The following is a 40,851-nucleotide window of genomic DNA, read 5'->3' as shown; positions in this document are numbered from 1 at the left end:
GGGGGCGGGGGCGGGGAGGCGGGCGGACCAGGCGGCGAGGTGCTCGCGCAGGGCGGGGGGCTCCAGCACGGTGAACGGCGCGCCGGTGCGCAGCAGGGCGAAGGCCGCCCAGTCCAGCGACGTGGTGCTCGCGCGCAGCTCGCAGCGCCCCTCGCCGTCGGCCTGCACGCGCGCCCAGGCGCCCACGGCGCGGCGCACGGAGGCCGCCGGCGCCTCGACGCGGGCGCGCACCTCGTGCCGCGGCGCGCCGGCGCTGAAGCGGCGGCGCACGAACTCCGCCGCGTCGCCGCCGGGCACCTCGCGCGGGGCGAACACCCTGCCGTCCGGGCGCACCCGCGCCACGCGGTCCAGGCGGAAGACGCGCCAGTCGTGGCGGTCCAGGTCGTGCGCCAGCAGGTACCAGTGCCGGTCCATCCGCACCAGGCGGTGCGGGTCGGCGCGGCGCGGCACCACCGCGCCGTCGGCGCCGGTGTGCTCGAAGCCCACGCCCTCGCGGCCCCGGCACGCCTGCGCCAGCGCCGTCAGCACGGCCGCGTCGACGGCGGCCACCGGTTCCGTCCAGCGCGCGGGCACGGTCGCCCGGCCCAGCGCGTCGGCGCGCCGGCGCAGCCGGGCGGGCAGCACGGCGGTCACCTTCGCCAGCGCCCGCACCGACGCCTCCGCCGTGCCGACCACGGCGCTGTCGGCGGCGGCCTGCAGGCCCACCACCAGGGCCACGGCCTCGTCGTCGTCGAGCACCAGCGGCGGCAGGCTCGCCCCCGGCAGCAGCCGGTAGCCGCCCGCGCCGCCGCGGTGCGCCTGCACCGGGTAGCCCAGCTCGCGCAGCCGGTCCACGTCGCGGCGCAGCGTGCGCAGCGAGACCTCCAGGCGGGCGGCCAGGTCCGCGCCGCTGACGAGGCGGTGCGACTGCAGCAGCGAGAGCAGCTGCAGGGTGCGGGCGCTGGTGGACACCGGGCCCTCCCGGGGGATCGGCCCCGGGGGAACCGGGGCAGCGGTCAGGAACTGGCACCTTCGCGCACGAGTGTGGAGGCATGACCACGACGACGAACACCCCCACCACCTCCCCCACCACCTCCGCGAGCCGCGAGGTCGAAGACCTGCTGGGCACCCTGGCCCTGCACCGGGGCCTCCTGAAGCACACCGTGCGCGGCCTGAGCGACGAGCAGGCGGCGCTGCGCACCACCGTCAGCGAGCTGTGCCTGGGCGGGCTGGTCAAGCACGTCACCCTCGTGGAGTCCGGCTGGACCGCCTTCCTCACCGAGGGCCCCGAGGCCGTCAGCGGCGCGGACGGCAACACCTGGGCCGACGGGTTCCGGATGCTGCCCGGCGAGCGGCTGGCCGACGTCCTGGACGCCTACGACGCCGTCGCCCGGCGCACCGAGGAGCTCGTGCGCGCGCTGCCGGACCTGGACGCCGACCGCGAGCTGCCGCCGGCGCCGTGGTTCACCCCCGGCGCGCGCTGGTCGGCGCGGCGGGTGCTGCTGCACGTGCTCGCCGAGACAGCCCAGCACGCCGGGCACGCCGACGTGCTGCGCGAGTCCCTGGACGGGCAGAGGACGATGGGCTGAGCCGGTCGCGCGGCGGGTGCGGGTGCGGCCCGGCACCCGCCGCGCCAGGCTGGGGAGCGTGAGCGGGAAGTCGGCGGAGGACTACGGCGAGGACTACACCGAACCCGAGCTGCGCGAGCGGCTCAAGGAGGAGATCAAGGCCGGCGACAAGGGCGGGCGGGCCGGGCAGTGGAGCGCGCGCAAGAGCCAGCTGCTCCAGCACGAGTACGAGGCGCGGGGCGGCGGGTACCGCCACCCCGGCGAGCGCAGCGAGTCCCAGCAGCACCTGCAGGAGTGGACCGGGCAGGACTGGCGCACCGCCGACGGCTCGACGCGGGCCCGCAGCGGCGAGGGCACGAAGCGCTACCTGCCCGAGGCGGCGTGGGAGCTGCTCAGCGAGGACGAGAAGCGCGCCACCGAGGAGCGCAAGCGCTCCGGGCGGGAGCAGCACGTCGCCAACACCGACGCGGCCCGGCACGCGCGCGAGGCCGCCGAGCTGATCGACCTCACCGCCGCCGAGGCGGTGCAGCGGGTGCGGGGCATGGACGAGGTGGACGAGCTGGACCGCGCCGAGAGGGCGGAGAAGGAGCTCGGCAAGGGCCGCAAGACGGTCCTGGAGGCCGTCGAGCACCGCCGCGCGCAGCTCTGAACCCCCACCCGGGGCACCCCGCCCCGGAGCAGCCGTCCCCGCGGTGATCATGCACTGTTGAATCCTCAGCAGTGCGTGATCACCGCTGGTGGGGACCAGGGTGGGGACCGGGGCCGGGGTCGGGGTCGGGGTCGGGGCGAGGGCTCGCGGGGGCGTCCGCGTCGCGGGGGCGCAGGCCCGCGGCGCGCAGCTGCAGGCCGGCCAGGGCGCGCACGGCGCCCTCGTCCCCGCGCCGCCACGCCGCGACCGGCTCGGGGTGCGCGGCCAGCAGCTCGCCCGGGGTGCGCAGCGCCAGCGCCCGCAGGGCCAGCAGCTCGCGCCCGCCGGGGGTGGCGGCCAGGCGGCGGGCCTCGTCGGCGCGGCGCTGCCAGCGCAGCCGCGGCACCCCCCGCGCCAGGGTCACCAGCACCACCGGCACCGCGGCGGTCGCCACCCCCAGCACGGTGGCCACGCGCAGCACGGCGTCGACCTGCTCCTGGCCGGCGGCCGCCAGCGACGCCGCACCGGCGGCGGCGCGCTGCAGGGGCCCGGCCAGCTCGTCGCCCACCAGGGGCACCCCGGCCGCGCCCTCGCCGGCGCCGGCGAGCTGGCGCGAGAGGTCCGCCGCCCCGCCGGCGACGCCGCGCGCGGGGTCCGCCAGCGCGGAGACGGCCGCGGCGACGGCACGGCCCAGCAGCAGCGAGGCCACCACCAGCACCAGCCACAGCGCGTCCGCGGCGAGCTGGCGGGCGCGCGCGGCGGGCAGGTCCGCGTACCAGCGCAACGGCCCGCGCCTCAGCGCACGCCGGCGAGCTCGCCGGCCAGGTGCGGCAGGACCTCGCCCAGCGGCGCGTCCACGCGCACGTCGGCCTTGGCGTCGCCGCGGGTGGGCCCGGAGTTCACGATCGCCACGGGGGTGCCGCGCTTGGCGGCGTGCAGCACGAAGCGGTACCCGGACATCACGGTCAAGGAGGAGCCGACGACGAGCAGGGCGCGCGCGCCCTCGACCAGGGCGAAGGAGGCCTCCACGCGCTCGCGCGGCACCGTCTCGCCGAAGAAGACGACGTCGGCCTTGAGGGCGTCCTGCCCGCAGCGCCGGCACGGCACGGCGCGGAAGCCCTCGAGCTGCTCGTCGGTGAGGTCGGCGTCGCCGTCGGGGTTCAGGGCGCGGAACTCGCGCAGGCGCGCGTCGAAACCGGGGTTGGCCGCGCACAGGCGCTCGGCGAGCTCGGCGCGGGCGGTGACCTCGCCGCAGTGCAGGCACACCACCCGGTCGAGGTTGCCGTGCAGCTCCACCACGCCCGTGCAGCCGGCGGCGGCCTCGAGCCCGTCGACGTTCTGGGTGACCACGCCGTCGAGCAGGCCGGCGCCCTGCAGGGCGGCCAGCGCGCGGTGCCCGTCGTTGGGCCGGGCGCGGCGGAAGTGCTCCCAGCCGACGTGGCTGCGGCCCCAGTAGCGCCAGCGCGCCCGCGCCGAGCCGGTGAACTCCTGGTACGTCATGGGCGTGTGCCGCTGCAGCGAGCCGTTGGGGCCGCGGTAGTCGGGGATGCCGGAGTCGGTGGACAGCCCCGCGCCCGCCAGGACGGCCACGCCCCCGCCGGCGACGAGGTCGCGCAGCCGCCGCTCCCGCTCCCGCGCCGGCTCCTCCCGCTCGGCCGCGCCCGGCCCGTCCGCCCCGTGCTCGCTCACGGGGCCATGCTGCCCGCCGCGCGCCCGGCGCGCAGGACCAGCGCGGCCGGCGCGGCGGCGCCCGCGGCCAGCACGAGCACCCCGGCGACGACCGCGCCCCAGCCGCCGGCGTCGTGGGCGACGCCGCCGAGCCAGCCGAGCACGCTGGAGCCGACGTAGTAGCCGAACGTGTACAGGGCCGAGGCCTGGGCGCGCGCGCCGGGCAGCGCCCGCGCCCCGGCCCAGCCGCTGGCCACGGCGTGCGCGGCGAAGAAGCCCGCGGTCACCAGCACCAGCCCGGCCACGACGAGCACCAGCGAGCCCGCCAGGGTCAGCACGGCCCCGGCGGCCAGCACCGCGGTGGAGCCCAGCAGCACCCGCAGCCGGCCGGCCGCGGCCAGGCGCCCGGCGAGCGCGGAGGAGGCGGTGCCGGCGAGGTAGACGACGAACAGCAGCCCCACGACGGTCTGCGACAGCGAGAACGGCGGCGCCAGCAGCCGGAAGCCGAGGTAGTTGCAGACGCTGACGAAGGCGCCCATGAGCAGCAGGCCCTGCGCGTACAGCACGAGCAGGCCCGGGTCGGCCAGGGCCCGGCGCAGCCGCGCGGCCAGCCCGGGCCCGGTGCCGCGGCGGCGCGGCGCGAACCCCCGCGCGCGCGGCACCAGCACGCAGAACGCGGCGGTGGCCACCGCGCCCAGCACGGCGACGGCGGCCACGCCCCAGCGCCACCCGGCGAGGTCGGCGACGGCGGCGGACAGCACCCGCCCGGACAGCCCGCCCAGGGAGGTGCCGGCGACGTGGGCGGCGGCGGCGCGCGCGACCCGCCCGGCGGGCAGCTCCTCGGCCAGGTACGCCACCGCCACCGCGGGCAGCCCGCCCAGGGCGGCGCCCTGCAGCGCCCGCAGCACCAGCAGCGCCCCCACCCCCGGCGCCCACGGCACCGCCAGCCCCAGCGCGGTGGCGGCCACGACGGAGGCGACCATGACGGGCACCCGCCCGGCGCGGTCGGCCAGGGCGCTCCAGCCCACGACCGACAGCGCCAGCGCGCCGGTGGCCACCGACACCGACAGCGCCGCGCGGGAGGCGCCGACGTGCAGGTCGCCGGCCAGCGCCGGCAGGACGGCCTGCACGGAGTACAGCTGCGCGAAGGTGGCCACGCCGGCGGCGAAGACGGCCACGACGACGCGCCGGTGGCCGTGCTCGCCGTGCTCGCCGGGAGCGGCGGGGCCGGCCGGACCGCCGTGCCCGCTGCGCCGCTCGGCGTCCGCGGCGGCTCCCGCCCGGCTGTCCGCACCCACCCGCCCGACGGTAGGGAGCCCCCTCCCATGCGTCCAATGCATGGACCGCGGCGAACCGATGCACCATGGCCGGGTGGAGGACGTCGACGAGGTGGTGCGGGCCCTCACCGGGCCGCTGCGGGTGCTGGTGACCGTCGCCGAGCACGGGCACGTCACCCGCGCCGCGCAGGAGCTCGGGCTGGGCCAGCCCACCGTCAGCCGCGCCCTGGCGCGCGTGCAGGACGCCGTGGGCGTGCCGCTGCTGGCCCCGCACGGGCGCGGGGTGCGGCTGACCGCCGCCGGGCGCGCCCTGGCCGAGGCCGCCCGCCGGGCCCTGGGCGAGGTCGAGCGCGGCGTGCGCGCGGTGCGCGAGGACGACTCCCCCGCCACCGGCCGCGTCGCCCTGGGGTTCCTGCACACCCTGGGCGCGGCGGCCGTGCCCGCGCTGGTGCGCGCCTTCCGGCAAGAGCACCCCGGCGCCCGCTTCCAGCTCACCCAGGGTGCCGCCGGAGCGCTGCTGGAGCGGCTGGCCGCCGGGGACGTCGACCTGGTGCTCACCTCCCCGCTGCCGGCCGCGCCCGGCCTGCGCGCCCGCGCCCTGCTGGAGCAGCCGCTGACGCTGTGCCTGCCCGCCGAGCACCCCCTGGCCGGGCGGGCGCACCTCGCCCTCGCCGACGTCGCCGGCGAGCCGTTCGTCCTCTTCGAACACGGCTACGGGCTGCGCGAGACCGCCGAGGCGCTGTTCGCCGAGGCCGGCGTGCACCCGGCGGTGGCGTTCGAGGGCCAGGACGCCGACACCGTGCGCGGGCTGGTGGCCGCCGGCCTCGGGGTGGCGCTGCTGCCCGCCCCCGGCCCGGCGCGCGCCGGCGCGGTCGAGCGGCCCCTGCGCGGGCCGCGCACCTCGCGCACCCTGGGCGTCGTGCACCGCGACGAGGAGCTGCCGGCGGTGGCGGCCGCGTTCCTGGACCTGGTGCTGGCCCGCCCGGAGCTGCTGAGCCGCTCCGGCTGAGGCGCCGCACGCCCCTCCAGCGCGCACCCGCGCCGCCAGTCGTGGACCCGCCCGCCGGACTCAGCCGGGCCGTGCGGCGATTCCCTGCGCGCGCCGCCCTGCCTCGGCGGGGACGTGGGCAAGCGGTGCTCTCGTGGCCTACCACCAACTGCCTAGGCACGTCCTGACTGAGCACCGGGCGCGTTCAGTGGCCGGAACCGCTTGCCACGACCGCGCTGGGGGTGGTGTGCGTCGCACTGCTCTTGCTGTCCATGCGCCACACTGAACCGCTGGTGGTGCTAGCTACGCTGGCTGGCACCGGCGCAGTAGTAGAGCTGAACCCGCTCAGCCGCGACGCCGGCGTCACCGGGCAGGAGTTCTCCCGTGTGCCCGTCGTCCGAACCGCCAGCCAGCTGCGCCTGAACGAGGCGGTGCTGAAGGCCGCCACGGAACGGGTCATGCGCTCGTCTCCATCGACATGGGCCGCTAGAAATTCATCGGCGACACTCACGGCCACCTCGGTGGCGACACCGCCCCAGTGCATGTCGCTGCCGTCCTGGCCACCAGCCGACTATCGCTGTGAGGACGTCGTGGCCCGCACGGACGGCGACGAGCTGGCCATCGTAATGCCCGGCTGCCGCGCCGAGGCTACAGCGCAACGCGCCCGGCTCCTCGTCGAGGAGGCGCGCGCTAGGCGCGACCAGCTTGACCGGCTGCCGGGTCCTGTCACCTGAGCGCACCATCTATCGCTTCGGTCACGCACCGCTCGGAGCGCCTGCTTCACGACATTCGCCCATAGAGAATCGGCCGACCATCCCTTAACCCGGGACGGAGAATCGCCTATTCAACTGATACAAGTAGGTGTATGCGGGTTCCGAGGTGCCGCGCGTCTTGCCCGCGACGAACTCGACGCCTAGATCGAGGAGAGGTGAGAGGAGCAAGCCACTCCACGCTGGAACTTGGGACACCATATCGACAGCTGTCCCCACCACCGCTGCTGCGCCAATCGCTCCCCAATGCCAACCAGTCTTCTTGCGGGCTGTGCCGTAATTCTCGACGGCTTCTTCGAGCTCATGGAGAAACTTTCGTTCATCCAGCGGATGCCCTAGTACCCTACTCTGCCGATGCCGGGTCACCACTGCATCTAGCTTGTCGATCAGTTGTCGGCGCTCAGCCTGGTGACGATTGCGAAACTCGAGGACGTCTTCAACGGGGACATCCTCGGAGGGGACTGGCAGCAGTGATCCAATCTCGGCGATCAGGCAGGGCTGCTCGTTCCCGGGCAAAGGTGAGTATGCCAAAGCATGCGCATCAGGAAGACTGGTGTGCGTAATGTGGCGCTCTCCGCTTCGCTGACCAGATGCCGAGGCGGCATACCTAGCAGCGACCGCCAGCAGCGGTAACAGTAATTCCTCCCGAGCCAGGTAGGCAGCTCCTCCACCGCTCAGCGCACCACGCCTCTCAAGGCTCGTCTCGATACTCTCAGGCAGCTTGCCGTAATAGAGACGATTATGCGGTCTTAGTGGCCCAGGCACGGGAAGCAGCTTGGAGGGGTCCGTATTTGCAATGACGGCGTCCATTTCGACCACCATGCGGTTCAAATGTTGCGGAGACAGAACTCTGTCCAAGCTCAGCGGTTGATAGAAGTTCCCGAGCTTTTGCAGCTCTTCGGGCAACTCGTAGCGCTGGGGGACAATGCTCTTTAACGAATCCCAGTAGAGGATCGCTTGCCACAGCACCGGCTTCGGTGGCGCGATCAACGGGTAATAGAGCATCGCGGGCAACGGCTATTCCTCCAGTTGATTCGATCGGGCAGGACGCTCCTCGGAGCCTCAGCGCCCCCCGCTCACGTCCAGCGTGGTGCCGGTGACGTACGAGGCCGCGTCCGACAGCAGCCACACGACCGCCTCGGCGACCTCGGAGGCCTCCCCGCCGCGGCCCATGGGCACGCTCCTCTGCAGGCGCTCCACGCGGCCGGGGTCGCCGGCGGTGGCGTGGATGTCGGTGCGGATCAGCCCCGGGCGGACCCCGACGACGCGGATGCCCTGCCCGGCCACCTCGCGGGCCAGGCCCACCGTGAGGGCGTCGACGGCGGCCTTGGAGGCGGCGTAGTCGACGTACTCGCCGGGGCTGCCGAGCACGGCGGCGCGGGAGGAGACGTTGACGACGGTGCCGCCGCCGCCGCGGGCCATGCGGATCACCGCCTCGCGCGCGCACAGGAACGCGCCGACGACGTTGACGTCGAGCAGGCGGCGCACGCGGGCGGCGTCGATGTCCTCCACGCGCGCGGCCGGGGCGTTGACGCCGGCGTTGTTGACCAGGCCGGTGACCGGGCCGAGGTCCTCGGCGCGCGCGAACAGGTGCCGCACGTCGGCCTCGTCGGAGACGTCGGCGCGCACGGCCCGCACGGGCGTGCCGAGGTCGGCGGCCTGCTCGGCGACGAACTCGGCGGCCTCGCGGTTGGCGGCGTAGCTGAAGCAGACGGGCACCCCCCGCGCCGCCAGCGCCTGCACGACGGCGGCACCGATGCCCCTGCTGCCACCGGTCACGACCACGGTCCCCTGGGGCTGCTGCACGTCACGCACGGTACAGAAGCACTCACGTGGTGGGCACCGGCGGAGCGGCGAACACCCGCGCCGTCCACAGGTGCAGCAGCGCGTAGCCGCGCCAGGGCCGCCAGGGCCGCGCCCGCGCCAGCGCCGCCGCCGGGGAGACCCCGCCCATCGCCTTGCGCAGCACCAGGTCGCCGGGCAGGAACGCGTCGTCGTCGCCCAGCGCGCGCAGCGCCACGTAGTCCGCCGTCCACGGCCCCACCCCCGGCAGCGCCAGCAGCCGCTCGCGCGCGAGCGCGCCCTCGCCGGCCGCGCGCGCCGCGTCCAGGTCCAGCCCCCCGGCCAGCAGGCCCGCCAGCGCGTGCAGGGTGCGCGAGCGCGCCCCGGTCACGCCCGTCACCGCCCGCAGCGCCTCCGGCCCGGCCGCGGCCAGCGCCGCCGGGGCGGGGAAGGCGCGCAGCCCGCCCGCCACGGGCTCGCCGTGGGCGGCGACGAGCCGGCCGGCGAACGTGCGCGCCGCCGCCAGCGAGACCTGCTGGCCCAGCACCGTCAGCAGCGCCGTCTCCGCGCCGCAGACCGCCCGCGGCACCCGCAGCCCCGGGCGCGCGGCCACCAGCGGCGCCAGCTCCGCGTCCGCGCCCAGGTGCGCCTCGGCGGCGGCGACCTCGCCGTCCAGGTCCAGCCAACGGCGCACCACCGCGCACACCTCGTCCAGCACCGGCGCCGAGGCGCGCACCAGCACCTGCCCGCCGCGCTCGGCGGTGCCCAGGACCACCGCCGCCACCACCGGGCCGGCACCGGTGGGCACCACCCGCTCGTGGGTGCCGGTGGCCGCGTCGTGCCGCTCGGCGCCCGGCACGACGTGCGCGAGCAGGAAGCGGCGCAGCGGCCCGCTCGCCAGCCCGCCCGGCACGGGCAGGACCCGCTCGGCGGTCGGCGCCCCGGCGGTCACCGGGGGCGTCACGACGCCACCCGCGCGTCCGCGCCGCCCGCGCCGCCCGCGCCGTCCAGGTCCGCCCGCCGCGGGTCGAACACCGGCGGGTCCGCGGGCACCAGGTCCGGGTCGTCGTCGCGGAAGGTGCGGATGCGCCCCGGCGGGGTGTGCGGGCCCTCGAAGCGCACCGTCACCCGGCCCACGCCCGAGCCCTGCACCCACCCCGGCCCGTGCTCGGCGTGCTCGACGTCCTGCCCGGGCCGCCAGCCCGGCCGCGCCGGCGGGCCGTAGGGGTGCGCGGACCCGCCGGGCACCACCGCGCCCGCCTGCGCCGCGCCGCCGGGCCCACCGGGCTCCCCCGGCTCCCCGGCCCCGTCCGCCGCCCCCGGCTCCCCGTGCTCGCCCGGCCCGTCCGCCGGTCCCAGCAGCTCCGCCAGCAGGTCCGCCTGGGCGAACTCCGACAGCCCCGAGACGCCCACCCCCAGCAGCCGCACCCCGTCGGCCACGTCCACGCCCTCCAGCAGCTCCGCGGCGTGCGCGGCGATCTCGCGCGCCGCGCTCGTCGCGTGCGGCAGGGTGCGCGAGCGGTTCAGCGTCGTGAAGTCGTACCGGCGCACCTTCAGCGTCACCGTGCGCCCCGACACCCCGCCCGCCACCAGCCGGGCCGCGACCCGCTCGGCCATCCGCCGGGTCCGCTCGGTCAGGTCGCGCCGGTCGGTCAGGTCCGTGGAGAACGTCTCCTCCGCCGAGACCGACTTCGCCTCCCGCTCGGGCACCACCGGCCGCGGGTCCACCCCGCGCGCGAAGGCCAGCAGGCCGCTGCCGTGGGCGCGGCCCAGCATCCGCACCAGCTCCCCCTCGTCGGCCGCGGCGAGGTCCCCCACCGTCTTCAGCCCGCTGCGCACCAGCCGGTCGCCGGTCACCGCCCCCACCCCGGGCAGCTTGCGCACGCTCAGCGGCGCCAGCAGCGCGTGCTGCTCCGCCGGCGGCACGACGACCAGGGCGTCGGGCTTGCGCAGGTCCGAGGCGATCTTCGCGACCAGCTTGCTGGGGCCGGCGCCCACCGACACCGTCAGGCCCGTGCGCGCGCGCACCGCCGCCCGGAACTCCGCGGCGATCCCGGCCACCGCCCGCTCGTCCAGGTCCTCGTGCTCGGCGGACAGGTCCACGTACGCCTCGTCCATCGACACCGGCTCCACCAGCGGCGACAGCTCGCGCGCCAGCGCCATCACCTGCTCGGAGACCACCCGGTAGGCGCCGAAGCGCCCCGCCAGGTACGCCGCGTTCGGGCACAGCCGGCGCGCCTGCGCCGTCGGCATCGCCGAGCCCACCCCGAACACGCGCGCCTCGTAGCTGGCGGTGGCCACCACCCCGCGCCCGCCGGTGCCGCCCACCACCACCGGCCGCCCGCGCAGCGAGGGCTTGTCGCGCTGCTCCACCGCGGCGAAGAACGCGTCGAGGTCCAGGTGCAGCACCGCTGGGCGCGCCGCGTCCGGGCGCGAGCGCACCGGGGACCCGCCGCAGGACAGCACCCGACGAGTCTGCACCCCGCCCCCGACACCCCCGCAGCACCGGCGGGCACCCGCCGGCACCCGCGCGGACCCGCCGACACCCGCCGACACCCGCCGCGGGCGAGCGCCGCCGCCGCGGCGGGGGCATAGCCTCGCGCGGTGACACCACCCCACCCCCGGGACGCGCCGTGGACCTGAGCACCACCGGCTACGTGCTGCTCGTCCTCGCCGCGCTGGTCATCGGCTTCGCCAAGACCGCCATCGGCGGCGCCGGCACCCTGGCGGTGGCGGTCTTCGCCGCCGTGCTGCCGGCCAAGGAGTCCACCGGTGCGATCCTGCCCCTGCTCATCGTCGGCGACCTGTTCGCCGTGGCCGCCTACCGCCGGCACGCCGACTGGGGGCTGCTGCTGCGGCTGCTGCCCAGCGTCCTGGTCGGGGTGCTGCTGGGCGTGTGGTTCGTCGACGTCGTCGACGACACCGTCATGCGCCGCTCCATCGGCGCGGTGCTGGTGCTGCTGGTGGCCACCCACGTGCTGCGCCGGTGGCGGCTGCGCCGCGCCGGCACGGACGCGGTGCCGGCCTCCCCGGCCCGGCGCCGCGCGCTGGCCGCGGCGTTCGGGCTGCTGGCCGGGTTCTGCACGATGGTCGCCAACGCCGGCGGCACACCCATGTCGATCTACCTGTTCACCATGGGCCTGGGCGTGATGTCGTTCCTGGGCACCGGGGCGTGGTTCTTCTTCATCCTCAACGTCATCAAGGTGCCGTTCAGCGCCGGGCTGGGCCTGGTCGACGCCGACTCCCTGCGCCTGGACCTGCTGCTGGTGCCCGCCGTCGTGGCCGGGGCGCTGCTGGGGCGCTGGCTGGTGGGCCGGCTGAACCGCCAGCTCTTCGAGAACGTCGTGCTCGGCGCCTCGGGGCTGTCCGGGCTGAACCTGCTGCGCTGAGGGAGGGGGCGGCCGTGCGGCTGGCGGCGCGGGAGGTGGGGCTGTGGCGGCTGGTCGCCCAGCGCGTCGTGCCGGCGCTGCCGGGCGCGGCCGCCGTCGTGGAGCACCTGACGTGCGTGCAGGCGCAGGACCTGCGCGCCGCCACCACCGCCGTCGCGCTGCGCACCGCCCCCGGCGGGCCGGACCTGCCCGCCGCCCTGGCCGCCGGGCAGGTGGTGCGCTCCTGGCCGCTGCGCGGCACCCTGCACCTGCTGCCCGCCGCGGACCTGCCCTGGGTGCTGGCGCTGTGCGCGCCGCGGGTGCTGCGCTCCACCACCGCCCGCCGCGCCGCCCTGGGCGTGGCGGAGGCCGACGTCGCCGCCGCCCGCCGCGCCGCGCAGGGCCTGCTGCGCGGCGGGCGCGGGGCCGCGCGCTCCGAGGTGCTCGCCGCGTTCGAGGCCGCCGGGCAGCGCACCGCCGGCGGGCGCGGCTACCACCTGCTGCTGCACCTGTCGCTGACCGGCGTGCTGTGCCTGGGCCCGGTGCGCGGGCGCGAGCAGGACTTCGTGCTGCTGGCCGAGCACGTGACCGCCCCGCGCGCCCTGGAGGGCGAGCAGGCCCTGGCCGAGCTGGCCCTGCGGTTCCTGACCTCCCACGGGCCCGCGAGCGTCGCCGACCTGGCCCGCTGGGCGGGCCTGCCGGTCACCGCCGCCCGGCGCGCGGTGGCCGCGGTGCGCGAGCGCCTGGCCGCCGTGGACGTGGAGGGGACGGAGCTGCTGCACGACCCCGCCCTGCCGGACCTGGTGGCCGGGCACCGCCGCGCCGCCGCCGGCACCCACCTGCTGCCCGGCTTCGACGAGTTCGTCCTCGGCTACGCCGACCGCTCGCACGTGCTGCCCGCCGAGCACGCCGGGCGCGTGGTGCCCGGCGGCAACGGCGTCTTCCGCGGCACCGTCGTGCACGGCGGCGCCGTCGTGGGCACCTGGACCCGCGACGGCGACGCGGTGAGCACCGAGCCGTTCACCCCCTTCGCACCGGCGGTGCTGCGCGGCGTGCAGCGCAGCGCGGCCACCCTGCCCACCGGCCGCCCGGGCTGACCCCGGGCGCGGGTCAGGGGGTGGGCAGGCGCGTCAGGCCCTCCAGCAGCAGCTCCCGGTCGCCCGCCGCGCACACCCGCACCCAGCCCTCGCCGCGCGCGCCGAACGCGCTGCCCGGCGCCACCGCCACCCCCCGCTCGCGCAGGAACCGCTCCGTCCACCCCGCCACGTCCCCGCCGGAGGCGTGCGCGACGTCCACCCATAGGTAGAACGCCCCCGCCGGCCGCTGGTGGCGCACCCCCGCCCCCTCCAGCAGCGCGCACGCCGCCTCCACGTTGCCGCGGTAGAACTCCCGCGCCTCGTCCACGACGCCCTGGTCGCCCTCCAGCGCGGCCAGCGCCGCCAGCTGCGCCGGGGCGTTCACGCAGCTGACCACCGCCTCCTGCGCCGAGCGCAGCACCTCGCCCCACCCGTGCGGCGCCACCAGCCACCCCACCCGCGCCCCCGTCAGCGCGTACGTCTTGGAGAACGAGAACACGCTGAGCACCCGCCCGTCCGCATCCAGCGCCGCCGTGCTCACGTGCGGCACCCCGAACGTGAACCGCTCGTACACCTCGTCGCTGATCACCCACAGGTCGTGCCGCGCCGCGAACGCCAGCAGCGCGCGCAGGTCCTCCTCCCCCAGCACCGTGCCCAGCGGGTTCGAGGGGGAGTTCACCACCAGCACCCGCGTGCGCGGGCCCAGCACCGCCTCCAGGTCCGCCGGGTCCGGGCGGAAGCCGCGCTCCGCGCGCAGCGGGTACGGCACCGGCACCGCCCCCACGTGCCGGGCGGTCATCGCGAAGTTCGCGTACCCCGGGTCCGGCACCAGCACCTCGTCGCCGGCGTCCAGCGTCAGCGTCATCGCCTGGTGCAGCGCCTGCATCCCGCCGGCCGTCACCCACACCCGCTCCGGGTCCACCACCAGGGCGTTCTCCCGCGCCAGCTTCGCCGCCACCGCCGCGCGCAGCGGCCCGATGCCGCCGTTGCCGGTGTAGGAGGTCACGTCCGCCTCCCACGCGCGCGCCGCCGCGGCCAGCACGTGCGGCGCCACCGGAAGCACCGGCTCCCCCACGTTCAGCAGGATCGCCCCCGGCACGCCCTGCGCCAGCTCGAACACCCGCCGGATCCCCGACGGCGGGATGGCCGCCGCCCTCGCCGCGATCGCCGGCACCGCCGCTCCCCTCCGCACCACCCGGCACCGCGCCGGTCCCCCGAGGCTACGACCGCCCCGCCCCGGTGCCCCGGGCGCCCGCGCCCGCGCCCGCGCGCGGGGGCGGCGGGTCGGGCAGGGTCGGGGGCGTGACCTCGACACCCGCCCCGGCCGCCCGCGCCCACGACGCGCTCACGGCCGCGCTCGTCCTGGCGGTCGTGCCCGACCTGGGCCGGCGGCGCCGGCGCGCCCCCGACTTCGCCGGGTTCGTCTCCCACCAGCAGCACGCCGACACGGTCATGAGCCGCCTGGCGCCGGCGCTGTCGGTGGCCTCGCTCACCAGCGGCGCGGCCGCCGCGGCCTCGCTGCGCCGCAGCGACCCGGTGGCCGCGGCCCAGCGCGCGGCGGCGGCGGCGTGCGTGGCCGCGGCGATCGCCCTCACCGCCCGCGTGCACGTGCCGTTCAACCGGCGGCTGCGCACCTGGGACCCCGGGCAGGAGGTCCCCGGCTGGCGCGAGGGCCGCGCGCGCTGGGAGCGCGCCCACCAGGTGCGCCGCGCCCTGGCGGTGCTGGCCGGCGCCGGCGCGCTCGCCGCCCACCGCCGCGGCACCCCGGCCCGCTAGCGTTCGCCCCCCACCCCCCGCGAGGAGCCCCCGTGACCGACGACCCCGCCGCCCTGCTCGCCCTCCTGCAGGAGCAGGAGAGCACCCTGCGCTTCGACGCCTTCGACGAGCTCACCGCCTGGCGGCTGGGCTCCCTGCTCGTCGAGCGCTGCCTCGCCGAGCGGCTGCCGGTGGCGATCGCGGTGCGCCGCAACGGCCAGCGCCTCTTCCACGCCGGCCTGCCCGGCTCCAGCGCCGACAACGACGTCTGGCTGGACCGCAAGATGGCCGTGGTCGACCTGTACGGGTGCTCCTCCTACCTGGTGGGCACCCGCTTCCGCGCCGCCGGTGGGGACTTCGACACCGACTCGCGCCTGGACACCGGCCGCTACGCCGCCCACGGCGGCGCGTTCCCCGTCCTGGTGCGCGGGGTCGGCTGCATCGGCTCCGTCGCCGTGTCCGGGCTGCCGCAGGCGGAGGACCACCGCGTCGTCGTGGAGGCCCTGACCGCGTTCCTCGCCGCGGGCGCCTGAGCGGCGGCGGGCGAGGTGGCGCCCCCTCAGCGCCACCTCGCCCGACCGGGCGCCCCGCGGCTCAGCGCAGCTTGTGGGAGGCGTTGTTGTTCGACAACGTGGCGTTGAGGTTGGCGACCTGACCGCTCGCGAAGGTCTGCGAGGCGCCGGCGTAGCCGCTGTTGTAGTAGACCGTCACCGCCCGGCTGGAGCGGTTCCGCACCGACATCGCGTTGTTCTTCACGCACTGGTCCTGCCCGCTGCCGACGCCGCGGAACTCGTAGCAACCGGGCTGGCTGGAGCCGTAGTTCGACACCGAGGCGGTGAAGTCGGACACGGACCCGCCCTGGCCGGAGTAGTAGTACAGGCAGAACTCGCCCGACTCGCACACGCCGTTGCGGGCGGTCGCGGCGTGCGCGGGGGCGGCGGTCCCGGCCAGCACGAGGCCGGTGGTCGCCACGGTGGCGGCCAGGCCCGCGAGGACCGTCCTGCGGGCGGAGCGGGAGGCGGTGGTGGGCAGGCGGAGAGCGAGCACGGCAGGACTCCTTCGTCGTGGGTGGACGCCGTGGCGGGGGCGGTGCGCGCCCCCCGGCCCGGTGCGCCCTTTCTAGGAGCGCACGCGGCCGACCGCCAGGACCCCTGCGCACTACTGCGCAGTCGGAGCCGAACGGCTGCGCAGCGTCACCACCCGTGCTAGACGGGGAGCATGCGCACCGTCGGCCGCTGGCGACTCGTGCACGCGCTGGGCACCGAGCTGCTGGAGGTGCCCGACCCCGAGGAGCAGGTCCTCACCGGGGTGCGCTCCCTGCTGCGCCTGGTGCCCGGCGACGTCGCGGCCGACGCGGTGATCGACACCGCCGGCACCCCGCGCATCACCGAGGTGCCCGACCTGCTGGTGCCCTTCGCCCGCGACCAGCCCCCCGAGGTGTTCCTCAGCAGCCCCGTCCTGCCGCACGTGGCCCGCCACGGCAGCCTGCCCGCCAGCCGCGTGGAGGACCTCTGCACCCCGCGGGAGTGGGACCGCAACCCGATGCGCCGCCTGCTGCTGGAACCCAACGGCGTGCCCCACGCCCTGCTCACCGCGCACGTCACCGCCGAGGGGGTCACCCACTGCTGGGGCGTCAACCGCGGCCGCCCCTTCGACGACGACGAGCGCGACGCCCTGCGCGCCTTCGAGCCCTTCCTGCGCCGCGCCGCGCACGACCGCGCGCGCACCGCGCTGGTGCTCGACCTGGACCGGGCCGTCTCCTCCGGCGCCGGCCTGGTGCTCTTCCGCCAGGACGACGTCGTGCACCTCAACGACGCCGCGGGCGCGCTGCTGGAGCGCCACCGGGTGCCGCTGGCCACCGTCCTGCGGCTGAGCCGCTCCGCCCTCAGCGCCAGCCAGCGCACCGGCGCGCTGCCCACCCGCCACGGGGTCCTGCAGCTGCGCTGGCGCCCCGCGCTGCCCGGCTCCACGGCCGTCGTGCTCACCGAGGCGGCGGGCGCCGGCGCGGCACCCGCGGTGGTCAGCCCGCGCCAGCACGCGGTCCTGTGCCACCTCTCCCACGGCCTGACCGCGGCGGCCATCGCCCACCACCTCGGCATCAGCGAGCGCACCGTGCACAAGCACCTGGAGAACCTGTACCGGGCGCTCGGCGTGGGCGACCGCCTCAACGCCGTGCTGCGCGGGCGCGACCTCGGGCTGCTGCCCGTGCTGGAGGGCTGCGCCCGCCTCACCCGGCCCGGTGCGCCCGCGCGCCCCTGACGGTGCCCGCGCGCACGCCGGCGCGGGCGGCGGCGCGGGCGGCGGCGCGACTGGCGGGGGCCGCCCGCGCCCCGGCACACTCCCCCGGTGCCCACCGCCCCCGGGAGCGCCGGCGACGACCTCGTCGCGCGCCTGCGCGCCGCCGGGTGCGTCTTCGCCGAGGAGGAGGCGGCGCTGCTGCGCGCGGCGGCCGCCGGCACCGGCGACCTGGAGCGGCTCGCGGCCCGGCGGGCGGGCGGGGAGCGCCTGGAGGACGTGCTCGGCTGGGCGGCGTTCTGCGGGCTGCGCCTGAGGGTGGAACCGGGCGTGTTCGTGCCCCGGCACCGCTCGGAGGTGCTCGTGGACCTCGCCGCACCCCTGCTCGCCCCGGGCGACGTGCTCGTGGACCTGTGCTGCGGCACCGGCGCGCTGGCCGCCGCCCTCTCGGCGCGGGTGCCCGGCCTGACCGTGCACGCCGCCGACCTGGACCCGGCCGCGGTGCGCTGCGCGCGGGCCAACCTGCCCGGCGCGCACGTGCACGGCGGCGACCTGTTCGGCGCGCTGCCCGCCCACCTGGCCGGCACCGTCGCGGTCGTCGTCGCGAACGTGCCGTACGTGCCCAGCGCGCAGGTGGCGCTCATGCCGCCCGAGGCGCGCGAGCACGAGGCGGCGCGCGCGCTGGACGGCGGCACCGACGGCCTGGACGTGGCGCGCCGCGTGCTCGCCGGGGCGCGCCGGTGGCTGCGCCCGGGCGGGGCGCTGGTCGTGGAGGTGGGCGAGGAGCAGGTGCCCGCGGTGCTGCTGGCCGCGCGCGCGGCGGGCCTGGACGCCGGCACCGCCACCGACGAGGACGGGGACACCACCGCGCTGGTGGCGCTGCGGCCCGCCCCCTGACGGGCCCGCCGGGTCGGCGGCCCGCCGCTCAGACGGCGCGGTCCTCCGCGGTCAGCCCGGTCACCGTGGTGTAGAGGAACACCGAGTCCTCCAGCGCCTGGAGCGCCTGGCGCTCGTGCGTGATCACGACGAGCTCGCCGCCGCCCACCTCGACGTCCCCGGCGCCCGCGGTCCCCGTCAGGCGCACGCGCCCGCTGAGCACGTGCAGGCTGCCGGCGTGCGGGGGGTTGTGCTCGCCCAGGTGGTTGCCGGCGGTCAGGGCGATCACCGTCTGCCGCAAGCGGTTGTCGTGCACGAGCAGCTCCGCGCTGCGGCCGTGGGCGGAGGCGCGGGCCGCCTCCAGGTGCGCCTCGGCGGCACCACGCAGATCGACCACGGTCGTCCTCCCCAGCTCTCCGTCGGGCCCGGAGCCGTCAGTCTTCCCCGTCGGGCGGCGCCGCGCACGCGGGGCACGGCGCCGCCGGCCGGCGCTCGCGCAGCGCCCCGCACCCGGGGCACACGCGCTCCAGCCAGCAGACGGGCTCGCCGCCGCCCTCGCCGCCGCCTCCGCCGGGCACGGGGGTGCCGTCAGAGCGCCGGCTGCGCGGACGCGACGCGCCGGCCGGTGACCTGCGACCTCGGGAACACCCCGGCCTTGGAGCTGCCCTCCATCTCGTCGCCGCGCACCACGACGTCGAAGGCGATGTTCAGCCGCAGGGGGCGGGTGATCGACTGCTTCCAGGTCAGCCGCTCACCCCGCAGGCTGACGTCCTTCAGGGCGACGTCGCCGGTGTCCGTGCGGGCCACGCCGCGCAGGTCGGCGTCCTCCCCGGTGAGCTCCACGGTGGTCCGCTGCTCCCCGACGGGGGTGGCGATGGTCAGGTTCCAGGTGCCGGCGACGCTCACGGGGATCCTTCCGGTCGGTGGGGTCAGGAGGCTCCCACGCCGCCGGCCCCCGGCGCCCGGCGACGGGCGCACCCGGCAGGTCCGTGCCGTCCTGGCAGGTCCGTGCCGCCGCGCCGCCCGCCCGCGGGGGCGGTGCGTCAGGTCGCCATGTCCACGAAGCGCGAGTAGTGGCCCTGGAAGGCGACGGTGATGGTGTCGGTGGGGCCGTTGCGGTGCTTGGCGACGATGAAGTCAGCCTCACCGGCGCGCGGTGATTCTTTTTCGTACATGTCCTCGCGGTGCAGAAGAATCACCATGTCGGCATCTTGTTCGATAGATCCCGATTCGCGGAGATCGCTCATCTGCGGCTTCTTGTCGGTCCGCTGCTCGGGACCGCGGTTCAGCTGCGAGAGCGCGATGACGGGCACCTCGAGCTCCTTGGCCAGCAGCTTCAGCGCACGGGAGAACTCCGAGACCTCCTGCTGGCGGCTCTCCACCCGCTTGCCCGACGTCATCAGCTGCAGGTAGTCGACGATGACGAGCTTGAGGTCGGCGCGCTGCTTGAGCCGCCGGCACTTGGAGCGGATCTCCATCAGCGACATGTTCGGCGAGTCGTCGATGTACAGCGGCGCCTCGGAGATCGCGCCCATGGTGCGCGCCAGCTTCGTCCAGTCGTCCTCGCGCATCGTGCCCTTGCGCATGTTCTGCAGGGGGATGCGCGCCTCGGCGGACAGCAGGCGCATGGAGATCTCGTTGCGGCCCATCTCCAGGGAGAAGATCACCGACGCCAGGCCGTGCTTGATGGAGGCGGCGCGGGCGATGTCCAGCCCGAGGGTGGAGTTGTGCGTGGGCACCATCGACCGGCCCGCGAGGTACAGGTGGTCGTCGTTGTCGACCTCGACGCAGCGCACCGGCACGGGAGCGACGGGACGCACCTCCGTGATGAACCGGGAGTCCCGGCGCTGGAAGGCCCGGACGCGGCGCTCCTTGTGCAGGAGCCGCTTGCGCTCCAGGAAGAAGACGTCGTCGTCGGTGCTGAAGGTGATGGTGAAGGCGCGGGACGACTCCTCGCTGCGGCCCCGCACGGCCTTCTCGCTCCAGCCGGTGCGGTAACCGAGGCTGTGCACGAGTTCCCGGACGTCGGTGGCGAGCCTCCGCGAGGTCACCGAGAACTGCACCGTGCCGCTGGGCGCGACGGTGCCGTCGGTGTCGAGCAGGCCGGCCAGCAGAGCGCGACGCTGGGCGATGGACGCGCGCAGGTAGCTCGTCGGGACGTGCTTGTCGCCGAGCACCCCCAGGGTGCGCAGACGGGCCTGGACCGTCCCGTGCTCGTTCCGGCAGTCCTGGCAGAGGACCAGGCCGCTCGAGGGGCGGCCGCAGTCCGGGCACGTCGGGGCCGCGACGGGCTCGCCCACACCGCGCGAACGGCCTCCGCAGCTGCGCCCGCACGTCTTCACCTGCGAGGTGCGCGGCACGAAGGGCTCACCGCACACGACGCAGTCCTTGCGCGCGATGACCGGCGTCGGCAGGCGCAGCGAGTAGCTGAGACCGCCTCGGGGCACGACCGCGATCCCCTCGTCCTCGACGTGCAGGGTGATCTCGGGGTCGGCGGTGGTCAGCTGGGCGCTGGCGCTGGTGCCGTCACCGAGCCACGCCCCGAGGGTGTATGGCGGCACAAGCAGCTCCCGCTCGGGCAGGTCGACGGGCGCGGTGAGCGGCACCGCGTGGTTGAGGCGCCGGTCCGCGCACCTCAGCGTGGCCGCGATCTCCTCCGTGGTCTTCACCGACGGGAAGGTGCGCTGGTTCTTCGTGCGGTCGTAGCCGGTCGCCGCGGCGTGGGCGGACTTGCGCGACGCTCGTGTGCTCGTGAGCCACTGGTGCTGCGCGTCGGCCACCACGGTGCTGCCGTCGGAGAAGACGACCTCGTAGCAGGGCCGGTCCACCATGACGCCGGTGGCGGCGACGACGCGGGTCGGGCGCCCGTCGGCGCCGACGAGCTCGTCGCCGACCCGCACCTCGCCCATGGTCGTCCACCCCGTGGGGGTGGGCAGGGGGGTGTCCAGCGCCAGGGCCTTGCCGACCGCGGGCCTGGCCGCGATGACGATCATCTGGCCGGGGTGCAGGCCGTTGGTGAGGCCGTCGAGGTCGGCGAAGCCGGTGGGGACGCCGACCATGCCCTCGCCGCGGTGGGAGCTGGCCTCGATCTCGTCGATGGCGCCCTCGATGACGTCGCCGAGGACGGCGTAGTCCTCCTTCACCCGCTTCTCGGTGACGGCGTACACCTCGGCCTGGGCGGAGTTGACGATGGCGTCGACGTCCATGCCGTCGGCGCCGTAGCCCATCTGCACGATGCGGGTGCCGGCCTCGACGAGGCGGCGCAGCACGGAGCGCTCGCGCACGATGCGGGCGTAGAAGCCGGCGTTGGCGGCGGTGGGGACCGTGGAGATCAGGTCGTGCAGGTAGGGGGTGCCGCCGACGCGGGCGAGCTCGTTGCGGTTGGTCAGCTCCGCGGAGACGGTGACGGGGTCGGCCGGCTCGCCGCGCGAGTAGAGGTCGAGGATCGCCTCGTAGATCAGCTCGTGGGCGGGGCGGTAGAAGTCCTGGCCCTTGAGCACCTCGACGACGTCGGCGATGGCGTCCTTGGAGAGCATCATGCCGCCGAGCACGCCCTGCTCGGCGGCGATGTCCTGCGGGGGCATCCGCTCGAACTGCTCGCTGCCGACCTCGGGACCCCGGTCGCCGCCGCGGTCGCCGCCCCTGCGCCGCGGGCCCGCGGGCCCGCCGCGCTGCGCCGGCGCGTCGTCGAACGTCGTCACGCTGCTGCGCCCCTCTTCCCCGAACGGCCGGCCACCGGCCGCTGGAGCGGCCGTCCACCGGCACCACCACCGCTGTCGACCGAGGTCTACCGGGAGGGTCCGACACTGCGGTCCAGGCACCCTCGCGCACCCGGACGGGCACGGTCAAACGAGCCTGTGCACAGACCGGTTGACAACCTGTGGACGACCTGGGGGTGGCGGTGCACAGGGTGTGGACAACCCTGGGGGCAACTCGCCGATCCGCACCCCCCGGCGACGGCGCACCGCCTCTGACCTGCGACGATGCCGTCCACCCGGTGTGGAGGACGAATCCACCCGAACGACGGGAGGGCGACCGTGGGGTTTCGGTCCGGTAACGGCCCGGTCGGGCGGCTGCGGCCCGGTGCGCGCGACGCCGAGATCGCCCGGCTGGCCGTGCCCGCGCTGGGCGCCCTGGTCGCCGAGCCGCTGTTCCTGCTGGCGGACTCGGCGATCGTCGGCCGCCTGGGCACGCTGCCGCTGGCCGGCCTGGGCGTGGCCGGGGCGGTGCTCAGCACGGCCGTCAGCCTCTTCGTCTTCCTCGCCTACGGCACCACCGCCGCCGTCGCCCGGCGCCTGGGCGCCGGCGACGTGCGCTCGGCGCTGGCCGCCGGCGTGGACGGGGTGTGGCTGGCCCTGGGCCTGGGCGTGCTCACCGCCGTGGTCGTGCACGCCGCCGCCGGGCCCGTGGTCGACGCCCTGGGCGTCTCGCAGGCGGCCCGCCCCTTCGCGCTCACCTACCTGCGGGTGAGCCTGTGGGGGCTGCCGGGGATGCTCGTCGTGCTGGCCGCCACCGGCGTGCTGCGCGGCCTGCAGGACACCCGCACGCCCCTGCTGGTGGCCGGCGCCGGGGCCGGCCTCAACGTGGTGCTGAACCTGCTGCTCGTGCACGGCCTGGGCCTGGGCATCGCCGGCTCCGCGGCCGGCACCGCCGCCACGCAGGTGCTCATGGCGCTCGCGCTGGCGGTGGTCGTGCTGCGCGGGGTGCGCCGCACCGGCGCCCCGGTGCGCCCGCACCCGCTGGGGGTGCTGCGCAGCGCCCGCGCGGGCGTGCCGCTGCTCGTGCGGACCCTGACGCTGCGGGTGGCGCTGCTGCTGACGACGTTCGTGGCCGCCGCCCAGGGCGACTCGGGCCTGGCAGCCCACCAGGTGGCCACGACGGTGTGGACGACCACCGCGCTGGCCCTGGACGCCCTGGCGATCGCCGCGCAGGCCCTGGTGGGCCGCTCCCTGGGCGGCGGCGACGTCGCCGGCGCGCGCGCCGTGGTGCGCCGCTGCGTGCGCTGGGGCGTGGTGGTCGGCGCGGCGCTGGGCCTGCTGGTGGCGGCGACCTGCTGGCCGGTGGCGGGGCTGTTCGCCCCGCAGGCGCAGGTGCGCGGCGACCTGGCCGCCGCCCTGGTCGTCCTGGGCGCGTGCCTGCCGGTGGCCGGGTGGGTGTTCGTGCTCGACGGGGTGCTCATCGGCGCCGGCGACGGGCGCTACCTGGCGCGCGCGGGGCTGGCCGCCCTGGCCGCGTACGCGCCGCTGGCGGTGCTGGTGCTGCTGCTCGCGCCGCCCGGGCGCGCGGGCCTGGTGTGGCTGTGGGTGTCGTTCGCGGGGGCGTACTCGCTGGCGCGGCTGCTCACGCTGGTGCGGCGCGAGCGCTCCGGGGCCTGGGTGGTCACCGGCGCGGGGTGAGCGGGCGGGCGCGGTGCGTCCACCGGTCCGACCGCGCAGCGCAACGGCACGGAAACGGCGGCGTTCCCCGCAGGAAACGGGCGTCGCCTTGACTGGGCGGCACCGACGACGGCAGGAGGACACCGTGACCCGTCCCACCGGAGCGCTCCCCGGCGCCGGCCGCGGCCCGGGCGGCCTCGTGCCCGCCCCGCGCCGCGCCGACGCCGACCGCCTGCGCGTCGTGCGGGCCCAGGGCCTCGTCGTGCGCGGCGCGGGCCGGGCCGAGCTGCTGGGCTTCCCCACCGCCGACGTGCCCGCCGCGGCGCTGGCCGTGCGCGGCGGGGCGCTGCGCGACGGCTTCTGGGCCGGCACCGCGCAGGTGGACCCGGCCGGGGGCGGGCCGGTGCACGTGGCGTGCGTGTCCGTGGGCGCGCCGGTGTGCGGGCCGGGGGGCGGGCGGGTGCTGGAGGCGCACCTGCTGGACGCCGACGTGGACCTGGTGGGCCGCTCGCTGCTCGTGGCGCTGCACCTGCCGCTGCGCCCGCAGCGCGTCTTCGGCGGTGCCGGTGAGCTCGCCGCGCAGCTGGAGCGGGACGTGGCCGCCACGCGCCGCTGGGCGCTCGGCGCGGGCCTGGGCGGGCTGCTGGGCGGGTCCGTGGAGGTCCTGGGCGGCTGAGGGCGCCCGGGGCGGTGGGCCCCCGGTCAGGAGGCCGGCAGGGCCTGCTCCAGGCGCGGGACGATCTGCTCCAGCGCGTAGCCCAGGGACAGCACGGTGCTCAGGGAGTAGGCGCTGGAGACGTCCGGGGGCAGCACGAGGGCGCGGCCGTCGGCGACGGCGGGCAGGGCCCGCCACACCGGGTCGGCGGTGATGTCGGTCTCGGGCACGGAGATGGGGAAGACGACGACCACGTCGGCGTCGAGGAGGTTGAGCTGCTCGGTGGAGACGTCGACGGTGAAGCCGCTGCTGGCCACGGGCAGCGCGGCGACCTGCGGGTTCTGCACGAACCCGAGGCGCTCGAGGAACTGCACGCGCTCGCTGCCCTCGACGTAGGCGCCCCAGCCGCGGCTGGTGCGCGCGGCCGCGGTGGCGCTGCGGCCGGCCCACTGCGGGTGGGCGGCCGCGGCCCGCCGGAAGTCCTCCTCGACGCCGGCGAGGAGGTCCCGGCCCTGCTGGGCCCTGCCGAGGGCGGTGGCGATCAGCGTGACCTGCTGCTCGGTGGTGGTCAGGTAGGAGTCCCCGCCCTCGGGCACGCCGACGGTGGTGGCGATGGCGGACAGCTTGGCGTGGCGGTCGGCGTCGCCGGAGCTCTTGACGTCGAGGATGAGGTCGGGGGCCAGCGCGGCGATCGCCTCGTAGGAGGGCTCCAGGGTGCCGATGACCTCCGGCGGGGTCGTGTACAGGCCCTGCGCCCAGGGCCCGACGCCCTCGCCGCCGAAGGCGAGCCAGTCCGAGGCGCCCACGGGCTGCACGCCGAGCGCCAGGGCGGTCTCGGCGTCGCCCCAGCCCAGGGCGACGACGCGCTGCGGGGCGGCCTCGACGGTGACGTCGCCGAACTTCGTGCTCACGGTGGCGGGGAAGGCGCCGCCGGGGGCGCTGCCCGCGGTGCCCGTGGCGCCCTCCTGCGGGGAACCGCCGGAGCCGCCGGAGCCGCAGGCGGCCAGGGCGAGCACCGCGGCGGAGACGACGACGGCACGGCGGGACGGCAGCACGGGACCTCCTGGGCGACGTCCCGGCCCTGCGCCTGGACGAGGACAGCCTAACCTCAGCCGCGTCCGGTGCCGGTGGGGCCCGCGGGCCCGGCGGGGCCCCGCACGCACCGGGGGCCGGCCGCGCAGCGCGCGACCGGCCCCCGGCGTGGTGGTGAGGTGCTCAGCCCTGGGCCGCGACGACGTCGATGGTGACGGTCGCCGAGACGTCGGGGTGCAGGCGCACGAGCGCCTTGTGCACGCCGACGGTGCGGATCGGCTGGGGCAGCTCGACCTTGCGCTTGTCGACCGCGGGGCCGCCGGCGGCGGTCACGGCCAGCGCGACGTCGGCCGGGGTCACGGCGCCGAACAGGCGGCCGCCCTGGCCCGCGCGCGCGGCGTACGCCACGGTGCGGGACTCCAGCGACTGCTTGACGGCCTTGGCGTCGTCGAGGCTGGCGATCTCGCGGGCCTTGCGGGCCTTGCGGATCGACTCGACCTGCTTCTCGCCGCCCTTGGTCCACGGGGTGGCCAGGTTGCGGGGCAGCAGGAAGTTGCGGCCGTAGCCGTCCTTGACCTCGACGACGTCACCGGGCGCGCCGAGACCGGACACCTCGTGGGTGAGGATGAGCTTCACGTCGTTCCCCCTCCTCAGCGGGCGGAGCTGCTGTAGGGCAGCAGCGCCATCTCGCGGGCGTTCTTGATCGCCTTGGCGATCTGGCGCTGCTCCTGCACGGACACGCCCGTCACGCGACGCGCGCGGATCTTGCCGCGGTCGGAGATGAACTTGCGCAGGAGCGCGGTGTCCTTGTAGTCGACGCTCTCGATCTTGGCGGCCTTGAGCGGGTTCTGCTTCTTCTTGGGCTTGCGCACGGGCACCTTGGCCATCGTGGTGCTCCCCTCTCGTGAGAGCCCGGGGTTCGGCCCCGGGATGACGTCGTTCGTGGTGCTCGGCGGGTCGCGGCGGGTGCCGCGGCGCACCGAGGGTCAGACCCGGAGGGTCTGGGAGTGCTGGCGGGGGACGGCCCGTCAGAAGGGCGGGTCGTCGTTGGACGCGCCGCCCCAGCCACCGCCGCCGGCGGGGGCACCGCCGGAGGGGCCGGTGGCCCACGGGTCGTCCTGCTGCTGACCGCCGCCGCCGGAGCTCGCGCCCCAGCCGCCACCGCCGCCGCTGCCGCCGGGGTTGCCCCCGCCGAAGCCGCCACCGGAGTTGCCGCCGCCGCCGAAGCCGCCGCCACCGCCGCCGCCGCGGGAGGTCTTGTTGACCTTCGCCGTGGCGTAGCGCAGCGAGGGGCCGATCTCGTCGACCTGCATCTCGATGACGGTGCGCTTCTCGCCCTCCTTCGTGTCGAAGGTGCGCGACTGCAGGCGGCCGGTGACGACCACCCGGGTGCCGCGCGTGAGGGACTCGGCGACGTTCTCCGCCGCCTCGCGCCAGATGGCGCAGCGCATGAACAGCGTCTCGCCGTCCTTCCACTCGTTCGACTGGCGGTCGAACGTGCGGGGGGTGGACGCGACGGTGAAGTTGGCCACGGCCGCCCCGGAGGGGGTGAAGCGCAGCTCGGGGTCGTTGGTCAGGTTCCCGACCAGCGTGATGACGGTCTCCCCCGCCATCAGGCGGCCTCGGCGCGGAGCAGCTTCGTCCGCAGCACCGCCTCGTTGAGGTTCAGCTGACGGTCGAGCTCCTGCGCCACGGCGGGCGTGGTGTTGAGCTCGACGACGGCGTAGATGCCCTCGGACTTCTTCTTGATGTCGTAGGCCAGGCGGCGGCGGCCCCAGATGTCGACCTTGCCGACCTCGCCACCACCCTGGCGGACCACGTTGAGGAACCGCTCGAGCGACGGGCTGACCGTGCGCTCCTCCAGCTCCGCGTCGAGGATCACCATGAGCTCGTACTGACGCGCGCTCATTCCCCACCTCCTTCGGTCTCAGGCGGCCACGGTCTCTCCGTGGCAGGAGGGTCTGGTGCGTCGTCCGCGCCCGTCGACGGGCGCAGGACCGACACAGTCTACCGGCCCCTCGGCGCCCACCCTGCCGCCCGCCGCCGGCGCCCCGGCCGCCGTCCACAGCCGCGGGCCCGCGCGGCGCCCCGCGCGCCCCTGGGGAGCCCGCGGCGCGGGCGGGAGCGGCGAGCCGGGGGCGGCACCGGGGCCGGGACCTCAGGCGACCCGCACGACCAGCGCGTCCGGGGCCCGGTCCACGTCCCCGCCGGCCGGGTCGTCCAGGCCCTCGGCGCGCACCGGGTCGCGCCACGGCGAGCGCACGTCGCGCACGACGGAGCCCGCGAGCCAGGCGAGCGCCGCCAGGCGCAGCACCAGCAGCAGCGCGTACAGCTCGGGGGGCAGGGCCCGGGAGGGCTGGGACTGCCCGGCGACGTAGAGCCACACGGCGGCGAAGTAGGCCGCCTCGGCGGCCCACCACAGCAGGTGCTCGCGCCAGCGCGGCACGGCCAGCGCCGCCAGCGGCGCCAGCCACAGCGAGGCCTGCGGGGGGAACGCCGGCCCGAGGGCGCAGGCGCCGGCCACGAGCAGGAACGCGACCTGCGGCAGGCGGGGGCGGCGCGGGGCCCACAGCACGAGCAGCGCCACGAGCAGCAGCCACACCGCCCAGCCGCCCACGGTCAGCGCGGTCACCGCCCCGGCGCCCAGCCCGGTGGCGCCGGCGTCGCCGGCGGCCTGCTCCAGCAGCTGCGGCAGCAGCCACGGCGAGCCGTAGCCGGCGGGGCGGCTCAGGGCGTCGCGCAGGTGCGCGCTCCAGGTGCCGGGGGAGGTGAGCGCGAAGGGGGCGTTGACCGCGGCCCAGGCGGCGAGGGCGGTCAGGACGGTGGTGGCGGCCGCGCGCGGGCGCCCGGCGCGCAGCGCGAGCAGCGCCAGCGCCACGAGCAGCAGCACGGGGTAGGTGCGGGCGGCCACGGCCAGCCCGAGCAGGACGCCGGCGCCGACGGGGCGGCGCCGTGCCCACAGCGCCAGGCCGGCGGTGGCGAGCGCGACGCCGGCGAGGTCGAAGGAGACCAGGGCGGAGAGCACCAGCAGGGGGCTGAGGGCGAACAGGGCGGCGTCCCAGCGGCGGCGGGGGCCGGCGGTCACGGCGACGGCGACGGCGGTGGCCAGGGCGGCGAGCAGGAGCACCACGGCGCCGGCGTCGAAGTAGGCGCGCTGCGCGGCGGCGGTGACCTCGTGCGGGGCGGCGCGGGCCACCAGCCAGGCCAGGGCCGCGGTGACGGGGGGCTGGCCCAGCGGGGCGGTGCCGGCGTAGGGGCCCAGGCCCTCCACCAGCCCGGAGGAGGTGTAGACGACGGGCAGGTCGGAGTAGCAGGCGTGCACGAACTGGTCGGGGGTGTTCCAGCCCTGCGCGCGGCAGTGGTGCTTGGTGAGGGCGCCGAGCGCGACGAGCACCGACGTCAGCGCCACGAGCACCGGCAGGGGCTGGGCCCACCACGGCCCGCCGGCGCCGAGGTGGCGGCCGGCGGGGCCGCCGAGGACCTCGCTGGCGGCGCGGGCGACGGGGTCGGCGGCGGTGGGCGCCACGGGGGCGGTGGGCGCGCCGGCCGCGGTGGCGCCCGCCTCGGGCGCGCCGGGGCCGTCGTGCGGGGGCGTCGGGGTGCCGGTGCTCACGGCGCCAGCTTGGCCTACCCGCCGGTGCCGGCGCCCGTGGCCGCGGGCTCGGGCGCGGCGGTGGGGGCGCCGGCGCCCTGCCCGGTCGCGGTGCCCTCCTGCGCGGCGCCCTCGTCCGCGGCGTCGCCGCCGGTGCCGTCGCCGTCGCCGCCGTCGCCGCCGCCGTCGCCGCCGCCGTTGCCGCCGTTCCCGCTGCCGGTGGTGGCGGTGGGGGCGGTGGTGCCGCCGCCGGCGGTGGAGCCGGGGGTGGCGGTGGCGGTGGACTCGCCGGTGGGGGTGCCGGTGGGCGAGTCCGTGGCGGTGCCCGTCGCCGTGGCGGTGGGCGAGGAGGTGGCGGAGGAGGAGGCGGAGGAGGAGGACGTGGCGCTGGGGCGGCGGGTGCTCGTGGAGGTCGAGGTCGAGGAGGACGACGAGCCGCGCGAGGAGCCGACGTAGGCGGGCTCGGGGAAGTCCTCCTCGTCGGTGCCCTGCAGGGCCGCGCGCATGAACGACGTCCAGATCCGCACCGGGTAGGAGCCGCCGGTGACCTCGCCGCCGCCCAGCTTCAGCGACTCCGTCGAGGTGCCGTCGGCGCTGGTCTGGTACAGCGCCACGGACGCCGCGAGCTGCGGGGTGTAGCCGGCGAACCAGGCCGACCTGTTGCTCGAGGAGGTGCCGGTCTTGCCGGCGGCCGGGCGGCCCAGGTTGCGCGCGTAGCGGCCGCTGCCGCGCTGCACGACCTGCTGCATGGCGTAGGTGGCGTCGGCGGCGACCTCCTCGGAGAAGGCGCGCTCGCGCGTCGGGGAGGCGGTGTAGGTGCGGGTGCCGTCGGTGTCGTCGATGGAGGCGATGGTGTGCCACTGGGTGCGCACGCCCTGCGCGGCGAAGGTGGCGTAGGCCTGCGTGACGTCGATGGGGTGCGGGGAGGCGGTGCCCAGCACGTTGGAGATCGTGGTGTCCCGGTCGGCCAGGCCGACGGTGTCCTCCGGGTAGCCGGCGCGGACGGCGACGTTGCGGGTCGCCTCGGGGGTGACCTCCTCGTTGAGCTGGGCGTACACCGTGTTCACCGAGTTGGCGGTGGCGGTGAGCAGGTCGATGCGCCCGTACGAGGAGTCGCCGAAGTTGGAGACCTCCCAGCCGTCGACGGTCAGGCCGTCGGCGCCGCTGAGGGTGGTGCGCAGCGAGATGCCCTTCTCCAGCGCCGCCACGAGGGTGAAGGGCTTGAAGGTGGAGCCGGCCTGGGCGATGTCCTGGGTGACGGCGTTGCGGTTGCGCGCGAGGAAGTCCGACCCGCCGTACATGGCCCGGACGCCGCCGGTGGCGGGGTCGACGGCGGACAGCGCGACGTGGAAGCCCTCGGGGACCTTCGAGGGCAGCTGGTCCTGCACGGCCTCCACGGCGGCCTCCTGGGCCTGCGCGTCGAAGGTCGTGGTGATCTCCAGGCCGCCGCGCTCGATCTCCTCGTCGCTCAGGCCCACGGTGCTGGACAGCTCCCGCTTGACGGTGTCCAGCAGGTAGCCGTCGGTGCCGGCGTAGGTGTCCTCGTCCTGCGAGGGCTCGACGGTCTCGGGCAGCCCGGCCTGCGCGCGGTCGGCGGCGGACAGCCAGCCCTCCTCGACCATGCCGTCCAGGACGTAGTCCACGCGCTGGGCGGCGGCCTCGGGGTCGTTGCGCGGGTCGTAGTTGCGCGGCGCCTTGAGCACGGCGGCCAGCAGCGCGCCCTGGGAGGCGTCCAGCTGGGCGACGTCCACCCCGAAGTACGCCTGCGCGGCGGCCTGGACGCCGTAGGCGCCGCGGCCGAAGTAGACGGTGTTGAGGTAGTTCTCCAGCGTCTCGGCCTTGGACTGCTGCTGGTCGATCTTCAGGGCGAGGAAGAACTCCTCCGCCTTGCGGCGGTACGTCTGCTCGGAGGAGAGGTAGTAGTTCTTCACGTACTGCTGGGTCAGGGTGGAGCCGCCCTGCTGGGAGCCGCTGGTGGCGTTCGTCCACAGCGCGCGGGCGATGCCGGTGGGCGAGACGCCGCGGTTCTCGTAGAAGGTGCGGTCCTCGGCGGCCAGCACGGCGTGCTGCACGACCTGCGGCACCTCGTCGATGGAGACGTTCTGCCGGTTGACCTCGGCGAAGGTGCCGATGGGCGTGGTGCCGTCGGAGTAGTAGACGGTGCTGACCTGCGCGTCGGCGAGCTCGTTGGGGTCGGGCACGTCCACCAGCGCGTACGCGGTGGCGAAGCCGGCGACGGCGAGGACGACGCCGACGGCGAAGAGGCCGCCGATCCACGCCAGGACCCGGCGGCCGCGGCGCCGGCGCGGCGGCGCGGCGGTGCGGCCGCCCCCGCGTCCCCCCGGCTGGCGGGGCAGGCGGGACGACGGGGTGGGGGCGGGTCGGCGGGAAGCCACTTGGGTCGGGTCCTCCGGGCGTCGGGCGCGCGCGGGCTGGGCTCGCGGCGCGGCACGGGTGCGCTGCCGGTCCATCGGCAGCCGCCGGCCGGGTCTTCGGCGGCCCCGCTCGCCGCGCCCGTCCGGGACGCGCGCCCGGGGCCACCACCACCGTCCGGCCGTCCCAGTATGCGTGCCGTTCCGGCGGGTGCCCGCCGCACCCGCCCGGCGGGGCGGGTGTGCACGAGACCTCCACGGCGGGCGCGGCGCGCCTCCCCGTAGCGTGTGCGGGTGCCGCGACCAGGGGTGATCGCAGAGCTCGCGCAGCTGATCAGGACGCCGCGCTACCGCCACCTGGTCGGCGTGCGCCTGGCCGGGCAGGGCGCCGACGGCGCCTTCCAGGCCGGGCTGGCCTCGCTGTTCTTCTTCTCGCCCGAGCGGCAGGCCACGCCGGCGGGGGTGGCGTTCGCCTCGGCGGTGCTGCTGCTGCCGTTCACCGTGGTGGGCCCGTGGGCGGGGGTGCTGCTGGACCGCCGCTCGCGCCGCTCGGTGCTGGGGCTGGGCAACCTGCTGCGCGCCGCGCTGGCGGTGGCCGCGGCGGCGGGCCTGGCCGCCGGGTGGGGCGACGTGGCGGTGGGCGTGCTGGCGCTGGCGGTGCTGTCGGTGAACCGGGCGCTGCTGGCGGGGCTGTCGGCGGCGCTGCCGCGGGTGCTGCGGCCGGGCCAGCTCGTGATCGCCAACGCGGTGACGCCCAGCCTGGGCACGGTGGCGGCCGGGGCGGGTGCGGCGGTGACGGTGGCGCTGACGGCGGCGGCGGGCACCGGCGGGTCCGCGGACGTGGTGGCGCTGCTGGCCGCCGCGGCCGGGTACCTGCTGGCGGGCCTGCTGGCGCTGCGCTTCCCGCCGGCGCTGCTGGGCCCGGACGCCCGCGAGGCCCCGGCGGGGGTGCGCACGGCGGCGTCGGTGGTGCGCGGCAGCGCCCGCGACGTGGTGGCGGGCCTGGCGCACCTGCGCGAGCGACGGGCCGCGGCCTCGGCGCTGGGCGTGGTGGCCTGGCACCGGTGGGCGTTCGGGCTGACGACGGTCGCCGTGGTGGTGCTGTGCCGCACCACGCTCGCCGACGCGGACGACCCCGCGGCGGGGCTGGCGGCGCTGGGGGTGCTGCTGGGCGCGGTGGCCGTCGGCTCGGGCGCGGCGGCGGTGCTGGCGCCGTGGGGCGCGCGGCACGGGCGGGTGCACGGCTGGATCGCCGGCTGCCTGCTGGTGGCGGGCGCGGGGCAGGTGCTGGTGGGGCTGAGCACGTCGCCGGCGGTGCTGGCGGTGGCCGCGGGGGCGCTGGGCCTGGGCGGGCAGGGCGCCAAGATCGGGGTGGACACCGTCGTGCAGCGCAGCGTGGACGACGCGTACCGCGGGCGGGTGTTCACCGCCTACGACCTGGTCTTCAACGTCAGCTACTGCGTGGCGTGCGGGCTGGCGGTGTTCCTGGTGCCGGCGGACGGGCGCCTGGGCGGCGTGGCCGTCGCGCTCGGCGCCGGCTACGCCGCCCTGGCCCTGCTGCGGGTGCGGGCGCGCGCCGGGGCGCTCACCGTCCGCTGAGCCGCCCGCGCGAGGCGGGGGCCGGAGGGCCCGGCGTCAGGGGGCCGCGGGTGCGCCGGGCACCGTCGGGTCGGTCACCGGCGGGTCGGTCACCGGCGGGTCCGTCACCGCGGGCGGCGACGTGGGCGTGACCGGCGAGGTCGGCTCCGGCGGGTCCGGCTGCGTGGGCGTCCCCGTCGGGGTCGGCACCGGCGTCACCGGCGGCGTCGTCACCGGCGGGGGCGTGACCGGCGGGTCGGTCACCGGCGGCGTCGTCACCGGTGGGGGCGTGACCGGCGGCGTCGTGACCGGCGGGGTCGTCACCGGCGGGGGCGTGACCGGCGGGGTCGGCTCCGGGGGCGTGGTGAGCGGGGGCACCGGCACCGGCGGGACGGGCACCGGCGTCAGGAGCGCGGGCGGCGGCGTGGTCACCGGCGGCGCGGCGGGGCGCGTGGGCACCGCGGGGCGGCCCGGGGCGGCCGGCGGGGCCTGGTCGCCGGGCGGCGCGGGGGTCGGCACGGCGGACGGGAGCGCGGGTGCGCTCGCGCTGGGGACGGCGCGCCACGGGGGTGCGGGGCTCGACGGCGGCACCGCGGGCGCACTCGCCCGCCCACCCGGCGCGCCGGGGGTGGTGCGCGCGCCGGACGCGCCGCTGCCGGTGCCGGTCCCGCTGCCGGTGCCGCTGCCGGTGGAGCGGTCACCGCCGCGCGCGGTGCCGGTGGGCGCCGGGGCGGCCTGCCCGGGCGGGGTGGCCGCCGACGTGGGCAGCGCGCTCGTGGGCGGCGGCTGCACGATCGCCACGGGGTTCGGCACGTCCTGCAGGCGGCCCTGCTGCACGGCGGTGACCGCGACCGCGGTGCCCGCGGTGGCCAGCACCAGGGCGCCCAGGACGACCGCGACCGGCCGGCGCGCCAGGGTGCGCGGCGCCCCGGCGGCGGGGACGGCGGCGAGCGCGGCCGGCGACCCCGGAGCGGCGAGGGCACCGGGCGCACCGGGCGCGCCGGGGGCGACGAGCGAGCGCACCGCGCGCACCCACCCGGGCAGGTCGGCCGGGCGCAGGTGCGGGTCCTCGGCCAGGCCCTGCAGCAGCAGGTCCGCGGCGGCCGGGTGGGCGGCGGTCTGCGGGGCGGCGGCGAGCTGGCGGCGCACCAGCGCGGGGTCCACGAGCCCGTCGGGGCCGGTGGCCGGGGGCTGACCGGTGAGCACGAGCACGGCGGTCGCGGCGAAGCCGTAGACGTCGGCGGCCGCGGAGGGCAGCGCCCCGGCGCGCACCTCGGGGGCGGTCCAGGTGCTGCCGGCGCGGTGGCGGGCGGGGTCGCTGCGCGGGCCGCCCAGGCTCGCGCCGGCCAGGCGCACGCCCCCGCCGGGCCAGAAGCCGCTCAGGCGCACGGTGCGGGGGGTGACGTCGCCGTGGACGACGGGCGGGGTGTCGTCGGTGCCGCGGTGCAGCTCGTGCAGGATCCCGGCGGTGACGGTCAGCACGGCGAAGCGCTCCTGCACGCCGGCGCCGGGGTCGTCGCGCAGCCAGTCGGCCACGGAGCGGCCGGCGGCCTGCTCGCGCACGGCGTAGAGCCAGGCGGGCCCGTCGTGCGCGGCGCCGCCGGGCAGGTGCGGGGCGGCGCCGGTGAAGGTGTGCACGACGCCGGCCAGGCCGGCGTGGTGCACGCGCGCCAGCCCCCGGGCGCGCTCGCGCCACACCTCGTCGGCGGCGGCGTCGCGCTCGCCGCCCCCGCCGGGCGGCAGGGCGACGAGGGTGAACAGCGCCTCGCCGGCAGAGGCGCGGTGGTCCAGGACGTGCCAGGCCTCGTCGGCGCCGTCGGCCGCGCCGAGCAGCTCGTAGCGGTCGGGGTCCTCGCGGGGCCCCGCGCGGTGGCGCACCACCGGGGGGAGGTCCGCCGCGGAGGTCAGCCCGTCGTCCGACCAGCCGTCGCTCACCTGTGGCACCTCCGCGCCTCGGCGGTGCGGACCGCGCACCGGGATGGGCTGCCATGATGCCTCACGAACTCACCCGTCCGGGTGAACCGCGCGGCCCGTCGGCGCCCCTCCTCGCGCCGGGACCCTCCCCCCGCTCCGCCCGCTCAGGAGCCGGTGACGGGCTGGTCGAAGACGGTCACGCGCGGCAGCGGGCCGGTGTGGGCGGCGACCTGCACGGCGGCGTGCTGGCCGGTGCAGGCCTGCGCCAGGCGTGAGGAGCCGACGTCGCGGGTGAGGACGTTGACGTTGCCGTAGCCGCAGGTGACCCCGGCCCGCTCGCCGGCGACGGGGTCCCACCAGGCGCCGGTGGACATCTGCACCACGCCGCGGCGCACGTCCCCGGAGACGACCAGCCCGCCCAGGCAGCTGCCGCGGCGGCTGCGCAGGACGACGACCTGCCCGTCGGACAGGCCGCGCGCGGCCGCGTCCTCGGGGTGCATGCGCACCGGTTCGCGCCCGGCGACCTTGCCGGCCTGCGAGTGCGCGCCGTGGTCGAGCTGGCTGTGCAGGCGGGTGGCGGGGTTGTTCGCCACCAGGTGCAGCGGGAACTCCGCGTCGGGCGCCTCGTCGGTGGGCAGGTGCACGGGGTGCCCGGGGCAGTCGTCGTAGCCGAAGGACTCCACGGCGCTGGAGTGCAGCTCGATGCGCCCGCTGGGGGTGCGCAGCGGGAAGCGGGCGGGGTCGGCGCGGAAGGAGGCGAACATGACCTTCTCCTCCGCCTCGTCGGGCAGCAGGAACTCCCCCGCCTCCAGGAAGTCCGCGTAGGGCGGGGCGCTCAGGCCGGCGCGGGCGGCGGGGCCGGTGCGCCACTGCTCGTACAGGTGCTCCACCCACTGCGCGGCGTCGCGGCCCTCGGTGAAGCGCTCCCCGACGCCGAGGCGGTGCGCGAGCGCGGACAGCACCGCGTAGTCGTCGCGGGCCTGCCCGAGGGGCTCGTGCACGCGGCCCATGCGGACCAGGCGGTCGTCGTAGCGGGCGGCGCCGACGTCCTCGCGCTCCAGGGTGGTGGTGGTGGCGAGCACGACGTCGGCGTGGCGGGCGGTGGTGGTCCAGAACGGCTCGTGCACGACGACGGTCTCGGCGGCCTGGAAGGCGCGGCGCAGCCGCTGCAGGTCCTGGTGGTGGTGGAAGGGGTTGCCCCCGGCCCAGTGCACCAGGCGCAGGTGCGGGTACGTCTCGTGCCGGCCGTCGACCTCGTAGGGCTCGCCGGGGTGCAGCAGGGCGTCGGCGATGCGGGCGACGGGGATGCGCAGGCGCAGCGGGTCGGCGAACTGCGGCAGCGTGGGCAGCGGGTAGCTGCCGGTGCGCCGCCCCACCCCGCCGGTGGAGGCGTAGCCGTGGCCGAAGCCGCCGCCGGGCAGCCCGACCTGGCCGAGCAGGCAGGCGAACGCCACCGCCGCCCACAGCGGCTGCTCGCCGAAGCGGGTGCGGGCCACGGACCAGCTGACGGTGACCATGGTGCGCCCGGCGGCGGCGCGGCGGGCCAGGTCGCGGATCGTCGCGGCGGGCACCTGCGTGATCGCCTCGGCCCACTCGGGGGTCTTCACCACGCCGTCCCCGGCGCCCTCCAGGGAGGCCAGGAAGCGCTCGGTGCCCGAGCAGCAGCGGGCCAGGAACCCCTCGTCGTGCAGGCCCTCCTCGACCAGGACGCGGCACATCGCCAGCAGCAGCGCGGCGTCGGTGCCGGGCACGGGGGCGACCCACTGCGCGTCCAGCTCGGCGGCCAGGTCGTCGCGCAGCGGGGAGACGAGCACGAACTCCGCCCCGCGCGCCTTCGCGCCGCGCAGCCGGCCGGCGATCTCGTGGCGGCTGATGCCGCCGCTGGCGACCTCGGAGTTCTTCGCGGGCAGCCCGCCGAAGGCCAGGACGAGGTCGGTGTGCGCCTCGACGCTGGACAGGGCGGTGGGCGAGAGCAGGGGTTCCTGGTTGCCCACGACGTGCGGCATGAGGACCTCGCCGACGCCGTGGCTGTACGTCCACGAGGAGCGCACGGCCCCGCCCAGGCAGTGCGAGAAGCGGTGGATCTGGCTCTGGGCGTGGTGGAAGCGCCCGGCGCTGGCCCACCCGTAGGAGCCGGCGAACACGGCGGTGGGGCCGTGCTGGTCCAGCACGCGCCGGTACTCGCCGGCCAGGCGGTCCAGGACCTCGTCCCACTCCACGGCGACGAACTCGTCCAGGCCGCGGCGCGCGTCGGGCCCGGGGCCGTCCTCCCACCAGCCGCGGCGCACGTGCGGGCGCAGCACGCGGGCGGTGGGCGTGGCGGCCACCGGCACGTTGCCCAGCAGCGGCGAGGGGTCCGGGTCGTCGGGGTGGGGCTGGACGTGGACGCGGCCGTCGGCGCCGGTGGTGGCGCGGAACGCGCCCCAGTGCGAGGAGTGCGGGGTGCCGGACGGGGGCGTCGTCGTGCTCACGGCACCAGGATCGCCGACGCGCGCAGGCCGATGCGCGGACCCACCCGTGCGAGCGCTCAAGTCCTCCGCCGCACCTGCCGATGAGGGCCCATGAGCACCGCTACGCAGCGTCACGACGAGGGTCCCGCGCTGACCCGTGCGGGTGAGGGCGGTGACGCCGGGGTCAGGAGGGGAGCCCGGCGTCCCGCTCCCCCGCGCGGGGCGGGCCCGCGCCTGGCGCTGAGCACGGCGGTGCTGGTGGCGGCCCTGAGCGCGCTGGCCCCCGTGGTGGGCGGGGTGGGCGCGGCGGTGTGGTGGCCGGCCGCGGGGGCGGCGCTGGCGCTGGCCGTGCGGCGCCCGGCCCGGCGGTGGTGGTGCGTGGCCGGGACGGCCGCCGGCAGCGCGCTCGCGCTGCGCGCGCTGGGCCTGGACGCCACCGCGGCGGTGGTGCTGGCGAGCGCGCAGGCGGTGCAGTGCGCGGTGGGCGCGGCGGTGACGGGGGTGCTCACGCAGCGCCGGCCGCTGCGGCTGCGCACCACGCGCGACGCGTGGCGGCTGGCGGCGGGCGCGGCGGCGGGGGTGGCCGCGGCGTGCGTGCTGGTGCAGCCCCTGGGGCTGGGGGGCGGGGTCCTGCACCACGCGACCGCGCAGCTGCTGGGGGTGCTGCTGGTGGCGCCGCTGCTGCTGCCGGCGGGCGCGCCGCGCGCGGTGGACCGCACGACCCGCGCCGCGCGCGCGGAGTGGGCGGCGGCGCTGGCGGTGGCGGCGGCGGTGGCGCTGGCGGTGTTCTGGCGCACGGGGTCGGGGCCGTGGTCGTTCCTGGTGGTGGTGCCGGTGCTGTGGGGGGCGGCGCGGCTGGGGCTGGGCCGGGCGCTGACGTGCCTGCTGCTGGTGGCGCTGCTGGCGACGGCGGGCACGTCGGCGGGCCGGGGCCCGTACGCGGCCTTCGGCGCGGAGCAGCGCACGACGGTGCTGCAGGCGCTGCTGTTCACGTGCGGGGCGGTGACGATGGTGATGTCGCTGGTGGTGCGCGCGCGCGAGCGCGCGGTGGTGGAGGCGCGCCGGCGCGAGGACCTGTTCCGCCGCACGTTCGACGACGCCCTGCTGGGGGTGGCGCTGCTGCGCCTGCGCGCCGACGGCAGCGCCGTGGTGGCGCGGGTCAACGACCGGCTGCGCTCGATGCTGGGGCACGACGTGGAGGTCGGCTCGGACTGGTCCGAGCAGGTGCACGACGAGCACCGCGGGGCGTTCGTGGAGGCCGTGCACGAGATGGTGGACCGGGTGCGCGCCGGGGAGAGCGCCCACTGGCACGCGGAGGTCCAGCACGGCGGGGGCGAGGTGTGGCTGGAGCTGGCGGCCTCGGCGTGGCCGACGTGGCGCGAGGACGGCCGCGCCGGGGAGGTGGCCGCGGTGGTGCAGGTCGCCGACGTCACGCAGCGGCGGCTGGTGCAGCGCACGCTGCGGCGCGCGGCGCTGCACGACGCGCTGACGGGGCTGCCGAACCGGACGCTGCTGGAGGACCGGCTGCGGCACGCGCTGGGGGCCGCGGGCCGCTCGGGGCGGCGGGTGGCGCTGCTGTACTGCGACCTGGACGACTTCAAGCCGGTCAACGACACCGGCGGGCACGCCGCCGGCGACCACGTGCTCATCGGGGTGGCCGAGCGCCTGGGCGCGGCGGTGCGCCCGGGCGACACGGTGGCGCGCATCGGCGGCGACGAGTTCGCGGTGGTGTGCCCGGACCTGCCGGACGCGGCGGCGGCCGAGGCGGTGGCGGAGCGGGTCGTGGCGGCGATGGCCGAGCCGTTCCGGGTGGCCGGGTGGGAGTTCCCCGTCGGCATCAGCGTGGGGCTGTCGATCGCGGCGCGCGGGGCGGACGCGCAGCGGGTGCTGCGGGAGGCGGACGCGGCGATGTACGCGGCGAAGGCGGGCAAGGGCGAGCGGGGCCGCGCCCCCGGCGGCGGGGTGCGCTCGGCGTCCGCGCGCGTGGTGGACCTGCGCCCGCTGGAGCGCGGGGAGCGCGGCCGGGGCTGAGGGCGCGCGGGCCGGGGCGGCTCAGCGCGGCGGCTGCGGGTCGAACGCCACGGCCAGCAGCGCGCAGTCGTCCTCGGGGCTGGCCCCGACGAGCTCGGCCAGCAGCGCGTCGAGCAGCTCCTCCAGGGGCAGCCCGTGCAGGCGGGCGAGGCACTCGCGCACCAGCTCCAGGCCGCGGGCGAGGCTGCGGCCGCGGTGCTCGATGAGCCCGTCGGTGTACAGCAGCAGCACCGAGCCGTCCGCGACCTCCACGGCGTGGTCGTGGCGGGCGGCGTCGCCGAGCAGGCCCACGAGCAGGTCGGGGCGGGTGGTGAGCAGCTCGGTGCGCCCGTCGGGGTGCAGCAGCACCGGCGGGGGGTGCCCGGCGTTGGTCCAGCGCAGCCCGCGCACGCCGCGGGCGGCCTGCTCGGCGCTCTGCTCGACGCGGCCGAGCACGAGGGTGGCCAGGGCGTCCACGCCCAGGCCGAGCATCGCGCGGTCCAGGCGCCCGACGACGTCGGTGGGCGGTTCGGCGCGGTCCCACGCGAAGGCGCGCAGCAGCCCGCGCACCTGCCCCATGCTCCCGGCGGCGGCCACGTCGTGGCCGGCGACGTCGCCGACGACGACGGTGGTGGCGCCGTCGGGCAGCACGACCGCGTCGTACCAGTCGCCGCCGACCTGCTCGCGGCGGCCGGCGGGCACGTACCGGCCCACCAGGCGCAGGGTGTCCACCCGCGGCAGCGTGGGCAGCAGGGAGCGCTGCAGGACCTCCGCGCGCGAGCGCTGGCGGCCCTCGAGCTGGGCGCGGTGCAGGGCCTGGGCGGTGAAGCCGGCCAGCGCGCTCCACACCTCCTCCTCGCCCTGCAGCACGGCGCGCTCCTCCTGCCACAGCAGCACCAGCGCGCCGAGGGTCTCGCCGCCCACCAGCAGCGGCAGGAACGCGCTGGCGCCCAGCCCGGCCGGGACGGCGCGCGCGGCGACCAGGGGGAAGGCGGCGCACAGCTCGGCGCGGTCGGCGAAGAGGAAGGGGCGGTGCTCGCGCACGGCGGTGGGGGCGGGCAGCGCGTCGGCGAGGCGGGCGGTGCGCCAGGCGCGGTCCGCGCCCGGCGGCAGGGCGGCGGGGTCGGCCACGCGCAGCCGGTCCTGCTCCTCGCGCAGCACGAGCAGGGCGGTGGCGCCGCCGAGCTGGGCGCGGGTGACGGCGGCGACGGCGGACTGCACCTCGGGCACGGTGCGGGCGCCGACGAGGCTGCCGGCGAGGGCGAGCAGCAGCCGCTGGCGCTCCTGCACCAGGCGCAGGCTCAGCTCGGCGGAGCAGGCGGCGGCGAGGTCCTCCAGGACGGCGACCTGCGCGCGCGTCCAGGGCCGCGGCCGGCTGTCGATGGCGCACAGCACCCCGACGACGGGGGTGGCGGGGTCGTCGGGCCCGGCGGGGCGGTCGGGGTCGGCCAGGCGCAGGGGCGCCCCGGCGTAGGCGACGACGTCGAGGTCGGGGATCGCCGCGGACCCCGCGGTGAGGGGGTCCTCGCGGGCGTCGTCGACGACGAAGGTGCGCCCGGAGGTGACCACGTGCCGGCACAGCGAGTGCGTCAGGGGGGTGGCGCGCTCGCTCTGCCAGGGCTCGGGCAGGCCCACGCAGCCGGGGAAGACCTGCCCGCTGGTGCTGACCATGGACACCAGCCCGACGGGGGTGCCCAGGGCGATCGTGGCCAGGCGCGCGAAGCGGTCCAGGTCGGCGTCGGGCCGGGAGGGCAGCAGGGTGGTGGTGGCCAGCTCGTGCAGCGCCTCGAGCCCCGCCACGTCCCCACCCCCGCGCCCCGGCGGCCGCCCTGCTGCAGCCGTGGGCGCATCATGCCGCCCCCGCCGCCCCGGTGCGCGCACCGGGGCGGCGGGGGCGGCATGA

At 77.5% G+C, this 40,851-nt stretch carries 37 protein-coding genes; 14 read left to right on the top strand and 23 right to left on the bottom strand.

Annotation, left to right across the window (positions count from 1 at the left end; translation table 11 throughout):
- A partial coding sequence (locus ACRYR7_RS09255) for a helix-turn-helix transcriptional regulator (protein WP_432571788.1) occupies positions 1-951 on the bottom strand: 951 nt, incomplete at its 3' end.
- A gap of 80 nt (positions 952-1,031) precedes the next feature.
- Here ACRYR7_RS09255 and ACRYR7_RS09250 point away from each other — a divergent pair.
- Positions 1,032-1,568 (top strand): DinB family protein, encoded by a 537-nt coding sequence (locus tag ACRYR7_RS09250; RefSeq protein WP_432571787.1) that lies wholly within the window; start codon positions 1,032-1,034, stop codon positions 1,566-1,568.
- A 58-nt stretch (positions 1,569-1,626) separates the two neighbouring features.
- Positions 1,627-2,196, top strand: a complete 570-nt coding sequence (locus tag ACRYR7_RS09245; RefSeq protein ID WP_432571786.1) for a hypothetical protein — start codon at positions 1,627-1,629, stop codon at positions 2,194-2,196.
- A 79-nt stretch (positions 2,197-2,275) separates the two neighbouring features.
- Here ACRYR7_RS09245 and ACRYR7_RS09240 read toward each other — a convergent pair whose 3' ends face one another.
- The 3 genes from ACRYR7_RS09240 to ACRYR7_RS09230 all read right to left on the bottom strand — a co-directional run bounded on the left by ACRYR7_RS09240 (position 2,276) and on the right by ACRYR7_RS09230 (position 5,141).
- Positions 2,276-2,959 (bottom strand): hypothetical protein, encoded by a 684-nt coding sequence (locus ACRYR7_RS09240; protein ID WP_432571785.1) that lies wholly within the window; start codon positions 2,957-2,959, stop codon positions 2,276-2,278.
- 11 nt (positions 2,960-2,970) lie between these two features.
- Positions 2,971-3,792 (bottom strand): NAD-dependent protein deacetylase, encoded by an 822-nt coding sequence (locus ACRYR7_RS09235; RefSeq protein ID WP_432571791.1) that lies wholly within the window; start codon positions 3,790-3,792, stop codon positions 2,971-2,973.
- Between the two features lie 68 nt (positions 3,793-3,860).
- Positions 3,861-5,141, bottom strand: coding sequence for an MFS transporter (locus ACRYR7_RS09230; RefSeq protein ID WP_432571784.1), 1,281 nt, complete (start codon positions 5,139-5,141; stop codon positions 3,861-3,863).
- 73 nt (positions 5,142-5,214) lie between these two features.
- Here ACRYR7_RS09230 and ACRYR7_RS09225 point away from each other — a divergent pair, with 73 nt between their 5' ends.
- Together ACRYR7_RS09225 and ACRYR7_RS09220 are read left to right on the top strand one after the other, a co-directional pair.
- Complete coding sequence (locus ACRYR7_RS09225) at positions 5,215-6,129, top strand: LysR family transcriptional regulator (protein ID WP_432571783.1); 915 nt, start codon at positions 5,215-5,217, stop codon at positions 6,127-6,129.
- Between the two features lie 224 nt (positions 6,130-6,353).
- The gene (locus ACRYR7_RS09220; RefSeq protein WP_432571782.1) at positions 6,354-6,842 is read left to right on the top strand and encodes a hypothetical protein; all 489 of its coding nucleotides are present in this window, start codon (positions 6,354-6,356) and stop codon (positions 6,840-6,842) included.
- Positions 6,843-6,926: 84 nt separating this feature from the next.
- On the opposite strand, the gene ACRYR7_RS09215 is transcribed toward ACRYR7_RS09220, so the two are convergent.
- The 4 genes from ACRYR7_RS09215 to ACRYR7_RS09200 are packed head-to-tail and all read right to left on the bottom strand — an operon-like array spanning position 6,927 to position 11,141.
- Positions 6,927-7,883, bottom strand: a complete 957-nt coding sequence (locus tag ACRYR7_RS09215) for a DUF6236 family protein (RefSeq protein ID WP_432571790.1) — start codon at positions 7,881-7,883, stop codon at positions 6,927-6,929.
- A 57-nt stretch (positions 7,884-7,940) separates the two neighbouring features.
- A complete protein-coding gene (locus ACRYR7_RS09210; protein ID WP_432571781.1) occupies positions 7,941-8,684 on the bottom strand; it encodes an SDR family oxidoreductase in 744 nt (247 codons plus the stop codon).
- Between the two features lie 22 nt (positions 8,685-8,706).
- A complete protein-coding gene (locus ACRYR7_RS09205; protein ID WP_432571780.1) occupies positions 8,707-9,624 on the bottom strand; it encodes a DNA-3-methyladenine glycosylase family protein in 918 nt (305 codons plus the stop codon).
- Entirely contained in the window at positions 9,621-11,141 is a 1,521-nt protein-coding gene (locus ACRYR7_RS09200) for a DNA polymerase IV (RefSeq protein ID WP_432571779.1), read from the bottom strand. Before ACRYR7_RS09200 ends, ACRYR7_RS09205 begins: the two co-directional genes overlap by 4 nt.
- A 152-nt stretch (positions 11,142-11,293) precedes the next feature.
- Here ACRYR7_RS09200 and ACRYR7_RS09195 point away from each other — a divergent pair, with 152 nt between their 5' ends.
- Together ACRYR7_RS09195 and ACRYR7_RS09190 are read left to right on the top strand one after the other, a co-directional pair.
- On the top strand, positions 11,294-12,049 hold the full coding sequence (locus tag ACRYR7_RS09195) for a sulfite exporter TauE/SafE family protein (protein ID WP_432571778.1): 756 nt from the start codon (positions 11,294-11,296) through the stop codon (positions 12,047-12,049).
- Between the two features lie 14 nt (positions 12,050-12,063).
- Positions 12,064-13,125: a winged helix DNA-binding domain-containing protein gene (locus ACRYR7_RS09190; RefSeq protein WP_432571777.1), complete on the top strand. Its 1,062-nt coding sequence runs from the start codon at positions 12,064-12,066 to the stop codon at positions 13,123-13,125.
- 13 nt (positions 13,126-13,138) lie between these two features.
- Here the strand turns inward: ACRYR7_RS09190 and ACRYR7_RS09185 are convergent, their stop codons facing one another.
- Positions 13,139-14,278: a pyridoxal phosphate-dependent aminotransferase gene (locus tag ACRYR7_RS09185; protein ID WP_432571776.1), complete on the bottom strand. Its 1,140-nt coding sequence runs from the start codon at positions 14,276-14,278 to the stop codon at positions 13,139-13,141.
- A 128-nt stretch (positions 14,279-14,406) separates the two neighbouring features.
- Here ACRYR7_RS09185 and ACRYR7_RS09180 point away from each other — a divergent pair, with 128 nt between their 5' ends.
- Together ACRYR7_RS09180 and ACRYR7_RS09175 are read left to right on the top strand one after the other, a co-directional pair.
- Positions 14,407-14,880: an anthrone oxygenase family protein gene (locus tag ACRYR7_RS09180; protein ID WP_432571775.1), complete on the top strand. Its 474-nt coding sequence runs from the start codon at positions 14,407-14,409 to the stop codon at positions 14,878-14,880.
- 32 nt (positions 14,881-14,912) lie between these two features.
- A complete protein-coding gene (locus ACRYR7_RS09175; protein WP_432571774.1) occupies positions 14,913-15,392 on the top strand; it encodes a heme-degrading domain-containing protein in 480 nt (159 codons plus the stop codon).
- 61 nt (positions 15,393-15,453) lie between these two features.
- Here ACRYR7_RS09175 and ACRYR7_RS09170 read toward each other — a convergent pair whose 3' ends face one another.
- On the bottom strand, positions 15,454-15,906 hold the full coding sequence (locus tag ACRYR7_RS09170) for a peptidase inhibitor family I36 protein (RefSeq protein WP_432571773.1): 453 nt from the start codon (positions 15,904-15,906) through the stop codon (positions 15,454-15,456).
- 171 nt (positions 15,907-16,077) lie between these two features.
- Between ACRYR7_RS09170 and ACRYR7_RS09165 the strand changes: the two genes are divergently transcribed.
- Both ACRYR7_RS09165 and ACRYR7_RS09160 read left to right on the top strand, forming a co-directional pair.
- Complete coding sequence (locus ACRYR7_RS09165) at positions 16,078-17,118, top strand: helix-turn-helix transcriptional regulator (protein ID WP_432571772.1); 1,041 nt, start codon at positions 16,078-16,080, stop codon at positions 17,116-17,118.
- Between the two features lie 87 nt (positions 17,119-17,205).
- Positions 17,206-17,991, top strand: coding sequence for a putative protein N(5)-glutamine methyltransferase (locus ACRYR7_RS09160; RefSeq protein WP_432571771.1), 786 nt, complete (start codon positions 17,206-17,208; stop codon positions 17,989-17,991).
- Positions 17,992-18,019: 28 nt separating this feature from the next.
- Here the strand turns inward: ACRYR7_RS09160 and ACRYR7_RS09155 are convergent, their stop codons facing one another.
- From ACRYR7_RS09155 to dnaB, 3 genes are all read right to left on the bottom strand, one after another.
- Positions 18,020-18,367 (bottom strand): cupin domain-containing protein, encoded by a 348-nt coding sequence (locus ACRYR7_RS09155; protein WP_432571770.1) that lies wholly within the window; start codon positions 18,365-18,367, stop codon positions 18,020-18,022.
- 191 nt (positions 18,368-18,558) lie between these two features.
- On the bottom strand, positions 18,559-18,876 hold the full coding sequence (locus tag ACRYR7_RS09150) for a hypothetical protein (protein ID WP_432571769.1): 318 nt from the start codon (positions 18,874-18,876) through the stop codon (positions 18,559-18,561).
- A 137-nt stretch (positions 18,877-19,013) separates the two neighbouring features.
- Positions 19,014-21,554 (bottom strand): replicative DNA helicase, encoded by a 2,541-nt coding sequence (gene dnaB, locus ACRYR7_RS09145; protein WP_432571789.1) that lies wholly within the window; start codon positions 21,552-21,554, stop codon positions 19,014-19,016.
- Between the two features lie 453 nt (positions 21,555-22,007).
- Here dnaB and ACRYR7_RS09140 point away from each other — a divergent pair, with 453 nt between their 5' ends.
- Positions 22,008-23,366, top strand: a complete 1,359-nt coding sequence (locus tag ACRYR7_RS09140; RefSeq protein ID WP_432571768.1) for an MATE family efflux transporter — start codon at positions 22,008-22,010, stop codon at positions 23,364-23,366.
- Between the two features lie 124 nt (positions 23,367-23,490).
- The gene (locus tag ACRYR7_RS09135; RefSeq protein ID WP_432571767.1) at positions 23,491-24,021 is read left to right on the top strand and encodes a riboflavin kinase; all 531 of its coding nucleotides are present in this window, start codon (positions 23,491-23,493) and stop codon (positions 24,019-24,021) included.
- 26 nt (positions 24,022-24,047) lie between these two features.
- Here the strand turns inward: ACRYR7_RS09135 and ACRYR7_RS09130 are convergent, their stop codons facing one another.
- The 7 genes from ACRYR7_RS09130 to ACRYR7_RS09100 all read right to left on the bottom strand — a co-directional run bounded on the left by ACRYR7_RS09130 (position 24,048) and on the right by ACRYR7_RS09100 (position 31,020).
- Positions 24,048-25,055 carry an iron-siderophore ABC transporter substrate-binding protein gene (locus tag ACRYR7_RS09130; RefSeq protein WP_432571766.1) on the bottom strand — a complete coding sequence of 336 codons (1,008 nt, stop codon included), beginning with the start codon at positions 25,053-25,055 and terminating at the stop codon, positions 24,048-24,050.
- 160 nt (positions 25,056-25,215) lie between these two features.
- Positions 25,216-25,668, bottom strand: coding sequence for a 50S ribosomal protein L9 (rplI, locus tag ACRYR7_RS09125; protein WP_432571765.1), 453 nt, complete (start codon positions 25,666-25,668; stop codon positions 25,216-25,218).
- 14 nt (positions 25,669-25,682) lie between these two features.
- Positions 25,683-25,919 (bottom strand): 30S ribosomal protein S18, encoded by a 237-nt coding sequence (gene rpsR / locus ACRYR7_RS09120; protein ID WP_166612805.1) that lies wholly within the window; start codon positions 25,917-25,919, stop codon positions 25,683-25,685.
- Positions 25,920-26,060: 141 nt separating this feature from the next.
- A complete protein-coding gene (locus tag ACRYR7_RS09115; RefSeq protein ID WP_432571764.1) occupies positions 26,061-26,645 on the bottom strand; it encodes a single-stranded DNA-binding protein in 585 nt (194 codons plus the stop codon).
- Positions 26,645-26,941, bottom strand: coding sequence for a 30S ribosomal protein S6 (rpsF, locus tag ACRYR7_RS09110; protein WP_166612803.1), 297 nt, complete (start codon positions 26,939-26,941; stop codon positions 26,645-26,647). Before rpsF ends, ACRYR7_RS09115 begins: the two co-directional genes overlap by 1 nt.
- 249 nt (positions 26,942-27,190) lie before the next feature.
- Positions 27,191-28,645, bottom strand: coding sequence for a glycosyltransferase 87 family protein (locus ACRYR7_RS09105; RefSeq protein WP_432571763.1), 1,455 nt, complete (start codon positions 28,643-28,645; stop codon positions 27,191-27,193).
- A gap of 14 nt (positions 28,646-28,659) precedes the next feature.
- Positions 28,660-31,020, bottom strand: a complete 2,361-nt coding sequence (locus ACRYR7_RS09100; protein WP_432571762.1) for a transglycosylase domain-containing protein — start codon at positions 31,018-31,020, stop codon at positions 28,660-28,662.
- A gap of 285 nt (positions 31,021-31,305) precedes the next feature.
- Here ACRYR7_RS09100 and ACRYR7_RS09095 point away from each other — a divergent pair, with 285 nt between their 5' ends.
- Positions 31,306-32,595, top strand: coding sequence for an MFS transporter (locus ACRYR7_RS09095; protein ID WP_432571761.1), 1,290 nt, complete (start codon positions 31,306-31,308; stop codon positions 32,593-32,595).
- Between the two features lie 36 nt (positions 32,596-32,631).
- Here ACRYR7_RS09095 and ACRYR7_RS09090 read toward each other — a convergent pair whose 3' ends face one another.
- Together ACRYR7_RS09090 and ACRYR7_RS09085 are read right to left on the bottom strand one after the other, a co-directional pair.
- Positions 32,632-34,509: a serine/threonine-protein kinase gene (locus ACRYR7_RS09090; protein WP_432571760.1), complete on the bottom strand. Its 1,878-nt coding sequence runs from the start codon at positions 34,507-34,509 to the stop codon at positions 32,632-32,634.
- Between the two features lie 143 nt (positions 34,510-34,652).
- Entirely contained in the window at positions 34,653-36,959 is a 2,307-nt protein-coding gene (locus tag ACRYR7_RS09085; protein WP_432571759.1) for a molybdopterin-dependent oxidoreductase, read from the bottom strand.
- A gap of 90 nt (positions 36,960-37,049) precedes the next feature.
- Between ACRYR7_RS09085 and ACRYR7_RS09080 the strand changes: the two genes are divergently transcribed.
- Positions 37,050-38,969: a diguanylate cyclase domain-containing protein gene (locus ACRYR7_RS09080; protein ID WP_432571758.1), complete on the top strand. Its 1,920-nt coding sequence runs from the start codon at positions 37,050-37,052 to the stop codon at positions 38,967-38,969.
- A 21-nt stretch (positions 38,970-38,990) separates the two neighbouring features.
- Here the strand turns inward: ACRYR7_RS09080 and ACRYR7_RS09075 are convergent, their stop codons facing one another.
- The gene (locus ACRYR7_RS09075) at positions 38,991-40,748 is read right to left on the bottom strand and encodes a GAF domain-containing SpoIIE family protein phosphatase (RefSeq protein ID WP_432571757.1); all 1,758 of its coding nucleotides are present in this window, start codon (positions 40,746-40,748) and stop codon (positions 38,991-38,993) included.
- Positions 40,749-40,851 lie beyond the last annotated feature (103 nt).

It is taken from the genome of Kineococcus gurbantunggutensis (assembly GCF_050871925.1).
Classification (GTDB): Bacteria; Actinomycetota; Actinomycetes; order Actinomycetales; family Kineococcaceae; genus Kineococcus.
Note: the sequence above shows the minus strand (reverse complement) of the source record. Positions and strands in the feature narration are given on the sequence as shown.

What these genes read in the sequence shown, in the direction of transcription:
- ACRYR7_RS09250 (WP_432571787.1), top strand. Translation starts at nt 1,032, where the DNA reads ATGACCACGACGACGAACACCCCCACCACCTCCCCCACCACCTCCGCG.
- ACRYR7_RS09215 (WP_432571790.1), bottom strand. Translation starts at nt 7,883, where the DNA reads ATGCTCTATTACCCGTTGATCGCGCCACCGAAGCCGGTGCTGTGGCAA.
- ACRYR7_RS09165 (WP_432571772.1), top strand. Translation starts at nt 16,078, where the DNA reads ATGCGCACCGTCGGCCGCTGGCGACTCGTGCACGCGCTGGGCACCGAG.
- dnaB (WP_432571789.1), bottom strand. Translation starts at nt 21,554, where the DNA reads ATGCCCCCGCAGGACATCGCCGCCGAGCAGGGCGTGCTCGGCGGCATG.
- rpsR (WP_166612805.1), bottom strand. Translation starts at nt 25,919, where the DNA reads ATGGCCAAGGTGCCCGTGCGCAAGCCCAAGAAGAAGCAGAACCCGCTC.
- ACRYR7_RS09115 (WP_432571764.1), bottom strand. Translation starts at nt 26,645, where the DNA reads ATGGCGGGGGAGACCGTCATCACGCTGGTCGGGAACCTGACCAACGAC.
- rpsF (WP_166612803.1), bottom strand. Translation starts at nt 26,941, where the DNA reads ATGAGCGCGCGTCAGTACGAGCTCATGGTGATCCTCGACGCGGAGCTG.
- ACRYR7_RS09080 (WP_432571758.1), top strand. Translation starts at nt 37,050, where the DNA reads ATGAGCACCGCTACGCAGCGTCACGACGAGGGTCCCGCGCTGACCCGT.